Source organism: Bradyrhizobium sp. SZCCHNGR1005, from assembly GCF_032489995.1.
Classification (GTDB): domain Bacteria; phylum Pseudomonadota; class Alphaproteobacteria; order Rhizobiales; family Xanthobacteraceae; genus Bradyrhizobium.
This window is the reverse complement of the sequence record NZ_JAUEZC010000001.1, coordinates 113,873-171,543: the sequence shown is the minus strand read 5'-3', so window position 1 is coordinate 171,543 and position 57,671 is coordinate 113,873. Positions and strand designations below refer to the sequence as shown.

The following is a 57,671-nucleotide window of genomic DNA, read 5'->3' as shown; positions in this document are numbered from 1 at the left end:
CGTTGACGGCCTTGGCCATCGCTGCATCCGACGAGCCGACCACCCAGATGTTGTGCTTGTCATGGGCGACCGAGCAGGCCAGCGCCGTCTCCGGCGTGCGCGGGCCGCAGCCCTTCCAGAACATCTTCGACACCCGGCCATCGCCCGAGAAGCGATCGACAATGGCGAATTTGGTGATGGCGAGGTTCTCGTCGCGCTGTACGGCGCCGTCACGCACGGGCAATTCGAACGAGTAGAAATCGGGATGCCAATGGAATGGGCGGATCACGGCCGCCTGCATCGTCGTGCGCCCGGCGGCAGCCGGCAGCGCGAAATCCTCCGGCATGATTTCGCGCTTGATGTTGATCGTCTTGGTGGCCCAGTCCGGCCAGGCGATGCGGGGCACCTCGCCGAGATAGCGCGTCCCTTCTGAGACCTGGCGGCCGTCGGCCCAGACCTCCGCGATCATGAGGTTCTCGACGTCCGACAACAGCACGACGTCACCGAATCGGCCGGGCGCGAGGCTGCCGACGAACGGTGTCAGCCGCATATGCCGTGCGGGGTTGATGGTGAGGCATTGGATCGCGATTTCCGGAGCAAGACCGGCCTCGATCGCGACGCGCGCATTGTGATCGCTGGCGCCGAGCGCCAGCGTGTGGCTGGCGCTGCGGTCGTCCGTGGTGAATGCGATCTGCGACCAGTCCTTAAGGCCCTTCTTCAGCAGCCAGGCGACGATCTCGGGCATCGCGTAGATGCGCAGCTCGATGAAGAGACCGCGGGTCAGCTTGTCCCAGGTTTCCTCCGGCGTCTGCACCTCATGGTCGGAGGCAAGGCCGGCGGCGGCGAAGGCGTTGATCTCCGGCAGCTCGCGCAAGCCCGAGGCATGGCCCTCGACGACCCCTCGCGCCGCGAAGGTCGCGCCGATCATGCTCCAGAGCCGCTCATAGGAGGGATTGTCCGGATTCCAGACTGCCGGCCAGTCCATCACCTCGTCGAGGCCGGTGACCATCAGGCTCTCGCGCATGAAGCGCGCCTGCTCCGCGCCGCCATACCAGCCGCCACCCCACTCATAGGCGGTGGGCGGCACTGCTGAGCCCGGCTGCGGAAAGATCTTCAGCGGCGAACCACGGCGGCGCGCTTCGAACCAGAACTCGAGATTGCGTACCCCATTGACGTTCGAGAATTCGTGGCTCGCCTCGCAGGTCCAGGTATTGCCGCGCGGCAGGACCAGGGCTGCCTCCCATTCGGGGGTCAGATGCGAGCTCTCGATGTGCTTGTGCACCTCCCCGAAGCCGGGCACGGCAGCGAGATCCGGCCGATGCACGCGTTCACCCACCTCGCCCGGAAAGCTTCCGGCCGGGCCGACCCAGGCGATACGCCGTCCCTTGAAGACGATCTCCTGATCTTCGCTCCAAGTGCGGCTGTGCACGTCGAGCAGGCGGCCGACCTGCAGCGCGCGGCAGGCGGGACGACGGCCCAGCGCGGTCAGGACCAGATCCTGGCGGAGCCGGACCTCCTGCGTGGCATCGATCAGAAGGTCGTCTGCAGTGTCCGGCACGAGCACCATACCAATCGTCCTTGCTATGCCTATGGCTTGGCCGCCCGGCCTTTGCGCGATGATGCGTCGGCGGCAGGCGTCGCCTGCTTCGCAGCAGCCGCATCCCGCCGGCGAACGTTCTTCAGGAGTGTCGTCGTCGCCCATTCGATCGCGTCGGCGATCTCGGCGCTCGACATGCCGAAGTCCTCGCGCAGCGCATTCCAGGCCAGCGTATTGTTGAGATAGGCGGCGAGGGCCTCGGCCTGCCGGGCCTCCTTCGGCGCCAAATTCCTGACGAGCGGGGCCATCGCCTTGCGATGCTGCCGGATCACGCGGCGGCGGAATTCCGCGCGCATGGAGCGGCCGGCACGTGTCAGCGCCAGGGCGCGCGCGAGCTGCGGATGTCGGTCGTAGCGCCGGCACAGCTCACGGAAGGTCGTCGGCAGTTCGTCCGGCGTGCTGAACGGGATGTAGCCGAACACGCTGTTCTCGATCCATTCGGCGGCTGCTTCCATCAGCTCGGCGCGGTTCTTGAAGTGACGGTAGATGGTCCGCTCGGCGATGCCGGCGCGCCTTGCGACGGCGGCCATGGACGTATCGTCGGCAGCCTCGTCCTCGAGAGTCTCGACGAACGCCGCGACGATGCGTTGCCGTGTCATGGCGGCGTATTCGTCCCGGACATTGGTCGGATGTCGCTGAACTGCACTCATGTCAGAAAACTGACATCTGTGCCCGCAGGGCGGCAAGACGATTTTGCGGGCACGGGCGCCGCAAAATGAAGCGCCGCTTTTGCGTCAGGAGCGGCGCGCGGGGAGCGGCTCACTCCCGTTGGACTGCGGCTTGCGCTTTCCTGCGGAAGCGAGGTGGCCCGTCGCGGTGGTCTTCGGAATCAATGAAAGCGTCGCCCGTGAGCTTGATCGCCCATGGCGCGCCGGCTCTCATCCCTCGGCAACTTGGCGTCGCCATCTCGGCGCCCGAGCGGCGCGATCGATATCGCGAAGGGAGTGATCGGGCGCTTTGAGGTCGATGGAGCTCGGCGCGCCGGTAGCGCCGATTCATCTCGCGTTACCATCAATCATGAGGCGTAAGCGGTCACACGGGGGGGGCCAAGCGCCGGACTCCGCAAAATGGTCGCCGCAGCAGCAAAGGCCGCCGGACTGCCGAATGGGCGTCAGGCGAATGACTCCGATGAAACCTAGGGGACGTGACGCCAAAGCTGGCCATTGCGGCCGATAAGGCCGGGGGAGCCCGGCCACTATGGCTTGTCGTCTTGTCAAATGGCTCATCCCGCCGGATGGCCTGTCTTATCGACACCGATGCAGTGAACTCGCTCGAGTTAGCATCATGCTCGGCGCCCCCAAGTCGCGCCCTCGAGCGAAACTACTTCACTGGCATGAGGTGGTCGTATCTGACGACGTCAGATACGGCTCTATTCTATTCCTCGTTGGCCGCGATCGATTCCATCAGGGCCACCAGCTGACGCTGCACGGTCTGGTCCTTGATCTTGCTGTAGGCGCGTAGCAACCGCAGGCTGAAAGCGCTGTCCAGAAACAGGAGGCTCTCGACCTCACGCGCCTTGCCGTCGCCGTCATAGAAGAAGGTGACGGGCACATCGAGCGCGTTGGCAATCTGCTGCAGACGCGCAGCGCCGACGCGATTGACGCCCTTCTCGTACTTCTGAACCTGCTGGAAGCTCACCCCGAGCTTTTCGCCGAGTTCAGCCTGCGAGATCTTTTGTTCCACGCGCCGCAGCCGAATGCGCTTACCGAGTTCAATGTCAGGTTTGCCGGCACTGCGCTGTTTCATTTTTTTTGCCGCTGATTTGTTCATTCGAGTGTTACCGTCCTTCAGTTGAAAATCCCCCGAACAGATGGGTCAGGGGTTCACCCATATATACTGTTTTAAGTTGTTGTGGATGGATGAATTCGTCCTTGAACCACGGGTATTTGCCGGGGTTAAAGGCCTCCACAAGCCAGTCGATCATGTGCCGCACCCTAGGGATGCGGCCGCTTGTCGCATGATACGTCAGCCAGATATCGTAAGACCAGCGCAAATCAACCTCAAGAGGTATAATCTTCCCGCCTAGCGCACAGGCATAGGTCGGAAATACCCCGATTCCGGCCCCATGGGCGACGGCCCAGTAGTTTGCACTCGAGACATTCGTCCTCATCCCTATCAGGTCACGCTGATCATGACCGGGAAACAGGCTCACGAAGGCTTCGTTCGCAGCGGCTTCATCCGCGACCTGCAACACCATGCGGTGTTTGGCGAGATCGTCAACCGTCTTGGGCGAGCCGTGTGTTTCCAGATATTTCCGGCTCGCAAAGAACATCAGGTGCATGCGGCCGAGCCTGACCAGCTTGACGTCGAGCGCAGCAGGCCGTGACAGATGAATGGCGACGTCGGCCTCATGCCGCGACACGTCGGCAGATCGCATCGCGCAGTGGAGATCGATCGAGATATTGGGAAACGATTGTTGAAATTCGACCAGGCGCGGCGCGAGCCAGAATGTGCCGAGTCCTTCGGTCACGGCGACCCTGACCTCGCCGGAGGCCGCGTTGGCGACGCTGTCGCCGGCGCGCAGGAGCTCGAAGGCGGCCGCCTCCATGCGTTCGACCGCGGACACCACCAGGGCGCCCTCATCGGTCAGTCTGGCGCCATGCACGTCCCGGGTGAATAGTGTCGCGCCGACCTGACGCTCGAAATCATCGATGCGACGGCGCACCGCATTGATGGAGAGGCTGAGCCGCTCGGCGGCCGAGCGGAAGCTCCCTGCGCGCACGACCTCCAGGAAAATGCGTGCGGCGTCCCAGTCGTGCAAGCTGGGAAGTGGCAGCTTGCCGATCGCGACCTTAGGTGGTCCGGATTTGCCCGCCAGGCCGCGCAGTGGCGGTCTGCCCAGGGCGGGTCCTCCGCCGCTATCAGCGATAGTCGAATCGCCCGGCACAAGCCCCGGTCCCGCAGCCTCTGCAAAGCCCGCCGCATCCAGCGCGGGCTGGTCTGGACCATCGGTCCGGTGTTCCTCCTGAGGAACGCCCCGTTCCCTTGCAAAGCGCATACAAGCCGTCTCCGCCTGATAGACTGATAGACGCCAAAATACGGACATGGTTGGTTCCGCGCCATGGATTTTGAGGCCGATGTTGGCCGATCTGCCATGCCGGAACGAGAGATGTGTGATCTTGGCCGTACCGTCATACCGGTCGCGGCCAGCCTGCCGGTGTGGCGAATGACGGGATCTTACGCTGGTTTTGACCAGGGATGCTTTTTATCGAGCTGCAACGAAATGGTATTCGAAGGAGATGGCGCGACATGCTATCGTGCTGAACGGTTTGTCAGGTCGACCGACTTGAAGTCGATCGACATGGGCCGTCAGGCTTTGCACCGAGCGTTCGATCCGTGCGTCCATGGGATGGTGGGCCTGTGGTGCGCGGGCAGGGAGAGGGTAACGCAAAGGTCGGAAGGGGCAGATATGCTGCGTCCGCGGGCCGTGCGCACCAACGGGATCAACCCACTTGTACTTCGTTATTGGCTAAAAACGGAATATGGCTGTGGTTAATTCAGACGAACAGATGCTTGCTGTGCTTGCCACGCTTGAGCAGTGCCGCGCAGCGCTGGCCGCAGCAGGTCAGCGGGATACGGCGCATTTGGTTTCGGTTGCGGTTCTCGACCTCCGGATGAAGCTGAATGATCTCAGTGAGGAGGATTTGCAGGCCCTGTGCGACGAGATGGTCCAGGCTGACAATCCGAACAAGCTGCGCGATCCGAAACTTCAGCCGGGCCAGCGCCGGCGGCCGCTCCTGAGGCTCGTCAAGTAGATCACCACCATGTCTTGGACGCGTTGAATGGCGCGTTTGTGATCGGCGCAACCGGTCCCTTTGGCTGAAGCCCGGTTGAAATGGCTGATAACCCGGTTCACAGGGGCGATGTGGCCGGCCCAACTGTCCGCGCATTCTCTTGCGTATTTCCTGCATCGGCTGCATGACGCGGCGTAGCGCCGGCTGCTGGCGTTCGGCCCCGGCGAGGACTTTGCAGGTACCGCATGATTCAAAACGTGTCGATTCCGGCTGCGCTGATCGCGGGCCTCGTCAGCTTCCTCTCGCCCTGCGTGCTGCCTCTGGTCCCGCCCTATCTGGTCTATCTGACCGGTGCAACGATTGAGCATATCGAGAGCGACGAGCCCCCGGCAGTTTCACAACGCGCCGTGATGATTTCGGCCGCGCTGTTCGTGCTCGGCTTCTCCACCGTCTTCGTCATGCTGGGCGCGAGCGCCTCGCTGATCGGAGAATTGATCCGGACCTGGTCGCAGGAGCTTTCGATCCTGGCCGGTATCGTCATCGTGGTGATGGGCCTGCACTTCCTGGGGCTCACCCGCATCAGCCTGCTGATGCGTGAGGGACGCTTGCCGATTCCAAAGCCCGTCGGACTCTGGGGGGCCTATGTGATGGGGCTTGCCTTCGCTTTCGGCTGGACGCCCTGCATCGGCCCGATCCTGGCCGCGATCCTGTCGATTGCGGCAGCCGAAGCCACCGTCGCGAAGGGCGCCGGCCTGCTCGCGGTCTATTCGGCGGGGCTCGGAATTCCGTTCCTGATCGCAGCCTTCATGATCGAGCAATTCTCCACGCTGCTCGCGCGGATGCGCGGCCACCTCGTCAATATCGAACGCGCGATGGGCGTCTTGATGATCGTCACCGGCATCGGCTTTTTGACCGGCGCGGTGTCGAGCTTCAGCATCTGGCTCCTGGAGACTTTTCCGGCCCTGCAGAGGTTCGGCTGAGACCGCTCACTGCTCCCCGGGGCACTGCTCCAAATCACTGCTCCAAATCACTGCTCCAGGGCGCAAGTGATGGTGTAGACCACGCCGCGCGGCAGGAAGTCGACCGTGGCCTCGCCGCCGAGCTGGTCGCGGGCGCTGCGCTCGATCAGCCGCGAGCCGAATCCGCGCCGGATCGGCGCGGCCACCACGGGGCCGCCGGATTCGCGCCATACCATCCTGAGCTTCGGGGCTTGCAACTTGGTCACATCCTTGTCGAGAAGCAGATCCCAGGAGAGATCGACCGTCCCGCTGTCGTTGGAGAGCGCGCCATATTTGGCGGCGTTGGTCGCGATCTCGTGCACGATCATCGACAGCACGAGGGCGAGCCGCGGCGACAGCGGCACCTGAGGGCCGGACATCTTGAAGCGATCGGGGCTGCTCAGCTGGTAGGGCTTCAGCACGCGCCTGATCACGTCGTCGAGTTCGGAGCCCTGCCATTTCTCTTTGCTGAGCAGGTTGTGCGCCTCGGCGAGCGCGCCGAGCCGTCCCTCGAATTTCTCGCGCTCCGTGCGGCTCGCACTGCGGAAGGTCTGCACGGCGATCGCCTGCAGGATCGCCAGCGTATTCTTGACCCGGTGATTGAGCTCCTCGATCAGGAGGTCGTGCAGCATTTCGCCGCGTGCGATCGTGGTCGCCATCCGCACCGCGAAGGCGAGCCCGATGGCGAGCAGCACGCCGCCGATCAGGCTGGTGACGGCGAGGTTACGCCACAGCGGCGCAACCAGCGAGTGTTCGGCAACCCCAGCGCCGATGATCCAGCCGGTGAGTGCGGAATGGGTAAAGCTCGACATCAGCGGCACGCCGTCGAGCGAGACGCTCGACAGCGTTGCTTCCTGCCGTTGCATCATCGCTTCGTATACGGAGTCGGACGCGCGCTTGCCGATCGTATCAGCGGGATTGGGAACGCGGGCGAAGACGATGCCGTCACGGTCGAGCAGTGACAGCGTCCAATCGGTGCTCGGTTGCTGCTTTTCCAGCATGGTCTGGAACATCGCGATCGGCGGACTGAAGGAGATCTCGTAGATTACCTCGCCGTCGCGAAACACCGGCACCTCCACTGTCACTACCTGTTGTCTCTTCATGGCGCCGAAGAACAGGTTCGAATATTGCGGCTGCCGCGTCCTGAAGACCTGTTCGACGATCTCCCGGTTGTTGCGCGCAGGCAGGCTTGCCGTATCGGTCGTTGCGGAGGAGAACAGCTGATGTCCGTCGCGGTCGCAGACGAGGATGGTGCCGTCCTTGCCGTACTGCTCGAGGAAGCCCATCGCGATCGGGCGGAAGCGTTCGAAGTCGCCAGACTTCAAAGCATCGGTGAGCGCGAGGACCTGCACTCCTCCGGTCATCCTCTGCATCTCGGCATCGAGCGTCAAACGGATGCTGTGCACCGTGTCCAGCACGCGTTGCCGGGCCTCGTTGCGGTCCTGTACGTAGTTGTGGAAGACGATGCCACCTGCGAACACGATCAAGGGTAGCGTGGTCCCTGCGACCAGGAGGGCAAGCCGGACGGGCAGGGAGAGCTTCGGCAACGGTGTTCCGTTTCTAATTGCCCCCGATGCGCCCATGGGTGCGGCGACAGGAGACCTTGAGGCATCAGGTCCAGCACGCGCTGGTCTCAAGAAGGCTGCAGGATATCATGCCGGCGCGGCTGCCTCAGCAACACATGTTGCGGCGGGCAGCCGTTCACATCATCGTCAGCATAGGAGGGGCGATCACCATTCGCCAAGCGCTTTACCGCGCAGATGGCAGGTTCCGCGCGCGCCGCCGTTGCAACATTTCTGGTGCTGTCGATCAAAGATTGCTATCTGTGATCGCGGCGTAGACCATGGTACGCAGCTCGCGCCGGATCGGATAGGCGCTCGACGGCAGGACCTGGGTCATGAAGATCGTGATCAGCTCCTCGGCGGGATCGATCCAGAATGCGGTGGAGGCCGCGCCGCCCCAGGCATATTCGCCGGCGCTGCCCGGGATCAGTGTCTTTGCTGGGTCCATCGTGACCGAGAAGCCGAGTCCGAAACCGATGCCGTTATAGGCTGCCTCCGCGAACATCGAGCGCGACATCGCCGGCAGGTCGACGCCACCGGGCAGGTGGTTGGACGTCATCAGCTGCAGCGTTTTCGGTCCCAGGAGGCGCACGCCGCCCAGCTCGCCGCCCTTGATCAGCGCGCGGCAGAAGGTGAGATAGTCAGACGAGGTGGAGCAGAGGCCGCCGCCGCCCGAGATGAAATCCGGCGGTGACAGGAACGTGCTGGTGGCCGGGTCGTCCTGCAGCGTGAGGCCGCCTTTGCGCTCGGCGGCATGGAAGCTCAGTCCGCCGCCCGCATCGGCCGAATAGCATGCGGCGAGCCGGTGCGCCTTGGCGGCCGGTACGTGGAAATCGGTGTCGCTCATCCCGAGCGGATCGAAGATGCGTTCTTTCAGGAATTGCTCGAACGGCTGGTCGGCGATCTTGCCAATCAGGTAGCCGATCACGTCGGTCGAGACCGAGTAGTTCCAGGCTTCGCCCGGGGAGAATTCCAACGGGATTTTTGCGAGGTCTGCGATCATCGACTGCATCGTACCGGCCTTTTCCACCGCGCCGATCTTCGCCTCCCGATAGGCTGCGTCCACGTTGGAGCGCTGCTGGAAGCCGTAGGTGAGGCCCGATGTGTGCCGCAACAGATCGACGATCTGCATCGGCCGGGCCGGCGGCCGGGTCACGAAGGCGGGCGCGGTGCCCGCGACGAACATGCCGAGGTTTTTCCATTCCGGAATATATTTGGCGACGGGGTCGTCGAGCGCGACCTTGCCTTCCTCGAACAGCATCATGAAGGCGACCGAGGTGATCGGCTTTGTCATCGAGTAGATGCGGTAGATCGTATCGTCCTTGACGGGCACGTTGCGCTCGACATCGGCAAGCCCGATCGAACTCATATGCACCACGTGGCCGCGTCGATAGACCAGCAGCTGGGTGCCCGGGAAGCGGCCGCTGTCGACATAACGGGCCTTCAGATGTGCATCGATCCGCTCGAGTGCAGCCTTGGACATGCCAGCGGATTCGGGGACGGCGGTCGTGGGGGCAAGCATCGGGGCATCTCCATCCGTCGTGCGGGTTTCGTTGGGGTCTCTTCTTCGCGACATGATCTTGATAGCCGAAAACCGGCTACCATTCCAAGGGAGCCAGCTTACAGAGGTAGCATGCCTGGTGTAGCCTTGACGCAAGGGAGGACTGCCAATGACCCAATTCAACGAAGCCCAGCTCACTGAGGCCGTCGTCGCCAGCTTCGAGCGCACGCCGGATGCGCGGACGAAATTCCTGCTGCAGGAATTGGTGAAGTCGCTGCACGACTATGTCCGCAAGACCAATCCTACCTTCGACGAATGGGCGAGTGCGGTCGATTTCCTGACCCGCACCGGGCAGAAATGCACCGCGAGCCGGCAGGAGTTCATCCTGCTGTCCGACGTGCTCGGCGTGTCCATGCTGGTCGATGCGGTCAATCATCGCGAGCGCGGAGGAGCCACCGAGACCACCGTGCTCGGCCCGTTCTATGTCGGCGAGCACAAGGTCATGGCTCATGGCACGGATATCTCTGGAACGAGCGTGGGTGAGAAGATGTTCGTGCAGGGCCGGGTCACGGATCCCGCCGGTGCGCCGGTCGCGGGCGCGGCGGTCGACGTATGGCACGCCGACGACGAAGGCTTCTACGATTCGCAGCGGCCGGCCTATGAGACGGAGGGGCCATCCTTGCGGGCTCGCTTCATCACCGACTCCGACGGCCGCTTTTTCTTCCGTACCATCCTGCCATGCAGCTATCCGATCCCGACCGATGGTCCTGTCGGTGAAATGATCCTCTATGCGCAGCGCCATCCGATGCGGCCGGCGCATGTGCATTTTCTGGTCGATGCCAAGGGTTACGAGCCTCTCATCACCCACGTCTTCATCGGGGGCGACAAATATCTCGACAGTGACGTCGTGTTCGGCGTGAAGGACGAACTCATCGCGCAGGTCGAGCGACGCACGGATCCGGTGATGCCGGACGGCGAATCCGTCGCCGCGCCTTGGCATTTGATGACCTATGAATTCCGCATGAAGGCCGGGGCCGGGATTGCGCCGAAACCGTTGGGCGCAACGGCTGCCGAGGCGGCGGAATAGCCGGCGAGTTAACTGCCCACTTCTTGTGCGTTGCACAGGAGGTGGGCGAATCGCAAAATTTGGGGGCGCCTCTGATCGGCTGACCTGTTTTTAGGCAGCTATAAGTAATTGATTTCTTTTAAAGACCTCTCTCCGTGGTCGCTGGCACGAAGCTTGAATGAAAGAGCTTGCAGACGCCACCGACGCCGTCGCTGAGCTCACATCACCCGACATTTGAAATCGCCAGCCTGGGGCCTCCCCAGAGCGTGCACCCGTGCGTGCGCGCGTGTGAAGGACATCTCGCATGAGCCAACAGAACCCGACCTGGATCTCGGATTGGAATCCGGAGGATGAGACGTTTTGGAATAAGACGGGCAAGATCATCGCCCGGCGCAATCTGATCTGGTCGATCGTCGCCGAGCATATCGGCTTCTCGGTGTGGCTGATCTGGTCGATCGTCGCGACCAAGCTGCCGCAGGCGGGCTTTCATTATTCGACCGACGAGTTGTTTCAACTGGTCGCGCTGCCCGGCTTGATCGGGTCTCTGATGCGCTTCCCCTATACGTTTGCGGTGACCACGTTCGGCGGCCGCAACTGGACCATCTTCTCCGCCTCGATCCTGTTCATCCCGACACTGGCGCTTGCGTATTTCGTCAGCCATCCGGAAACGCCGTTCTGGCTGATGCTGCTGGTCGCTTCGACCGCCGGCCTCGGCGGCGGCAACTTCGCCTCGTCGATGACCAACATCTCCTTCTTCTATCCCGACCGCATGAAGGGCTGGGCGCTCGGGCTGAATGCGGCCGGCGGCAATATCGGCGTATCCAGCGTGCAGCTGCTGACCCCGATCCTGATGGGCCTCGGCCTCATCAATCTGTACCAGGCCAGTCCCGTCAGCGGCGTCTACCTGCAGAATGCCGGCCTGATGTGGGTGCTGCCGATTGCGATCGCGGTGTTCGGCGCCACCTTCTTCATGAACAACCTGACCTCAGCCAAGGCCTCGATCAAGAACCAGCTTGCGATCGTCAAGCGCAAGCACACCTGGATCATGTCGTTCATCTATATCGGCACGTTCGGGTCCTTCATCGGCTATTCGGCGGCGTTTCCGCTGCTCATCAAGACGCAGTTTCCGGCGATGACCATCGCAATCGCCTTCCTCGGCCCGCTGGTCGGCTCGCTGTCGCGTCCGCTCGGCGGCCTGCTGGCCGACCGCATCGGCGGTGCCATCATCACCTTCTGGAACTTCATCGCGATGGTGGCCGCGACGATCGGCGTGCTCTACTTCGTCGGCGTCAAGGACTTCACCGGCTTCCTGGTCTCGTTCCTGGTTCTGTTCGTCACCACCGGCATCGGCAACGGTTCGACCTACCGCATGATCCCGTCGATCTTCCGCGAGGAAAATCTGCACAAGGTGAAGGGCCAGGGCGATGCCGCACGTCTTGCGGCGTTGAAGACCGCGAGCATCGAGAGCGGTGCGGCGGTCGGCTTCATCGGCGCGATCGGTGCGGTCGGCGGTTATTTCATCCCGAGCGGCTTCGGCAAGTCGATCGCGGCGACCGGCGGCCCGCAGACTGCGCTCATCGTCTACCTCTCCTTCTACGCAGTCTGCCTGGCGCTCACCTGGTGGTTCTACCTGCGCCGCGCGCCGGAAACCGCCGGCGCGCCGAGCCTTGCGGAAGCCCGCATCTGACGCTGCGGGGCGGATGGTGGCTCGACCACCATCCGCTTCGTCTGACGAATGGCCTTTCCTCAAACCATTGGATCGCCCAGATGACGCCTTCACAGATCACGCTGCTCCAAGACAGTTTCGCCAAGGTCGCGCCGATCTCCGATCAGGCCGCCATGATCTTCTACGACCGGCTCTTCGAAGTCGCCCCGCAGGTGCGGGCCCTGTTTCCCGACGATCTCACCGAGCAGCGCAAGAAGCTGATGGCGACGCTTGCGGTGGTCGTCAACGGTCTCACCAATCTCGAAGCCATCCTGCCGGCGGCAAGCGCGCTCGCCATCCGTCACGTCGACTACGGCGCCAAGCCGGAGCACTATCCGGTGGTCGGTGCGGCCTTGCTCTGGACGCTGGAGAAGGGCTTGGGCGATGCCTGGACGCCGGAGGTCGCGGACGCCTGGACCGCGGCTTACGGCACGCTGTCGAACTACATGATTGCGGAAGCCTACGGCAACAAGCAGGCCGCGGAGTAAGAGCTTTGAGCGAACCGCTTGTCATCGTCGGCAACGGCATGGCCGCAGCCCGGCTGGTCGAGGAGTTGTCGAAGACTGCGCTCGGCCGCTATGCGGTCGCCGTGATCGGCGAAGAGCCGAGACTCGCCTATAATCGCGTGCTGCTGTCGTCGGTGCTCGCGGGCGAGGTCGGCTCGCACGAGATCGAGCTGAAGCCGGCGGCATGGTGGCGCGAGCGCGGCGTGACCCTGAAATATGGTGCGCGCGCCACCGAGATCGATGTCGGCCGGCGCGAGCTGAAGGTGGAGAATGACGAGAGCATCGCGTTCTCCAAATTGGTGCTGGCGACCGGCTCGTTGCCGATCCGGCTCAACGTTCCGGGCGCGGATCTGACCGGCGTGCACACGTTTCGCGACAGCCGCGACGCCGATATTCTTCTGGCCCTCGCGGCGCAGAAGAAGCGCGTGGTCGTGATCGGCGGCGGCCTGCTCGGGCTGGAAGCGGCCTACGGGCTCGCTCGTGCCGGGACACCGGTGACGCTGCTGCATCTGATGGATCGGCTGATGGAGCGGCAACTCGACCAGCCCGCGGCGGCCCTTTTGAAGTCGTTGGTCGAACGCAAGGGCATCGAGGTGCTGCTCGAGGCCAATACTGCGCGCATCGAAGGCGACGGCAGAGTGGAGGGCGTCGCGCTCGCTGACGGCCGCCGGATCGCGGCCGCGGCGGTGATCTTCGCCGCCGGCATCCGGCCGAACGTCGCGCTGGCCAAGGAAGCAGGTCTTGCCGTCAATCGCGGTATCGTCGTCGACGACCAGATGCAGAGCAGCGCGCCGGACATCTTCGCGCTCGGCGAATGCGCCGAGCATCGCGGCACCTGTTATGGCTTGGTCGAGCCGGCCCATGACCAGGCCCGCGTGTTGGCGCGGCATCTGGCCGGCGCAAGCGCGGCCTATGAAGGCAGCGTCGTCGCGACCAATCTCAAGGTCTCCGGCGTCTCGGTGTTCTCTGCCGGCGACTACATCGGCGCCGACGGCAGCGAGGCCATCGTGCTGAGCGATGTCAGGCGCGGCATCTACAAGAAGCTGGTGGTCGCTGAAGGACGGCTGACCGGCGCGGTGCTGATCGGCGACACCAGGGATGCGCTCTGGTATCGCGACCTGATCCGCGCCCGCGAGCCGGTCGCGCCGATCAGGACCGAGATGATGTTCGGCCGCGCGACGGCGCGGCCGCGCGCCGCGTGAAGAGGGACCACGCACGACCATGAACGCTGTCAATCCGAACCTGCGCGCGGTGCGCACCACCTGTCCTTATTGCGGCGTCGGCTGCGGCGTGCTCGCCAAGCCGGACGGCCAGGGTGGTGCCGCCATTGCCGGCGATCCGGCGCATCCGGCCAACCTCGGCCGGCTCTGTTCCAAGGGCTCGGCGCTCGGCGAGACGCTCACACAGGACGGCCGGCTGCTTTATCCGATGATCCGCTGCAAGGGTGTGATGGAGCGGGTCGCCTGGAGCGACGCGCTCGACCATGTCGCGCACCGGCTCAAGCACATCATTGCCCGCGACGGCGCGGATGCGGTGGCGTTCTATCTCTCCGGCCAGATGCTGACCGAGGATTACTACGTCGCCAACAAGCTGATGAAGGGGTTCATCGGCTCCGCCAATGTCGATACCAATTCTCGGCTGTGCATGGCGTCGTCCGTCGCCGGCCATCGCCGCGCCTTCGGCGCCGATACCGTGCCGGGCGCTTACGAGGATCTCGAGCTTGCCGATCTCCTGGTGTTCGTCGGCTCGAATGCGGCCTGGTGCCATCCGGTGCTGTACCAGCGCATGCTCGCCAACAAGCAGAGCCGTGGCGCCAAATTCGTCGTGATCGATCCGCGCCGCACCGACACCTCAAGCGAAGCCGACCTTTTCCTCGGCGTGAAGCCCGGCACCGACACCGCATTGTTCTCCGGCCTGCTCGTGCACCTCGCCGATCACGGCGCGCTCGACCGTGACTATATCGAGCGGCACACCAGCGGGTTCGATGATGCGCTCGCGCGGGCCCGCAGCATTGCCGGCAGCATTGGCGCCACCGCGCTGGCGACCGGCCTGTCGGAGCCGGACGTCGCGGCCTTCTTCAAGCTGTTCCGCGACACGCCCCGCGTCGTCACGCTGTATTCGCAAGGCGTCAACCAGTCGGCGCAGGGGACCGACAAGGTCAATGCGATCATCAATTGTCACCTTGCGACGGGACGCATCGGCAAGCCGGGCGCTTCCCCGTTCTCCTTGACCGGCCAGCCCAATGCGATGGGCGGCCGCGAGGTCGGCGGCCTCGCCAACCAGCTCGCCGCGCATATGGCCTTCACGCCGCCGGACATCGACCGTGTCAGGCGGTTCTGGAAGGCGCCCGATATCGCCACCCATGAGGGGCTGAAGGCGGTCGCGATGTTCGAGGCGATCGCGCGCGGCGAGATCAAGGCGCTGTGGGTGATCGGCACCAATCCGGCGGTGTCGCTGCCGGACGCAGACCTCGTCCGATCCGCGCTGAAGAAGCTCGAGCTGTTCGTGGTCTCTGAGAACGTGCGTTCGAACGACACCGTGAATGCCGGGCCGCATGTGCTGCTGCCGGCGCAGGCCTGGGGCGAGAAAAGCGGCACGGTGACCAATTCGGAGCGGCGCATCTCGCGCCAGCGTGCCTTCCTGGACGCTCCCGGCGAGGCCAAGCCGGACTGGTGGATGCTGAGCGAGGTCGCCAGGCGCTTGGGCTTCGGTGCTGCGTTCAACTACAGCTCCGCCGCGGATGTGTTCCGCGAGCATGCTGCGTTGTCGGCCTTCGAGAACGACGGCGCGCGCGATTTCGATATCGGCGCGCTGCGCTCGCTGTCGGACGAGGACTACGACGCGCTGGCGCCGGTGCAGTGGCCCGCGCGCGAAGGCACGCCGCCCTGGTCGCGCTTCTTCGCCGATGGCGGCTTCTTCACCAACGACCGCAAGGCGCGCTTCATCGCGCCGGAAGTGCCGGCACTGCGCACCGAGACCACGCCGGCGCGGCCGCTGCGCCTCAATACCGGGCGCATCCGCGACCAGTGGCACACGATGACGCGCACGGGCTTGAGCCCGCGGTTGGGCGCGCATCTGCCGGAGCCATTCGTCGAGGTGCATCCCGATGATGCGCTGAAATACGGCCTCGTGCACGACGGTTTTGCCCGCATCACCACCGATCACGGCCAATGTATCCTGAAGGTCGTCGTTAGCGAGCGTCAGCAGCGTGGCATGCTGTTCGCGCCGATTCATTGGAACGAGACCAACGCATCCCATGCCCGCGTCGGCGCGCTGGTGGGCTCCACGACCGACCCGTTCTCTGGGCAGCCGGAGTCCAAGGCGACGCCGGCGGCGGTCGCGCCTTACGAATATGTCTTCCGCGGCTTCGTGCTGTCGCGCACCGAACTCGCGCTGCCGCAGCACCTGTGGTGGGCGCGCGCGGCCGTCGCCGGAGGCTTCGGTTATCTGTTCGCCGACAATGGCGACCTCGCGCGCTGGCCAGCCTGGCTGAAGGCGCGCGCGAGCGAGGACCTCGCCGAATACATGGATTTCGGCGGCGGGGTCTATCGCGCGGCCTCCTTTACCGGCGGGCGCATCGAGACCTGCGTGTTCGTCGGGCCGGCGCACGACGCCGGCGATTGGAACGTCGTGAAGGAGATGTTCGCGGCGGCTTCGCTCGATGACGAGCAGCGCCGCATGCTATTGTCGGGACGGGCGCCCGAGGGAGCGGCGAGCGGCGGCCCGATCGTCTGCGCGTGTTTCGGCGTCGGCCGCAACACGATCTGCGACGCCATCGCTGCCGGCGCCAGGACGCCGGCTGCGCTCGGCGCTGCACTGAAGGCCGGCACCAATTGCGGCTCGTGCATTCCCGAGATGAAGCGGCTGATCGCGCAGGTGCCGGCGCAACCGCCGGGTCTTGCCGCGACGGGCTAGAACCTTGCCCGTCATTCCGGGCTCGATGGCAAAGCCATCGAGCCCGGAATCTCGACAGTGGCTTGCATCCATTTCTACAAGCTCGAGATTCCGGGTTCACGCTTCGCGTGCCCCGGTGACGTCGCTTTGATATCGCTGCAATCGACCTCGCGCAGCCTCTCCGCTATACGTTGGCCATGAAGCACAAAACTTTCGGCAGCGGCGGACCCGACGTCTCCGTCATCGGGCAGGGCACTTGGTATCTCGACCACGGCGATCGCAAGCGCGCCATCGCCGCCCTGCAACGCGGGCTCGATCTCGGCATGAGCCATATCGACACAGCGGAGATGTATGGCGATGCCGAGCTCGTCATCGCCGACGCCATTGCCGGTCGGCGCGACGAGGTGTTCCTGGTCTCCAAGGTGCTGCCGAGCAACGCCTCGCGCCGCGGCACCATTACGGCCTGTGAGCGCTCGCTGAAGCGGCTGAACACCGACCGGCTCGATTGTTACCTGTTGCACTGGCGCGGCTCCTATCCGCTCGCGGAGACGGTTGCCGCTTTCGATGAGTTGACACGCGCGGGCAAGATCCGCTCATGGGGCGTCAGCAATTTCGATGCCGACGATCTCGATGAACTGCTCGAGGTCGCAGGTCCCGGCCAGATCGCCTGTAACCAGGTGCTCTATCATTTGCAGGAGCGCGCGATCGAGCACGCGGTGATCCCCTGGTGCGGGGAGCATGGTGTCGCCGTGGTCGCCTATTCGCCGTTCGGTCATGACGATTTTCCGACGACGACGAGCCCGGGTGGGCAGGTGCTGCAGCGCATTGCGCAGGCGCATGCCGCGACGCCGCGCCAGGTGGCGCTCGCTTTCCTGACCCGGGCCTCCGGGCTGTTCGCGATTCCGAAAGCCGGCTCGCCCGAGCATGCAGCGGAAAATGCTGCGGCGGGAAGCCTCGATCTGGCGGCTGCCGAGATCGCTGCGCTCGATCGCGCGTTTCCGCGCGGGCCGAAGCCGCGCGGATTACCGATGCTGTAGTGCAGCATCGCTCACAGATTGTTACCGCCTGTTGCGCGGAGCAAACGCGCATATCGGCTGCCCGATTTCTACGGGTTGCCGCCGGCGTCCGATTGACGTCTTGTCGGGCCTTGCCCGAGTCGTTCACGTCACTGCAGTCAGAGGTTGATCGTGTCTCCGCCCCACGGCGCAGCCGCGAGGCGCGATAGCGCAGCGCTCCCCTTGCCCGAGAAGAAGCCGCAGCCGCGACGGCGCGCACCCGCGCGGGCCGACCGACCGTTCCGCGGCATCGCGCTGATCCTGCTCTCGACGCTGTTCCTCGCCACCTCGGACGTCACGGCGAAATATCTCACCAAGACGCTGCCGCCGATCGAGATCACCTGGATGCGCTTCGTCGTATTCGCTGCGATCATGATTCCGGCGATGCTGCCCGGCTCGCCGCTCTTTGCGCTGCGGACCACGCGTGTTCGGTTCCAGTTGCTGCGCGGCTTGGCGCTGCTCGGCTCCTCGATCCTGTTCATCAGCGGCTTGCGTTACCTGCCGATCGCGGAGGCGTCAGCCACCAGCTTCGTTGCGCCCTTGTTCGTCACGGCGCTGTCGATCGTCTTTCTCAGCGAGAAGGTCGGGCTGCGGCGCTGGATCGCGACCATGGTCGGGCTCGCGGGCGTCGTCATCATCCTGCGTCCCGGCACCGGCGCGTTTCGGATGGCGGCGCTGTTTCCGATCGCATCCGCTTTCGCCTGGGCCTGCACGCTGGTGATGACGCGCGTGATGAGCGGGCGCGAGCATGTGATGACCACGATGACCTATTCGTCGATCGCCGGCGTCTGCGTGCTATCGGCCCTGGTGCCGCTGGTCTGGGTGGCGCCGACCTGGCACGACGTTCTGTTCGGGCTATTGGTCGGCGTTGCGTCGACCACGGGACAGTGGATCGTGGTGCTGGCGTTCCGTTATGCGGACGCCTCGGTGCTGGCGCCGTTCTCCTACATCCAGTTGCTGTGGGCCAGCATTTTCGGCTTCGTCGTCTTTGGCGAGGTGCCGGATGCCTGGACCATCACCGGTGCGGTCTTCATCGTTTCCAGCGGTCTTTATACCGCCCATCGCGAGCGCGTCCGGCGCTCGCAGCTCTTGACCGTGGTTGGCGAGACTTCGCCCAATCCGTGAAGCCTGGAATGACTGCAAGCGGTTCGAGCTTGGATCGCTTTCGCTCCAATGCTACCTCTCGCCGGACAACAAGCCTCACGGGAGAACGCCGCCATGATCGCCTTGACGCCTGAAGCCGTGTTGCCGGACGACGGCACCAAGGGGACGTTGGTCGGCCGCGTTTGGCGGCCAGATGTCGAAGGCCCCGCTGTCGTTGCGGTGCGCGGCGACGGCGTATTCGACGTCACCGCCGCTTTCCCGACTGTGAGCACGTTGTGCGAACAGGGCGATCCGGCCGCTGCGCTGCGCGCCGCCAAGGGCGAGCGTATCGGCGATCTCGCCGCCATCCTTGCCAATACGCCGCCCGACAGGCGCGATTCCACCAAGCCGTGGCTGCTGGCGCCGGTCGATCTGCAGGTGCTCAAGGCCGCCGGCGTCACCTTTGCGATCTCGATGCTGGAACGCGTGATCGAGGAGCGGGCGCGCGGCAATCCGGCCTCGGCGGAGGCGATCCGCAAAGAGGTCGTGCGCCTCGTGGGAGACGATTTCTCCAAGCTCAAGCCAGGCTCGGATCAGGCGATGCACCTGAAGCAGGTGCTGATCGAGCAGGGCGCCTGGAGCCAGTATCTCGAGGTCGGCATCGGGCCGGACGCGGAAGTCTTCACCAAGGCGCCCGTGCTGTCGTCGGTCGGCACCGGCATGGATGCCGGGCTGCATCCGAAATCGACCTGGAACAATCCGGAGCCGGAGGTCGTGCTCGCGGTCTCGAGCGAGGGCAAGATCGTCGGCGCCACGCTCGGCAACGACGTCAACCTGCGCGACTTCGAAGGCCGCTCGGCGCTGCTGTTGTCGAAGGCCAAGGACAACAACGCCTCTTGCGCCATTGGCCCGCTACTGCGCCTGTTCGACGCGACGTTCTCGCTCGATGACGTCAGACAGATGGAGGTCGCGCTCGAGGTGAAGGGCGCCGACGGCTTCGTGCTCGACGGCCATTCATCCATCAGCAAGATCAGCCGCGATCCGACCGATCTCGTCGGCCAGACGGTCGGCCGGGTGCATCAATACCCGGACGGTTTTGCGCTGTTCCTCGGCACGATGTTCGCGCCGGTGAAGGACCGCGACGCGCCGGGGCAGGGCTTCACCCACAAACGCGACGACATCGTCACCATCGCAGCGCCTCAGCTCGGCAAGCTCGTCAACCGCATGCGCCCCAGCGACGAATGCGAGCCCTGGACTTTCGGCGTCGGCGCGTTGATGCGCAGCCTGGCACGGCGCAAGCTGATTTGACCGCCTCAAGCACGACCTGAGGCGAGTTGGCTCAGGCGAATTGTCCTGCGCCCTTGCGCAACCGGTCCTGCTGATTTGCCTGATCCGCGAGAACGGCACGCTGCGGCATGCGCGAAGGTGAATGCTCGCGATCGGCAGCAAGTGCGCCGCGCCGCGGTTCGTGCGGCCGCTGGGTGCGCATCTCCTCGTCAGCGGACTGTGTCGGCACCAGCGAAAGCACCTTCTCGAAAGGATCGATCGGCGTCTCGCTGCTGCTTTGTGGCTGAGGTCGCCGCGCCACCAGCGTCTTGAGCTTGCCGAGCAGGCCGGCCGGCTCCTCCGCAGGCGCCGACTCGAACGGATCGGCGTAGAAGGTCGCGCCGGCCTTCTCGACGAGACCGGCCAGTGCGCTCACCATGCGCGGCGAGCCGCAGGCATAGACCACATCGGATGCGGTCAGTGTCGGCATATGGGCCTCGATCCGACCGCTGCGAATGGACGGGTGATTGGCAGGTCCTTCCTCCACCGTCGGAATCACCGTGACGTTCGGCAATCGGGCCAGCTGCGCCAGCACCGGAGTCATGTAGAGCGCAGGCAGCCGGCGCGCGCCCGCGATCACGACGATCGGGCGCTCTCTGGATTCGCGCAAGGCAACGGAAGCGATGGCCCAGATCGGCGCGAAGCCGGTGCCGCTCCCGGCCAAGATCAGCCGGCCGGAGCCGCCGGGACGCAGGAACGCATGACCATAAGGACCCTGGATGCGCAGCCGATGGCCGGGCCTGATGCTGGTGCCGAGCGCCGACGTCAGCCGCCCGCCACGTACACGCTTGATGTTGAGATGGATGACGCGTCCGCCGATGCGGCCGTCGAAGGATGCGGTAGGGCTGTAGGCCCGTGCCGGAAAGCCGTTGAAGGTGAAACGGAAATACTGTCCCGGCAGATAGCTGATGCTCTTTTCCGGCGCGATCATGAGCTCCATGATGTCGGGTGCGAGCTCGCGCAAGCCGACGAGCCGAGCCCGGGCAGTGTCGATCTCGGGCACATCCTCCATTTCGACCTCGAGGTCGGAGACGACGCGCGCCTGACAGGCATGAACCATGCCCTGTGTATGCGTTTCGCCGCACACGGTCTGGCCCTTGGCGACGTGCACCATGCAGGTGCCGCAGGTCCCGGCGCGGCAGTCGTATGGAATCTCGACGCCGTTCGCCAGCGCTCCGTCGAGCAAGACATCGCCGGCACGGACCCGAAAGGTGCGGCCCTTGACCGAAACAGTCCTGAAATTGCTCATGGTTCACTCCTCAAATCGGGCGCAAGGACACGGCGTGGTCTGGGGCGTGCCTGCCGCGGCCCCGGATCACGCGACCTCGCGCGAGACGTCACGCTTTGCCTGGTGCTACACGAATGAGATTCTTGTTCGCCGTCGTCTCGAACCGGCCGGACCAGTAGGTCGACGCCATCACCGGGCGCTTCAACCAGCTCACCTTGGGCGCGCGGAGCACGATGAACCAGAAGAAGAACGGCGTGGTCACTAGATGTGAGACGAGCGGAAACCAGTCCGGCAGCAGAGAGGCCGGGCCGGGGAGACGGTACCAATAATAGGTGCTGACCGCGGCGGCCGCGAAAATGCGGTGCAGGGTGGCGCGCGCGTCGGGCTTGTGGCGCAGGACGTACTCGCAGCACTTGAAGACGAGATAGGTCACGACGCACGCAATCAGCGGCCAGGCGTAGGTGATCATGACCGCGTGGTTGTCCACCTCGTCCGGGGCATAATCCCTGACCTGGTACCAGCCCCAGACGAAGCCGGGAAAGCTCCCGACCAGGAAATTCCCGAGGAATTGCTGGAGCCTGTTGCCGCTGGTCACGGTCGGCGACAATTCGGGCGTCGAATCCGGGCACGGATTGCTGCATCCCTCGCACAGATTGCAGCGCGCATTCTTGAAGGTGAGCGCGGGGTTGGTGCCGTACAGCCGCTCCACCGGGTGGATGGGGCATAGCGAGGTGCACCAGCCGGATCGCATCTCGAACAGCGATCCCATCGTGAAGGCGATGACCGCCGCGGATAGCAGCATGATCGCCGTCAGCGGGCCGTCCACGTTCAAGCCGATGCGCCGCATGGGGACGACGACGAACAGCAGGATGACGCTGATCAGGCCGAGCCCGGCCGCACCCCATTCGGGCATCCTGATGTTGCGCGAGATGCCGAGCTTCTGCGGCAGCATGTGCATCGTCGCCATCGGGCAGACATTGCGCCACAGGCCGGGCGAGATCGTCACCAGCGCCGGCGCGATGGGGATCAGGAAATTCCACATCAGCGCGATGCCCGCGGCCGGCCAGAACAGTAGCAAGCCGACCAGGACCACGCCCACGGTGAACATGACGGATTGAAGCGCGACCCAGACGCGCCGGCTCTTGGGGCTTACCGTGCGACTGCTGGAAGCTGATTTCGGGCAATATCTCGTGGGTGCGACGCGCACGGCCATGTTGGCCTGTGAGAATGATCCTCGGCGCTGCCGCGGAGACTCGAATTTGGCTGACTGACGGGCGCTGTTGTTCTGCATTGCTGTCCAGGCGCGGGGTTTGACATCAAGAGCGCGCGACGGATCCGACACCGATAGCCTGCGGCTGATGGCCGCGCACACTCAACTGTGAAGCTAGTAGGAAGATGTGGCCGTTTTGGATGGCCATTATGAACATCCCGGGGCCTTGCTGCGGTCGGCCTGCGGCGGGTTGATCTGGATCAAACGGTCATCGATTTTTGATCCAGATCAATGCGCCGACGCGACGGAGCCGGCGGGCACATTGTCAGTGCCGCGCTCCCCATGGTCGCTCCCGTCGGATCTTGGTGATCCGGGTGCTGGCTGCGTGAGCGGGCCAAGCCTACGTCGACGGTGCATAGGCGCATGCACAATTTGCCCGTCGTGCCAGTTTGCCGCATAGCTGCGGCCTTGCCGTGTCGGGCAAATCACAACGATCATCTCGGTCATCCTGCTCGCGACGAAGAGGGCGTTTCGGCCAATCGTCACGAAACGTAGCGGCGGGGAGCGGTAGACGCGGATGGTGCGGAATGACGAGCGCGCCTGATGCGGACGGTCAAGTCGCGCGGTCCTGATACTCCGACGCTAGTATCCCGCGCAACGCGCGCAAGCGCGTTGTCGCGCACGGTGGCCAGAAAGCCCGGCGCACCGGGGAGAACGCGAAGCAGCCGTTAAAACTATCGCGCAGGGAAGGCCGGGATGTCTTGGCCGAACCTGTGGTGACTGCCGCCTGCTTTTTTTTCTGCAGGCGGGCCATGGGAGCGGCGAGCTCCCGGCCTTCCCTGTGCCCTCTCTTATGAGGGAGGGACAAACGAACTTGCAAAGCTCGGACGCAAATGCGCCGCGGGAATGAAAACGTATGTCTCGACGCCGTCATTGCGAGCGAAGCGAAGCAAGCCGGAGTGTTGCACAGCGGCTGGACTGGATTGCTTCGTCGCTTGCGCTCCTCGCAATGACGACAGCGGAGATCGTGGCCGGCACCTGCTCAGACCGGCAGCGCGATCGAGTACTTCACCTGGCTCAATGCGAAGCTGCTCTCGATCGAGGCGATGCCGTCGAGCTTGGTCAGCTTGGTTTTCAGAAAGGCTTCATAGGACGAGAGATCAGCCGCCACGACACGCAGCAGATAGTCGCGATTGCCCGTCATCAGATAGCACTCCAGCACTTCCGGCCATTTCGAGATCGCCCGCTCGAAACGCGCGAGGTCTTCCTCCTTCTGCCGCGCGAGCTTGATCGAGATGAAGACGGAAACGTGCAGCCCCAACGCCTTCTGGTCCACGGTGGCGATGTAGTTGGTGATCACGCCGCGCTCCTCCAACAGCTTCACCCGCCGGTGGCAGGGCGACACCGACAGCCCGACCTTGCCGGCGAGCTCCTGCATGGTGATGCGGCCGTCGGCCTGCAGAATGCCGAGGATTTTCCGGTCGATGGCGTCGAGGTCAGGCATTGGAACAAAATCCGAGATGCGCGGGTTACATTGGAAAACTGTACCAAAAATCAGGGTCGAAGCGCAAGAAATTGAGAATAATGGCCGTGCCGCCGGGATTAACATGCTCGAATCCGAAAGCCTCCGGGGAGGAGCACCATGGCGACGTCGTCTGCGCGGTCCGAACGTCTCGACCTTTTGAATGCGCTGGCCCGCAAAGTGCTGTGGCTGTCGTCCTGGACCATCCACCACGCCAACCACATCCGTCCCAATGTGGACGGGCTGAAGGTCGGCGGCCATCAGGCCTCGTCGGCCTCGCTCGCGACCATCATGTCGGCGTTGTATTTCGCGGTGCTGCGGCCCGAGGATCGCGTCGCGGTGAAGCCGCATGCCAGCCCGGTGTTCCACGCCATTCAATATCTGTTCGGCCGGCAGAGCCGCGAGAAGCTGGAGAATTTCCGCGGCTTCAAGGGCGCGCAGTCTTATCCATCACGCACCAAGGACACCGATGACGTCGACTTCTCGACCGGCTCGGTCGGCCTCGGCGTCGCGCAGACTTTGTTCTCCTCGCTGGTGCAGGACTACGTCAGCGCGCATGGCTGGATGAAGGACCGCCGCGAGGGCCGCATGATCGCGCTGGTCGGCGACGCCGAGATGGACGAGGGCAACATCTTCGAGGCCCTGGCGGAGGGCTGGAAGCATGGCCTGCGCAACACCTGGTGGATCGTCGACTACAACCGGCAGAGTCTCGACGCGGTGGTGCGCGAAGGTTTGTGGGAGAAGTTCGAGACCATGTTCCGCAATTTCGGTTGGGACGTGGTGATCGTCAAATATGGACGCCTGATGCGCGAGGCCTTCGCTGAGCCCGGCGGTGAAGCGTTGCGGCGCTGGATCGATAATTGCCCGAACGCGCTCTATGCGGCGCTGTGCTTCCAGGGCGGCGCGGCGTTTCGCAAGCATCTTTTGGACGACATCGGCGATCAGGGCGACGTTTCTCGCCTGATCAACAAGCGCGGCGACGACGAGTTGCTGGCGCTGATGTCCAACCTCGGCGGCCACGACATGGCGAGCATGCTGGAGGCATTCGAAGCCATCGACCACGACCGCCCGGTCTGCTTCATCGCCTACACCATCAAGGGCGTCGGCCTGCCGTTCCAGGGCCACAAGGACAATCACGCCGGGCTGATGACAGTGGCGCAGATGGAGACATGGCGCAGCAAGCAGGACATCCGGCCGGGCCACGAGTGGGATAAATTCGAGGGGGTACCGCAGGATCCGGCACAGCTCGAAGCCTTTCTCGCAAGCGTGCCGTTCAATCGCGGCGAGCGGCGGCTGAGCGATGCCGTGTTCGACGTGCCGGAGCGATTGACGTTCACGGCGTCGGCGCAGATGTCGACCCAGCAGGGCTTTGGCCTGATCCTCAACGATCTCGCCCGTGGCGACACGCCGCTGGCCTCGCGCATCGTCACCGCCTCGCCCGACGTGACTGTCTCGACCAATCTCGGCGCCTGGGTCAACCGCCGCGGCCTGTTCGCGCGTGCCGAGAAGGCGGACCTGTTTCGCAGCGAGAAGATCCCGTCGACCTATAACTGGGCTGCCTCGCCGAAAGGCCAGCATATCGAGCTCGGCATTGCCGAGATGAACCTGTTCATCCTGGCCTCCGCGCTCGGCCTCTCGCATGCGATCAATGGGGCGCGGCTGTTGCCGGTCGCCACTCTCTACGATCCCTTCATCGAGCGCGGCCTCGATGCACTGAACTACGCCTGCTACCAGGATGCGCGCTTCATGGTAGCGGCGACACCGTCGGGAGTCACGCTGGCGCCGGAAGGCGGCGCGCATCAGTCGATCGCTACCCCATTGATCGGCATCGCGCAGGATGGCCTTTCGTCGTTCGAGCCGGCCTTTGTCGACGAACTCGCCGCCATCATGAAATGGGGTTTTGCCCATATGCAGCGCGAGGCGGGCGAGGGCGGCTCGGTTTACTTGCGGCTGTCGACGCGAAGCATCGAGCAGCCGCAGCGGATCATGACCCCGGAGTTGGAGACCGGCATCACGGAGGGCGCCTATTGGCTGCGTAAGCCGGGTCCCAATGCGGAGGTGATCGTCGCCTATACCGGTGCGGTCGGACCGGAGGCGATCGAGGCGACCGGCCTGATCGGCGAGAGCCGGCGCGATGTCGGCCTGCTCGCGATCACGTCGGCCGACCGCCTGCACGCCGGATGGACCGCCGCGCGGAATATTCGGCGCGCCCGCCGCGGTGTGCAGCATTTGAGCCATATCGAAAAGCTGCTCGCGCCGCTGCCGCGCGACTGCGGCATCGTCACGGTGATCGACGGCCATCCGGCGACGCTCGGCTGGCTCGGCAGCGTGCGCGGCCATCGCGTCGAAGCGCTCGGCGTCGAACGCTTCGGCCAGACCGGTACGATCGACGACCTCTATCGTTTCAACGGCATCGACGCCAACGCGATCATCGATGCGGCCGAAAGCCTCACCGGTGCGCCCGTGCTGCATCGCAAAATGGCGGTGTGATCAAAACTTCGTTCAACACATACGCCAGTCGCATGCGGCTGTCGCCCCTGCGAAAGCAGGGCCCATAACCACAGGGAGAAATTGTTGATTAGCAGTTAAGGGATTACGGGCAGCGGGCCAAACATAAGCATTCCGCGGGATGGATCCCGGCTTTCGCCGGGATGACGGCGAGTACGTGGTTGCCGCCTTGCCAGCGTCACGCTCGCACCCTTATATCCTCGCCAGCCGCAACGCTGGCCCGCATATGGCGGGTTCATCCAAAAAGGCATTCGTGCAAGGATGCTGGCACGAAACGCCCCCTCCATTTGCTCTCCCGATTTGAAGAGGTTTTCCGATGGTCAACCGCATGCAATTCTACATCGACGGCGCCTGGGTCGATCCGGTCGTCAAGAAATCCACTCCTGTGGTCAATCCTGCGACCGAGGAGGCGATGTATGAGGTTGCGCTCGGCTCCAAAGCCGATGTCGACAAGGCCGTCGCCGCCGCCAAGCGTGCGTTCGAAACCTATTCCCAGACCTCGCGCGAGGAGCGCGTCGCGCTGCTCGAGAAGATCGTCGCGATCTACAAGAGCCGCATGAAGGAGATCGGCGCTGCGATCTCCGACGAGATGGGCGCACCGCTGCCGATGGCGGAGAAGCTGCAGTCCGGTGCCGGCCTCGGCCATTTCATGACCACGCTGGAAATCCTGAAGAACTATCACTTCGAGGAGCCCTGTGGCTCCGCGACCCTCCTGCGCGAGCCAGTCGGCGTGGTCGGCATGATCACGCCCTGGAATTGGCCGATGAACCAGATCGCCTGCAAGGTTGCGCCGGCGCTGGCGGCAGGCTGCACCATGATCTTGAAGCCGTCGGAGTTCACCCCGACATCGGCGCTGATCCTTGCCGAGATCATTCACGAGGCCGGCGTGCCGAAGGGAGTGTTCAACCTGGTCAACGGCCTCGGCCCGGAGGTCGGTGCTGCGATGAGCGAGCATCCCGACATCGACATGATCTCGTTTACCGGCTCGACCCGGGCCGGCATCGATGTCGCCAAGCGTGCCGCACCAACCGTTAAGCGTGTCAGCCAGGAGCTAGGCGGCAAGTCGCCGAACATCATCCTCGAGGGCGCCGATCTGACGAAGGCGGTGACCGGTGGCGTCATGCACATGTTCAACAATTCCGGGCAGTCCTGCAACGCGCCCTCGCGGATGATCGTGCCGCTGTCGAAGATGAAGGAAGTGTCCGCGATCGCGAAAGCCGCAGCCGACAAGACCAAGGCTGGTGATCCGCGCGGCGAAGGCACCACGATCGGTCCGGTGGTCAATCGCGGCCAGTGGGAGAAGATCCAGGCCCTGATCAACAAGGGCATCGAGGAGGGCGCGACCCTGGTAGCCGGCGGTCCCGGTCTGCCGGAGGGCGTAAACAAGGGCTACTACGTGCGCCCGACCATCTTTGCCGACGTCAAGCCAGAGATGACCATCTCCCGCGAGGAGATCTTCGGACCGGTGCTCGTGATCATCGGCGCGCAGGACGAGGCGGATGCGGTGCGGATCGCCAACGATACGCCCTATGGTCTCGCCGGCTATGTCTCGGCCGGGACGATCGAGAAGGCCCGCGAGATCGGCCGCAAGATCCGCGCCGGCAACGTCAATCTTCAGGGCGTGCCGAACGATCGCACCGCGCCATTCGGCGGCTACAAGCAGTCCGGCAACGGCCGCGAATGGGGCAAGTTCGGTCTGGAGGAATATCTCGAGGTCAAGGCGGTCGCGGGCTACAACGCGGCTTAACTGCGAGTGAAGAGGCGTAGGGTGGGCAAAGCGAGAGCGTGCCCACCCTTCACGTCGCGAAGAGAGATGGTGGGCACGGCACTGCGTGCCTTTGCCCCACCCTACGATGGCCAAGCTATCCGCCCAGCGCACCCTGCGTATTCACGTAGAGCGCGTAGATCGACTGGCTCGCCGCCATGAACAGCCGGTTGCGCTTGAGGCCGCCGAAGCAGACGTTGGCGCAGCGCTCCGGCAGCGCGATCCGGCCGATTGGGGCGCCGTCGGGCGCAAACACCATGACGCCGTCGAGCTCGGGCTTGCCCATGCCCCAGCCGCACCAGAGATTGCCGTCGACGTCGCAGCGCATGCCGTCCGGCGTACCGGGCCCGGCGTCGATGTGGACGCGCTTGTTGCGGAGCGTCGCGCCATCGGGCGAGACGTCATAGGCCAGGATCTTGCGATTGGGTTCCCCGCGGGACTCGACGACGTAGAGGATCTTTTCGTCGGGCGAGAAGCACAGCCCATTCGGCCCCAGCACGCCTTCGGCGACGATGCTGGCTCTGCCGGTTGCACCGTCGATGCGATAGACATTGGCGTCGATCTCGGACTCGGCCTTGTAGCCCTCGTAATTTCCGAGCAGGCCGAAGGTTGGATCAGTGAACCAGACCGAGCCGTCGGATTTCACCACGACGTCGTTGGGAGAGTTCAGCCGCTTGCCGTCGAAGGAGTCGATCAGCACCGTGATGGAACCGTCATACTCGGTGCGCACGACGCGCCGCCCGCCATGCTCGCAGGTGACGAGCCGGCCCTGACGGTCGCGGGTGTTGCCATTGGCAAAGTTCGATGGCTTGCGGAAGATGCTGACCGCGCCGGTTTCCTCCTCCCATTTGAGGATGCGCTGGTTGGGGATGTCGCTGCACAGGAGATAACGGCCGTCGCCGAACCATACCGGCCCTTCGGCCCAGCGCAGGCCGGTGGCGAGGCGTTCCACCGCCGAGAGTTTCAGCCAGTACGTCTCGAACCGCGGATCGAGCGCCTGGATTGCCGGATCGGGATAATAGGTCGCCGGGTGCCAGCCTTGGGACGGAGCATTCGCATCGGACATTTGCTGATCTCGTTGTTGCGTTCCCTCACTGAATGTCTGCTATCATTCTTGTGCAATGACCGCAAACGAGTGGTTGGAATCCAACCACGAGCGAAGCGAATACGAGGGACGAAATGCCACGCATCTTAATGACCGGCGCGAGCGGGGGAATCGGCACATCGCTGCGCAAGCTGCTGCCGCCGATCTATCCGGACCTTCTGCTCAGCGATTTGAAGCCGCCGGCCGATCTGTCCAGCCAGGAGACGTTCAAGGCAGCCAATCTGGCCGATCTCGCGCAGGTCGAGGCGCTGTGCGAAGGGATCGACGGCATCCTGCATTTCGGCGGCTACTCGGTCGAAGGCCCTTGGAACGATATCCTGCAGGCCAACATCGTCGGCGGCTACAACCTGTTCGAGGCCGCCCGCAAAAAGGGCGTGAAGCGGGTGGTCTTTGCCTCGTCCAACCACGCCGTTGGATTCTATCCGCGACATCGCAAGATCGACAACGATGTCCAGCCGCGTCCTGATGGCCGTTACGGCGTCAGCAAGGTTTTCGGCGAGGCGGTCGGGTCGCTTTATGCCGACAAGCATGGTCTCAAGGTGACCTGCATCCGTATCGGCAATTTCGGCGAAAGACCGCTCGATCGGCGCAGGCTTTCGATCTGGCTGAAGCCGGAAGACCTGGTGCAGCTCTGCCGGATCGGGCTCGAACACCCGGACATTCATTTCGAGGTTCTCTATGGCGCCTCGCTCAACGAACGCGCTTGGTGGGACAATCAGCGTGCCTATGATCTTGGCTACCGGCCGACCGGGCGCGCGGAGGATTTTCGCGAGCACGCGTTTGCCGAACAGGCCAAGCTGCCCGCCGATCCGATCGCCGACTACTACCAGGGCGGTTCGTTCTGCAGCGTCGAATTCGACGGGGACACAAGCGGGATGATCGACTGGGGGTAACAATTGCAATGTCATTCCAGGGCACGTCCGAAGGACGTGAACCCGGAATCTCGATATGGGAGCCACGAAAGACAAGCTCCAGATCCCGGTTTCATCCGGTGGCGCGGTTGCCCCCGGAATAACGGTTCAAACAGAAAACAAAAAGAGACCAAGCATGACCGACGGATTGCGGAAGGGATTGACCGCTTACGGCGACGCCGGATTTTCGCTGTTCCTGCGCAAGGCCTTCATCAAGGCGATGGGCTATTCGGACGATGCACTGGATCGCCCGATCGTGGGCATCACCAATACCTATAGCGACTACAATCCCTGCCACGGCAACGTGCCGCAGATCCTAGAGGCGGTGAAGCGCGGCGTGATGCTGTCCGGCGCAATGCCCTTCGTGTTCCCGACCATCTCCATCGCGGAAAGCTTTGCGCATCCGACCTCGATGTATCTGCGCAACCTGATGGCGATTGAAACCGAGGAGATGATCCGGGCCCAGCCGATGGATGCCGTGGTCGTGATCGGCGGCTGCGACAAGACACTGCCGGCGCAGATCATGGCGGCGGTTTCTGCCGATCTGCCGACTGTCGTCATTCCGGTCGGGCCGATGGTAGTCGGCCATCACAAGGGTGAGGTGCTGGGCGCCTGCACCGATTGTCGCAGGCTGTGGGCAAAATATCGTGCCGGCGAGATCGACGATCAGGAGATCGAGGCGGTCAATGGCCGGCTCGCGCCATCGGTCGGCACCTGTATGGTGATGGGGACGGCTTCCACCATGGCCTGCATCACCGAGGCGCTGGGTCTCTCCCTGCCGATGAGCGCGACCATCCCGGCACCGCACGCCGAGCGCTTCCGCTCGGCCGAAGCGAGCGGGCGCGTTGCAGCCGAGATGGCCAAGGCGAAGGGACCGCGGCCGACCGAGCTGTTGACCCCGGCGGCGTTCAAGAATGCGCAGGTGGTATTGCAGGCCATTGGCGGCTCGACCAACGGCCTCATTCACCTGACGGCGATTGCCGGCCGCACGCCACACACGATCGACCTCGACGCTTTCGACAGGCTCGGCCGCGAGGTGCCGGTGCTGGTCGATCTCAAGCCGTCGGGCGAGCATTACATGGAGCATTTCCATCATGCGGGCGGGGTGCCGAAACTGCTCAAGCAACTCGGGAATCTCATCGACCTCGATGCGAAGACCGTCACCGGCGAGACGCTGCGCGAGGTCGTCGCCAAGGCTGAGGACGTGCCAGGGCAGGATGTGATCAGGCCGCGGCAGGATCCGATCAAGCGCGAGGGCGGTCTGGCGGTGCTACGCGGCAATCTTGCGCCGCGCGGTGCCGTGATCAAGCATTCCGCGGCCAGCGAGAGGCTGCTGCAGCATACCGGACGCGCCGTCGTGTTCGAGTCGATCGAGGACATGACGCTGCGGATCGATGATCCCGGCCTCGACGTTTCGGCGGACGACGTCCTGGTGCTGCGCAATGCCGGGCCGAAAGGCGCGCCGGGCATGCCGGAGGCCGGCTATCTGCCGATCCCGAAGAAGCTGGCGCGCGGCGGCACCAAGGACATGGTGCGGATTTCGGACGCGCGCATGAGCGGGACAGCTTTCGGCACCATCGTGCTGCACATCACGCCCGAGTCCGCTGTCGGCGGGCCGTTGGCGCTGGTTCGGACGGGAGACAGGATCCGGCTCGATGTCGAACAGCGCAGCATCGATCTGCAGGTCGACGACGCCGAGCTTGCAACGCGCCGTGCCGCGTTGACGGCGGCGTCAACGCCGGATTGGGCCTCGCGCGGCTATGCGCATCTGTTCCACGAGACCATCCTGCAGGCCGACGAGGGCTGCGATTTCGACTTCATGCGGCGAACGGGGAAAGCGTGAGATCGGGCTCACTTCCCTTTGCTGGTAAAGCGCTTCACCGCAGCCTTGAATTCGTCCGTGTGCATGCAGGCGATGATCGCGTCGCGCTCGGCGTCAAGCTGCTGTTCGACAGTGCTCGTCGCTGCGCGACGGATCAGGGCCTTGGTCGCGGCCAGCCCCGCCGACATGTTCTGCGCCAGCCGCTGCGCAATCTCCCGCGTCGCGGCCATCAGTTCGAGGCCCGGCACCACCTTGGTGACGAGGCCCCATTCGTAAGCCTGCTGGGCCGTAAAGCTGTCTTCGGCGAGGAAGATCTGCAGCGCGCGGCGGATACCGACACTCGCCACCACGCCGACGGTGCCGCCGCCATCGGGCGAGACGCCGAGCTTGGCATAGGCCGGCGTGAAGCGCGCCTCTTCGGCCGCGATGCAGAGATCGGCGGCAAAGGCGAGCGACAGGCCGGCGCCCGCCGCCGAGCCGTGCACGCTGGCGAGCACGATCTTGGGCATCCGCCTGAGGCAGGCGATGAAGGCGTGATAATGGTGCAACAGCTCGCCGACGACGGGCGTGATGGTATCTGCCTCCGCTGCGGCGCCAATGGTCTGCAGGTCGCCGCCGGCGCAGAAAGCCCGGCCTTCGCCTCGCAGCACCAGCACCCGAATGTCCTTGTCCGCCTCGATCTGGAGAGCCAGGTGTTCCAAACTTTGCGCAATGGCCAGATTGATGGCGTTGAACGCGGCGGGCCGGTTGAGCGTGATGGTGGCGATCGGCCCATCGATCGACAGGAGCGCGGGCTCCTCGGATTGTGCAGGCTCCGGCATCGGATTCCTCCCCAGGTATCTATCGTTGGCGGCGATTTAAATCGCAGAGCCGGGGCGGTGACAATCCCAGAGAAGTTTGCGACAACCCGGCTCTGGCTGAGGCTGGTCGAAGGGCCGATCACAGGCCTTCATGTGAGGCTGTAGCGAGTAGGTGCGATGGGGCAGGGCGCGGTGGCAAAAGGGCCGGTGGTGATCGTGGGCGCGGGACATGCAGGCTTTCAGCTTGCAACGTCGCTGCGGCAGGCGGGCTTCGCCGATCCGATTCACCTGATCAACGACGAGGCGCATCTGCCATACCAGCGGCCGCCGCTCTCCAAGGCCTATCTGAAAGGCACAGGCGGGCCGGAGACACTGATGTTCCGGCCGTTGAAGTTCTATGCCGACCAGAACATCGACCTGGTCTATGACCGCGCGGTGACTGTCCAGCGTGACGCCCGCAAGGTGCTGCTCGCCTCCGGCGCCACGCTCGACTACGGCCACCTTGTGTTTGCCACCGGCGCGCGCAACCGGTTGCTTGATCTTCCGAACGCCAATCTCTCCGACGTGCGCTACCTGCGCATCCTCGACGACAGCGAGGCGTTGCGGAGCCTGCTTGCCAACGCCAAGCGGGTGGTCGTGATCGGAGCGGGCTTCATCGGACTGGAATTCGCAGCCACCGCGCGCATCAAGGGCCTCGATGTCGATGTGCTCGAACTCGGTGCCCGCGTGATGGCGCGGGCGGTGACGGCCGAGATCTCCGATTATTTCCAGAAGCAGCATGCCGATGCCGGCGTGCGCATCCATCTCGGCGTGCAGGCCACCAGCATCGAGGCCGACGGAGCCAGGGTGACGGGCGTGAGTTTGAGCGATGGCCGGCATATCCCGGCCGATCTCGTGGTGGTCGGGGTCGGCGTGCTGCCAAATGTCGAACTTGCCGCCGAGGCCGGGCTGCCGGTCGCATCCGGAATCGTCGTCGACGAATATCTGCTGACGTCTGATCCGCACATCTCCGCGATCGGCGATTGCGCGCTGTTTGTCAGCCCGCGCTTCGGCGGCACGTTGCGGCTGGAATCGGTGCAGAACGCCACCGATCATGCACGCTGCGTGGCGGCGCGGCTGACAGGCGATGTCAAGCCTTATAACGGGCAGCCCTGGTTCTGGAGCGACCAGGGCAACGACAAGCTGCAGATCGCAGGGCTCACCACGGGCTATGATCAGGTGGTGCTGCGCGGCGATCCCGCACAGAAGGCGTTTTCGGCCTTCTGCTACAAGGAGGGCAGGCTGGTCGGCATCGAATCGGTGAACCGCGCCGGTGACCACATGTTCGGCCGCAAGCTGCTTGCGGCGGGGGGCACGATCGATCCCGATCACGCGGCCGACCTGAATTTCGACCTCAAGAGCGCGCTCGGCTAGAGCAGCTTTTCCACCTCCTCCGCGGTCGGCATCGACGGCCCGGCGCCCATCCGCTGCACGCAGATCGACGCGGCGAGATTGGCGTAGCCCATCGCATCGACGATCGCCGCACCCTGGGACAGCCTGGCCGCGAGCGCGCCGACGAAGCAGTCGCCGGCGCCGGTGGTGTCGACGGCCGTGACGGGACGGCCCTCGATCCAGAACGTCTCCTCGCCGGTGATCGCGACGGCGCCACGAGCTCCCAGGGTGACGCAGACCGTCTGGTCCGGACGGGCCTTCAGCGATTGCGTGGCCTGAACGATACGCTCCTCCTCGGCATCCTCGCCGAGGTTCATGCCGGCAAGCAGGCTGAGTTCGGTCTCGTTCAGCACGAGGATGTCGACCAGTTCGAGCAGGTCGGCACTCAGGGGCCGGGCAGGCGCCGGATTGAGGATCGTCGTGGCTCCGGCCGCACGCGCGCGCTGGAAAAACGCGACGATCGTTGCGCGGGGAATCTCGAACTGGCTCACCGCGATGTCGCCTGTCGCCAGCGCAACGGCAGTTACATCGTCGATACCGACCTCGGCATTGGCCCCGGGAACGACGACGATGGTGTTCTCGGTATTGGCGAGCGTGATGATCGCCGTGCCGCTCTGCGCCGTTTCGCTGTCCTTTACGCCGGTGAGATCGATCCCTTGCGCCTCGAGAAAGCTGCGCAACTGCACACCGAACGCATCCCGGCCCAGACGGCCGATCAATGTGGTTGGTGCACCGAGCTTGGCAGCCGCCACCGCCTGATTGGCGCCCTTGCCGCCGGGGAAATACGTCACCGTGTGGCCGGCCACCGTCTCGCCGATGCGCGGGTGACGCTCGGCTGTCGCCACCACATCCATGTTGATGCTGCCGGCGACAACCACGCGGCCCATGCCAATACTCCCCCTTGCGTCCGGCTAGACGCGGACTTCGAATTCCTGCCTCACAGCGTCGATATCGGCCAGCGCGGGCAGCCCGGCTTCGTTGCCGAGGCGCTGGATCTTGAACGTCGAGGCCGCGCGCGCGAACTCGAAATGCTCCTGCCAGCTTTTGGCGGGATTGGCGAGATAGGAATAGATGTAGGCGCCATGGAACACGTCGCCGGCGCCGTTGGTGTCGATCACGCGCTCGCGCGGAATCGGATAGGCCGGCAACGATTGCACCGCGCTGGTCTCGTCATACCAGAGCAGGCCCCTCTCACCCATCGTGATGCCACCGACCCGGCAACCTCGGCTCTTGAGATAATCCAGCATCTTCTCCGGCGTCAGGTCCATCTGCTCGCACAGCCGCTCGGCGACGATGGCGACGTCGATGAATTCCAGCAGCTCATGGGTGTTGGTCCGCAGGCCGCCGCCGTCGAGCGAGGTCAGGATGCCCGCCTCGCGGCACAATTTGGCATAATGGATGGCGGCGTCCGGCTGATGGCCGTCGACATGCAGGGCGCGGCAATTGCCGAGATTGAGCAGCGGAAAAGGATGGATATGGGCGTCGTCCCGGCAGCGGACGATCGCCCGCTTGCCGTCCTTCGGCATGATGAAGGACAGCGACGAGGAGTTGACCTTCCGCGGATGCATCGAGATGCCGTATTTCGCGCACATGTCCTGGAACATGCGACCCAGCCAGTCATTCGCCAGCGTGGCGATCAGGTCCGGCACGATCCCCAGCTTGGCGCAGCAAAATGCTGCCGTCACCGCATTGCCGCCGAACGAGACCGCGTAATCCGAAGCGACATGTTTCTCGTCCCCGGTCGGCAGATGGTCGGTAATGAACGTGACGTCGATGTAGGTCTGTCCGATAAAGAGGGCCTGCATAAGATCTTCCGTCATCCGCTAAAGGGGGTGTTCCGGCACCGCCTTACCAGATTAGCAATCGGAGGAGACGGATCAACGCTGAAATTGTTGGCAGATTCGTCACGATTGCGCTTCAGATGGGCCGAGATACAACGGAGGCCCCCTGCCGGAGCGGCGGCATGCGCGCTATCCTGCAACGGGCGCAGATTCGAAACCAGGAGCGATCGATGACGGTCTATGCGGGTCCGGTGTTCGACATGGCGGCCAAGCAATTCAATGTGATCGCCGATCATCTTGGTATCCCAGGCGACGAGCGCGACCGCCTGCTCCTGCCCAAGCGCGCCATCACGGTGTCTTGTCCGATCCACCGGGACGACGGCACCATCGCCGTGTTCGAAGGCTATCGGGTTCAGCACCTCCTGACGATGGGACCGACCAAGGGCGGCACGCGATTCGCGCCTACTGTCGATATCGGAGAGGTGGCGGCGCTCGCGATCTGGATGAGCTGGAAGTGCGCCCTGGTCGGGCTGCCCTACGGCGGCGCCAAGGGTGGGGTGAATGTCGACCTGAGCCAGCTGTCGAAACGCGAGCTGGAGTCGCTGTCGCGCCGCTACATGCAGGAGATGATTCCCTTCGTTGGTCCGCACACCGACGTGATGGCGCCGGACATGGGTACCAACGAGCAGGTCATGGCCTGGTTCATGGACACTTATTCCATGTACCAGGGCCAGACCGTGATGGAGATCGTCACCGGAAAGCCGGTGTTTTCCGGAGGGACTTTGGGCCGCCGCGAGGCGACCGGGCGCGGGGTGGCCCATCTCGCCCGGCGCGTGATGGATGTCCTTGCTATCGAGCCGACCAAGGCCACCGCGGTCGTGCAGGGGTTCGGCAACGTCGGCTCCTATGCGGCGCTTGGGCTGCATCTGATGGGCATGAAGGTGATCGCGGTCAGCGACCATACCGGTGCGCTGCACGATCACCGCGGGCTCGACATCCCCGCGCTCATGGATCATGCGGTCAAGCACGGCAGCATCGCCGGTTTCGCGACCGAGCTTGCGTTCGATCCGGCCAAAATCCTGACGCTTGCTTGCGATGTGTTGGTTCCGGCCGCGGTCGAGCGCGTGATCGATGCGCGGGTTGCGGAAAATCTCAAATGCCGCGTGCTGGCGGAAGCGGCCAATGGCCCGACCACGCCCGATGCCGATCTGGTGCTCGAGCAGCGGCGCAAGGAGATTTTCCTGATCCCAGACATTCTCTGCAACTCCGGCGGCGTCGTGGTCAGCTATTTCGAATGGGTGCAGGATCTGCAGCAATTGTTCTGGGAGGAAGAGGAGGTGATGCGGCGGGAGTATCAGATCCTGGACCGCGCCTTCGAGCACATGCTTGCGCGCGTGCGCGCCGACAACGTCGCGCACCGGACCGCAGCGATGGCGATCGGCGTGGAAAAGGTCCGCGCAGCCAAGAACTCGCGAGGGCTGTTTCCGTGATCACGGGTCTCGACCATATCGTCGTTCTCATCGAGGACATCCAGGCGGCCACGACCGCGTACGAGACCTTGCTCGGCCGAAAGCCCTCATGGAAAAATGCCGACGATGGTGCCGAACGCGTGCTGTTCACGCTCGACAATATGACGCTCGAACTGATGGCGCCGTCGGGCAATAGCGTCGCCGCCGACCGCATCCGCAACGTCATCAAGATCTGGGGCGAGGGCCTCGCCAGCATCTGCTTTGCCACCAACGACGTCGCGAAGATGCATCGGAGACTGGAGCGGGTCGCGCTGAAGCCGGACCCGATTGTCGAGGTCAGCAACACCGACACGCTGTCCGGCGCGAGCCTGCATTGGAAGCGCACCCGCGCTGCCACCGAGCTGACCCGCGGGGTCCGCATGTTCTTTCTCGAGCTTGCGGCGGAGCGGCCGCGATCGCTCGCCACGGCGGATTCGCCGGTCCTCGGGCTCGATCACGTGGTGATATCGACCGAGGATCCCGAACGCTCCGCCGCGCTCTATGGCGCGCGGCTCGGCCTCGACATGGCGCTCGACCGAACCCACCAGGAGTGGGGACAGCTGATGTTCTTCCGCTGTGGCGACCTGATCGTCGAGGTCGTGAAGCGTCCGGTGGCCGGCGGGGATGCGGTGCATGACAAATTGTGGGGCTTGAGCTGGCGCGTGGCCGATATCGATGCCGCGCGCGAGCGTCTGCTGGCGGCTGGCGTCCAGGTCTCGGAGCCGCGGGCGGGGCGCAAGCCGGGCACGCGCGTCATGAGCCTCTACAGCGGCACCTGCGGCATTCATACGCTGGTCCTGGAATGGACCGCCAAGACAGAGGTCTGACCGGGGCTTTCCGCAGCAGCAAGGGCCGAGGACGAAGACCGCCGTCACGCGACCTCCTGCATCAACGTCGCGCCGATCTGCTCCAGCGCCCACTCGACCTGATCCCTCGTGATGACGAGCGGCGGGGCGAAGCGGATGGTGTGCTCGTGGGTGTCCTTGGCGAGGATGCCGCGCGCCTGCAGCGCCTCGCAAATGCGGCGCGCGGGGCCGGCCTCCTTGTGCAGCTCGACCGCCAGCATCAATCCACGTCCGCGCACAGCGCGGATGGTGTTGGCGCGGATGCTCCTCAACCCTTCGAGAAAGTGCGCGCCCTGCAAGGCGGCATTCTCGATCATGCCTTCCTCGACCAGCACCCGCAGCGCTGCGCGGGCCACCGCGCAGGCCAGCGGATTGCCGCCGAAGGTCGAGCCGTGCTGGCCGGGCTTCAAGGTGCCGAGCACGGCGTGGTTGGAGAGCACCGCCGAGACTGGATAGAAGCCGCCGGACAGGGCCTTGCCAAGCAAGGTGACGTCGGCCTCGATGCCGTCATGCTGTTCCGCCAGCAGCCGGCCGGTGCGGCCAAGCCCGGTCTGGATCTCGTCGAGGATCAGCATCACATTGTTGACGGTGCAGAGTTGTCGCACCTCGGCGAAATAGCCCGATGGCGGAATGATCACGCCGGCCTCGCCCTGGATCGGCTCGGCCAGGAAGGCCACGGTGTTCGGCCCGATCGCAGCTTCCAGCGCCCTGGCATCGCCGAACGGGATGATCCTGAAGCCCGGCGCAAACGGCCCGAAATGATCGCGCGCCACTGGATCGGTGGAAAAGCCGATGATGCCGAGCGTGCGGCCGTGGAAATTGTCGGCACAGACGATGATCTCGGCCAACCCATCGGGCACGCCCTTGACCTCATAGCCCCATTTGCGCACCGCCTTGATCGCGCTCTCCACCGCCTCGGCGCCGCTGTTCATCGGCAGCACCCTGTGGGCGCCGGTCAGCGCTGCGATCTCCTCATAGAACGGCGCGAGCTGGTCGTTGTGAAAGGCGCGCGACGTCAAGGTCAGCCGTCCCGCCTGTTCGATCATGGCGGCCAGGATCTTCGGGTGGCAGTGCCCCTGGTTGACGGCCGAATAGGCCGAGAGGCAATCGAGATAACGGTTGCCGTCGGTGTCCCATACGAACACCCCTTCGCCGCGCGAGAGCACGACGCCGAGCGGCTTGTAGTTCTGCGCGCCGAGCCGCGCCTCCGTCGCGATGAATGGATTGACCGGTGCAGACATGTTCGTCACCGCTGCTGTTGTCGGCTGCAGGCCGGGGGCGGGGAACGTCACGCCGCGCAGAGCCTGATGTCGTGAGCTTGCGGACATCGCTGCCGCAAAACCGAGCCTCGTCGTCGGCCACTATAGGCCTGCGATGGTGTTCGGTCGATGATCGCGATGTTGCCGGGGGGCATTTCTGTCCGGTGCCCAGAGTTATCAAGCTGCCGCCGAGAATGCTGTGCGCTCCCTCTCCCGCTTGCGGGGGAGGGCTGGGGTGGGGGCGCCTGATCGGCAGTCTTTGTGATGTTACCCCGACCTCGAGAGCGCGCATCAGTGGACAGGTCCGGCCATGGCGGACAAGTCGTCGCTCGCGCGCCTCGCAATGACGGTGGTGAGACATAAGTTCACCTTCTCGCGGCGCTGTCGCGTCCGAGCTATGCTGCAAAACCTGCCCTCTTCAAGCAGAGGGCACGGGGAATGCCGGGCGCTGGCCGCACCCATGGCCCGCCTGCAGCAAAAAATGCAGGCGGCAGGTACCACAGGTTCAGCCGAGACATCCCGGCATTCCCCGCGCAATGGTTTTAACGGCTGCTTCGCGTTCTCCCCGGTGCGCCGGGCTTTTTGGCCACCGTTTGCGCATGATGCTTACGCATCAGCGCGGCATCAGCGTCGGGATGCCAGGACCACGCGACTTGACCGTGCGCATCAACGTCGTTCGTCGGCGCGGATCAACCACGCTGCAACATCGACACGCCCACCGCATCCCGCCGCAACGTCCGTGACGATCGCGAAACGCCCCTCGTATCGAGACGGGATGACGACAGTCAATCACGATTTCTGATAAAACGAAAGAGGAATATTTCTCCGAAGCGGGCTGGATAGCGGGATGCGCTTGAAGCGGCTCGCGAAATGAGTTTTTCGGCGCGGGCTGTACGGACAGCGCAAGCAGGCCGGAGACCAGCAGGCGGCGCAGATGGACTGTATTGCGCCGTCCACCGAGTTGTCCGACAACGCACCTCTCATCAGAGTCCGGGAATGCCCGTTAAGGGCGATTTCCGGACATGCCAGAGGCGCCCGACCGTGTCGCGAATGACCCTAACCGGAAAGTCGCGTAACACAAAAGATAATGGGGTGATCTCGTGCAACGTGTTCATATAGCGATCGCGGGCCTGCGAGCTCAGTCCGATAATCGGCCCGCAATCTTTACGAGGGCCTCGGCTGTCGTGTTCTTGTAAGGCTGCGCGTACGCGATCTGCATGGCCTCGGCGAAGCTCGCCATAGCATCGGCCGTGAGGCCCGCCTTCGCCTGCGCACCGCCGATTGACGCTAGGGCTTCGACCTGATCGCGCCCCCAGGTGACGTGTTGCGTCACCTGCTTCGCCTGGTCGATCCTGCCGGCTTCAGCCCGGGCCTTGGCAATCGACGCGAGCAGCTCGGAGCGACGATAGAGATTGTCCTCGGCCCCGGCGGCATCGATTGCTTCGGCGATCCGTCCAGCCTCGGCGAGCCCCTCGGCGACGACGCCTTGCCCTTGGGGAATGATATCAGGACCCAGCCTGAGCGCCGACGCGTTTTGAAAGGCGTCCACCGTCCTGCCGGCTCTTGCTTGCGCCTTGGCGATCGCGCGCAGTGCATAGCGACGGTCATAGTCGACGTTGACGAGCTTGCCATCGCTCATGACCTTTGCGACATATCCCGACGTAGCCATGGTACCGCCGATCAGTCGGGTGACATGGAGGGCTTCATCGATCAGATCAGCATCCGCTTGTGAGACGGCGATTTTCGACAAAAGCCCGTCGTTCGGTTGGAACGACAACGCAGCTTGGACGGCCCGGTCGAAGGACGCGATCGATTGTGTGGCCATGCCGGCCTTCGCTTGCGCCTTGGCAATGGCGTGCCAAGCGAAGGCGCGTGGTTTGTCCTGATCGATTGGCTCCGCGAGCGCGATTGCTTGGTCCAGGCGGCCGTTGTTCGCCAACGTCGTTGCGATAAGGCAGAGCACGGTGGCGCGCTGCTCTCCATCCGTGAAGGCGGCGACGAAATCTCGGACATTATCAGGGACCTTGGCCTTCACAGGCGAACTGGGCGTCGTCGCCTCATCGGCGATGAGATCGGGCGTCAGCCGAGGCTCGAGAATGTGCCCGAGCACGATGCCGCGCTCCCATGGGTCATCGATCGAGCGCGCAACTTCCAAGGCCGAACCGACCGCACCGGCCCGCGCTAGCGCGACGCCAATGGCTGCAAACGTCTGGGCGCGCTCCATCGAGCGCGGGACCAGTCTCGCAACCCGCATGGCGTCGGCGACTTTTCCCGCGCGGGCCTGCGCTTGCGCGATGATGGCGAGCGCCGGGATGAATTCCGAGGGGTGATGAACGCCCGTCGTCGCTATGGGCGGCGGATACCGCTGTTCGAACGCTAGCACTGTTTGAAGCGCGGCCACGATCTTGTCGTCCTCTCCCCGCGCCACTGCGCTGGCCCGCAGCTCCCAGGTCACCCGGCGTATGATGAGGGCACGATCCGGCAAGTCCTCGATCGCCTGCACCCGTCGAAGCGCATCGTCAAGCCGGCCAGCATGCCCCTCTTCAATAGCGATCGCCCCGAACGCCGCGGCCCTCACGTGGCGGTTCTCGATCGACTTGGCTGTCTCCAGCGCGTCGGCGAGCTTGCCGGCCTGCGCCTGAGCCTGCGCGATGGTCTCGAATGCTTCGTCGCGACCATAGCTATCCTTGGCGATTGACTTCGCGACCTGCAAGGCCAGATCGATCGTCGTGGCGGCCTCAGTGAACAGGCCGGCCTTCAACTGTGCCTTGGCAATCTCGCCGAGCTTGTGCGCAGACAAATGCGGGTCGTCGATGGTGCGGGCGACCTCTGCGGCCTCACGTAGGACGCAGGCCCGTCTCGGGGCTATGAGGCATTCATCCCAACTGGCGTCGGACGCGTTCGCGACCGATTGAGCGGCTGCACCGCATGCCAAAGCGAGGATGAACGGGCGGATGATGATCGTCCAGATCATGACGTTCCTGACTCCTGCCGCACCTTTCCACCATCGTGCTGTGGCCAGGAAATGGCAATGACTGGATGAGTTCCTGATGCCTAGTCAGTCGGTGTGTTCGACTTCTCCTTCGGGCTGAAAGCGGAAGTTTGCGGAGCGCTAGCGGCGCCGCGAGGCTCTGGAGCCCGGCAGGATTTCAGCTCGGGCGGGATCATGATCCGCCGTTTTGAAACGTCAAGATGGCGGGTTACGCCTCCGGCTCCAACCCGACCTACGCCTCGTTATTCCTTGTCGGCGCATCGCCCTCGACAATCATTTCGTCAGCCATTTCTCGAAGTACAAATTGATCGGGTTGGAAACGTATGGGCCATACGCCGGGCACGGAACGAAACCCTTCGCCCGATAGAGCCTCTGCGCATCGGGAAGAAATTCCGTGGTTTCCAGCCGCAGAACCGACAGCTTGGCGGTCAAGGCCGCTTCCACAACGCGCGTCAGGAGGCTGCTGCCTATTCCAGTTGTCCGAACCTCGGGGACGACATACATGCGCTTCACCTCCCCGGTACCATCCGCGAACATCTGCAGCCCTGCACAGCCGACGGCTTGTCCGGCAATCCGCGCGATAAACATTTGCGTGTCGCCGTGCGCCAGCCGATCGATTGGAGAGCCGTGATTCCTGTCCACCCCGCAGACCTTGTTCAAGAAATCGTCCAGCGCGGTGACGAGGTTGATCAGGTCCGGGGACCTTGCATCGGCCAGCTCAATTTCGACTCTATCGACAGTCATTCTCGTCCCCTTCTTCGAAGAGAGGAGCGCATGACGCCGTGGTGGCTTGTCCCGTTTAGTTGCCGGACCGGCCACATCTTCTTCCGAAGGAAGAAAGCCACCTTGCTCGGGGAGCAGGTTGGCGCTGGGCGTCGGCCCAACTCTTGATGTTGGAGTTGACGATAGCGGGCACTATCGAGCTTGGCAAGCGCGCCCCCAGTTTGAGGAATAACGCGTGGCCGCTCCTGGCCCGAAACGTAAGTCCCGGAACGGAGGGGTTATTTCCGTAGCTGGGGGTACACCGGCTGCGCCATCCGTCTGCCGGCCACGGCGGCCTTTGGCTTGAAGCGAAAGTGTGTCGCGCATGAGTGCTCGACAAGAAATAGCAGTGCATCATATTCTTGCTAAGATGCCAGTCAGGAATCCTTGGTTATTTGGTGAATCGTGAAACTACTCCGGAGGCACGCCAAAACGTCTGTTGTCGCCGCCTGGGTCCTGCTTGTGGTGGCGATCCCGGTCTGCTTTGTTGTCGGCGCGGCGGCGGGCTTCGACAAGTTCTACTTCCCTGCGCATCCGCATGCGACGCTGGATGCGTATGATCTCAACGCATCCAAACTAATCATGGCCGCTGCCGGCCTTGCCGCGGTGCTGTCCTCGGTCGCGTTCGCCTTGGGGTTTCGCGCCACCGCGTCCTTGCTGGTCATTCTGATCTGGACCGCGACCATTGCCGGCAACCAGATTGCCCGTGCCCGCGTCGAACCGGGACCTGATTATTACGAGCGGCATATCGGCCCGGAGGTGTTCCTGGTACCCTGGAAATATGCGGATGCCGGCCCCGGCCGTCCTCCTCGCGACCCTCCCGGCGAGATCGGCTTCACCGTCGATCTCTGCCTGTCCAATCTCGGCGGGCACACCGACATCGATTGTAGCTGGATTCAACAGGTCCGGATTCTTCCAGGTGATAAGGACGTTGCCGATCCGACCCTGGGTTCATGGCGCAAATACCGGTCGGAGATGACTCCCGGTCCCGATCACGACGGGTATCGATCGTTTGATCTGAGCTATCAGCTGCAGCCCGGCGCGCCTACGCGGATCCAGCATTATTTCGTGCGCCTGAATGCGATGGGAGAGCCGACACGGCTCGTGGCATGCCGACTGGACAACGGAAGGTTCTGCACCCACCGCACGCTGGTCGGCGATTATTGGTTTGGCTACGAAGCAGATTTAGCTCAGGGCGACGAGACGTCGGACGCCAAGCTCGCTGCCTTAGTCGAATCCTGGCGACGCAAGTGAGTCGTTCATGGTGGTCAGACAGACGTCAGCTTCTGGCACACTACGGCCCAGCGCGCGGCCGATCGTACTTGAGGTCAGACGGGGCGGTTGATGCGCACCGCCGCAGTCTCGAATTCTCTATTGTCCAGCACAATGTTGGCATTTTGGATGGGTTGACTTAGCCGCTCATAAATCTCGAATGCCGGCGCGTACCGATCCCGGTACAGAGCCTCCGCCGCTTCACGGCCACCGAGTTGGTTGGCGTCGCGCAACGTCCCCCTTTCGCCAGCTGTTTTTACATCGACGTCAACAAATATGACGACTTCCCAAGCATCTCGCAGCTCTGATCGCTGCAAGAATGTCCCATCGACGATCAAGATGTCGCGTTGATTCGCCCTGTGGGTGGGCGCAACGATAGGCTCGTCCTTATCGAGGTCGAAGGAAGCGGTGCTATAGATTAGGCTTCCTCCGGGACCCAGCGGCTCGAGGAGTAACCGCCGGACGGCATCGAGGTCCCGGGCGTCAAAATAATAACCTTCGGCCGAATGGCGACCACGCGCGTAACGTTCGCGCTTCGGTCGATGAAAGCCATCGATAGAGGTGCGAATGGTCGCTCGGCCGATACGGTCGAGTTCATGAGCCATTTCATTGGCGACAGTTGTCTTACCCGATGCAGTTCGGCCGTCGATGGCTACCCGTACCGGATGTGGCCTGTCGACCGCAGCGGCAAACTCCGCGATGGTGATCAAGGCTGCGCGTCTCATGTGTCCCCCCCTCCAAGATTGCGGGAAGAATTCAGAATGTCTTTTGGGACCACAATTCACAAATAGTGTCCGGCTCTGCGACCGGGGCAGAAGGCCGGCCCGCACGCAGCGCCAATGGCAGCAATTGGCCCGAAACGTAAGTCCCGGAACCGCGGGTGTTATTCCGAAGTTGGGGTACACCGGCTGCGCCATCCGTCTGCCGGCCACGGCGGCCCTTGACCCAAAGGCGCTTCCATGCGGCCAATCGCTATGTTAACAACACACGATGACGCGCGTAATGGTGATCGGCAACGCCGGTGGCGGCAAATCCACGATGTGCAAGGCATTGTGTCGTGCGCACTCGTTGCCTTACTTCGCCATCGATAATATTTTGTGGCGTCCGAACTGGGTGCGGGTTCCTGACGAAGAACTACGCGAGAGCCACGATGCCCTGCTGTCGCAGGAGCGCTGGTTGCTTGATGGATACGGGCCTTGGTTCTCTGTCCTCGACCGGATTGCCGCATGCGATACTGTTGTTTTGGTTGACCATCCGTTTTGGATTCATCTCTGGTGGGCGACCAAGCGCCAGGTGAAGTCGGTGTTCTTTGGGCGACCTGATGGCCCTCCGGGTTGTCCGATGCTGCCGGTCACGTTCCGCCTCTACAAGATGATGTGGGGGCTTCACCGTGAGATGAGGCCCCGGCTCATAGAGGCGATCTACGCAAAATCTGATCGGCTGCGGATCATCCACATCAGATCACCAAAAGAGCTGGTAGCATTCGCAGCCAATCCGACGTAACCGCCGTGTCCCGCGAGGCGGCGATCTCGTTTGCTCGCGTTGGACTTTCGCGATCGGCCCGAAACGCAAGTCCCGGAGCGGAGGGGTTATTTCCGAAGCTGGGGGTATACCGGCTGCGCCATCAGCCGACCGGCCACAGCCGCCCTTGAGCCGAAGAAAACGCTGAGGCCGTCCCAGCATCAATGAGCGAAAATCACGACTTGCCGGACAAGGTCGAGGAAGTCCGCCGTATGAATCCCCTTCTGGTATTGATCTAATTCAACCACCTGAACGACCACCAGGCGCTTCTCCGGCAAAACATTGGCAGGACAGTATATCTTTCTAGGAAGGGGGTTCATTGAGCCTCTTGCGCCAACCGCTCAGCGCGTACACTCGGGAGTATATGTATTTGATGGCGTCGCGGATGTGCTTGGAAAGGAGACGTCCAGCCGTCGCGGTATCGTTACCCGAGAACAGAAACTCACAGGCACTTACACTCTGAACCCGGACTGTACGGGATCGATGACTATGATCTCACTGGCCGATCCGAAGCTCCGGACGCACTACGATATTTTTGTGACGGACGACGGCAGAAAAGCGAACATGATCCGCACCGATCCGGGATCAATGGCCGTGCGCACTATTGAGCGCTAACGTCGGCTTCTGGCCCGAAACGTAAGTCCCGGAGCGGAGGGGTTATTTCCGAAGCTGGGGGTACACCGGCTGCGCCATCAGCCGACCGGCCACAGCCGCCCTTGACCCGTAGCCCACGACCGTAAGGCGTTAGCCTCTCGCGGTGGGCGCGGCACGCCGCTTGTGCTTAAGATCATCACGCTCACATTCTAGCCTTCGACCGCGCACGGCACGCTCATAAACCCGCGAAACCGCACGCGGCCGCCGCGGACCGGCTCGCCGGTCAGCGTGTAGTTCGGAAACCGCTTCAGGAAGCGTGAGATCGCGATGGCGCCTTCCAGCCGCGCCAGCGCCATGCCGGCGCATTGGTGCGCGCCGGTGCCGAAAGCGAGGTGCTTGTTCGAGATGCGGGTCACATCGAAGCGTTCGGGGTCTTCGAACTGCGCGGGATCGCGGTTGGCGGCGCCGATGCATAGGGTGACGAAGGTGCCGGGCTCCAGCGTGATGCCGCCGAGCTCGACCCGCTCGGTCGTCATCCGGTTGCCGAGCTGGTTCGAGCTCTCATAGCGGAGGATTTCCTCCACCGCTGACCGGATCAGCTCGGGCGCCTGCAGCAGCCGGCGCTTCTCGGCCGGGTGCTGCAACAGCGCGACCAGCCCGTTGCCGATCAGGTTGGTGGTGGTCTCATGGCCGGCATTGAGCAGGAAGATGCAGTTGTGCAGCAATTCCTTCTCGCTGAGCCGCTCGCCATTGCCTTCGCCATGTGTCTCCCCTTGGATCAGCCGGGTCAGCACGTCGCGCTCGGGATTGCCGGGCTTGGCGCGGCGGCGCGCGACGAGATCTTCGAGATAGATCAGGAAATCCTTCACGGCCTCGTTGCCGCGTGAAAACTGCTCCGGCGACAGCACCGGCTCCAGGGCGCCGAGGATGGCGAGCGACCAGTCGCGCAACGGCCCGCGTTCCGCATGAGGGACGTCGAGCAGATTGCCGATCACCTCGACGGGAATCGCGGAGGCGAAATCGCCGATCAGTTCGAACTTGCCTTTGGCTTCGATCGCATCGAGCAGGCGGTCGACCAGCGCGATCAGCGCCGGCTCCATCTCGGCGATCGCGCGCGGCGACAGCGCGCCCATGATCAGCCGACGCACGCGCGTATGCGCCGGCGGGTCGTTGAACACAAGGCTGGTCGTATGGTGCTCGTAGAGCAGGGACGGGCCGTATTTCGGCGCGAATTCCAGCTTCTTGTCGGAGGAGAACGCCTTGGTGTTCTTATAGGCGGTGACGAGATCGTCATAGCGCGTGAGAAAAAAGCTGCCGTTGCGCAGGCGCTTCACCGGCTCGTAGTCGCGCAAGGCGCGGTAGGTCGGGTAGGGGTCGGCGTAGAAACCCGGCGTCAGGTCTTGCAGGTCGAAATTGGCTGCGAGCTCGCGCGCATCGGCGGCATTCATGGTTGCGACGATCCTCCCGGCGGTTCTTTTTGATCGGCTGCGTTCGGCCGGTCCGGCGCGCATCATGCACGATGCCAGGCGAAAGAAAGACACCGGGCGAAAGAAAAACCCAACGTGCTGGGCGTGTGCGGTTGTAAAATACCGATGGAACCTATAGGGCTTTACAATCTTGTGTTGCGAGCGGAGGCACGCATTTCCAATGGCTTAGCCGGACGTGGCTGCCGCGTTGCGGTATATTTCTTGACAACGGTAAAGTGAGTATTTACTCACACCCGATGTCGACGTTGCGAATGACTAGCGATTTGCGGCGGCAACTGATCCTTGGCGCGGCCAAGCGTTGCTTTGCCCGCTACGGTTACGCAGGCACCACGACCAAGAGCGTGGCGGCCGCGGCGGCGATCTCCGAGGCGCTGCTGTTCAAACATTTCCCGTCCAAAGCCGCACTTTACGCGGAAATCCTGGCCGAGGAGTGCGAGGCGGATCCGGATCTCGAGTTCCTGCTCGGTCAGGCGCCGTCGACGGCGACCTTGGTGAGGTTCACGGTCGCGATGGTCGGGCATTTCCTCGGGATCGCCAACCGGCCGAACGAGGAAGAAGAGCAAAGGCTGCGGCTGATGGTCACAAGCCACCTCGATGACGGCGAGTTCGCGCGCTTGCTATATGCCAAGGTCAGTGGTCTGATCGGCGGGAAGTTCGTTGCGTCGCTGGAGAGTGCCATTGCTGCCGGCGACGCCGTGCGGATGGATGCCGCGCCGCTCGATCTGTTCTGGTTCGCGCATCACACGGGCATGACCGCAGCGTTGACCCGGCTTCCAGCGACGCCCTGTCTCAATTATGAAACCGGGGCCGACAGGCTGGTGCGCCAGCTTTCCGAATTCATCCTGCGTGGTATCGGGCTTACCGATGCCGCGATTGCGTCCTATCTCGACCGCGAATTGGCACAGCCCTCCGTTCCACCGGTCACTGCAGAGAGTGCATGACATGAACATCGCGACCGAACCCAAATTGTCCGGTAAGCCGATCGACGACAAGCCCCGCAAGCGGACCCGATCCGTGCTGTGGTTCATCGTCGTCGGCTGTTTGCTGGCGCTGCTGGTCGGCGGACTGGTCTGGTTCAACATGTTCCGCGCCAAGATGATCGCGCAGTTCCTGAGTGCGCCGAGGCCGCCGATCAGCATCAGCGCTGCGACCGCCAAGTCTGAGACCGTGCCCAATCTCCTGACCGCCGTCGGCGAGCTGGCGGCCGTGCATCAGGTGAACGTCACCACCGATGTCAGCGGACGCATCACCGACATCATGTTCACGCCCGGCTCGCATGTGAAGCAGGGGACCCCGCTGGTGCAGCTGTACGATGCGCCGGACCAGGGCGACCTCGCCAATTACAAGGCGCAGGCCACCGTCGCGCAGCTCTCGCTCGATCGCGCCAAGCAGCTGGCCTCGCGCCAGTTCGGACCGCAGGCCACGGTCGATCAGGCGCAGGCGACGTTCGATCAGGCGCAGGCGATGATCGCGAAGACGGAAGCCCTGATCGCGCAGAAGCTGGTGCGGGCCCCGTTCGACGGCGAACTCGGCGTCCGCAAGGTCGAGGTCGGGCAATATCTCAGCGCCGGCACGCAGATCGTCTCGCTGACCGACCTGTCGCAGCTCTGGGCCAACTTCACCGTCACCGAAAAGGACAGTGGACAGCTCAAGGCGGGCCAGACCGTGCGCCTGGTGGTCGATGCCTATCCGGGCAGGACCTTCGAGGGCAAGATCACGACGATCGAGCCGCAGATCGCGACCGACACCCGCAACATCCGTGTGCAGGCCACGATCGCCAATCCCGAACATATCCTCAAGCCGGGCATGTTCGTGACCGCCACGGTCGTGCTGCCGGACAAGCCGCCGGTGGTCACCGTTCCGGAGACGGCCGTGGACTATACGCTCTACGGCGACTCCGTCTTCCTCATCAGCGAGAAGAAGACTGAGGACGGCAAGACCGTGCTGACCGCCACCCGCACCTATGTGCAGACGGGCGATCGTATCGAGGGCCGTGCCGTGATCCTGAAGGGCCTCAAGGACGGCGATCAGGTCGCCGCGGTCGGCCAGAACAAGCTGCAGTCCGGTGCTGCGGTCACGATCTCGACCGATCCTCTGCCGCCGATCCCGGCGACCCCGCCGCGCTATTGAGCGTGACCTGAACGCCAGGGCAGGACGCCGGCATCCGGCGGCCATCACGACCTGAACCGCTCCTTTGAGCTAACGAGATTGCCGAGATGAGTCTCACCGATATCTTCATCAAGCGTCCGGTCCTGTCGGTCGTGGTCAGCCTGCTGATCCTGCTGATCGGGCTGAGGGCGGCGACGGTGCTGCCGATCCGGCAATATCCGAAGCTCTCGAACACGGTGGTCAATGTCACCACCGTCTATCCCGGCGCGTCCGCCGACCTGATCCAGGGCTTCATCACGACGCCGATCGAGCAGGCGGTCGCCTCCGCCGAGGGCGTCGACTACATCACGTCGAGCTCGGTGCAGGGCACCTCGACGATCCAGGTCTACGTCAAGCTGAACTTCGATCCGAACCAGGCGCTGACCGAGGTGCTGGCCAAGGTCAATTCGGTCAAATACCTGATCCCGAAGGAATCGAACGATCCGGTCGTCACCAAGACCACCGGCCAGACCACGGCCGTGATGTATATCGGCTTTTCCAGCGACGAGCTGTCGGGATCGGCGATCTCGGACTACCTCACCCGCGTGGTCCAGCCCGTGCTCTCGACCGTGGATGGCGTCGCCTCCGCCGACATCCTCGGCGGCCAGACCTTCGCGATGCGCCTATGGCTCGACCCGGTCAGGATGGCCGGTCGCAACGTGTCGCCGGCCGACGTTGCCGCGGCAATTGCCGCCAACAACTTCCAGTCGGCGGCGGGCCAGTCCAAGGGCTATCTCACCGTCTCCAATATCAACACCAATACCGGCCTGACCGACGTCAACCAGTTCAAGAAGATGATCGTGAAATCCGCGAACGGTGGCTTCGTGCGGATGGGAGACATCGCGACCGTCGAACTGGCGGCGCAGAGCACCGATGCGAGCGTCGCCTTCAGCGGCGAGCGCGCCATCTTCATCGGCGTGCAGGCGACGCCGCAAGGTAATCCCCTCAACATCGTCCGCGGCGTGCGGGCGCTGTTCCCGGACATCGAGCGCAACCTGCCGCCCTCGATGAAGATGAAGGTGGCCTACGACTCCACCAAGTTCATCCAGTCCTCGATCGACGAGGTCGAGCATACGCTCGGCGAGGCGGTTCTCATCGTCATCGTCGTGATCTTCCTGTTCCTGGCCTCGCTGCGCTCCGTCATCATTCCGGTCGTCACCATCCCGCTGTCGCTGGTCGGCGTCTGCAGCCTGATGCTGGCGCTCGGCTTCAGCATCAACCTGTTGACCCTGCTGGCGATGGTGCTCGCGATCGGCCTCGTGGTGGACGACGCCATCGTGGTGGTCGAAAACATCCACCGCCATCTGGAGGAGGGGAAGACGCCGGTGCAGGCCGCGCTGCAGGGCGCGCGCGAGATCGTCGGCCCCGTGATCTCGATGACGATCACGCTCGCCGCCGTGTACGCGCCGATCGGCTTCCTCGGCGGCCTGACGGGATCGCTGTTCCGCGAATTCGCGTTCACGCTGGCGGGCTCCGTCATCGTGTCCGGCATCATCGCGCTGACGCTGTCGCCGATGATGTGCTCGATGCTCCTGAAGAGCGCCGAGGAGGGCAGGTTCTCGCGGCTCGTCAACCGCGTGTTCGGCGCCATCACGCGCTGGTACGGCCGCAAGCTCGACCGTTCGCTGGACTATCGTCCGGTCACCGCGCTGTTCGCCGTCACGATGCTCGGTCTCGTCGGCTACCTCTATATGCACACCTCCAGGGAGCTGGCGCCCGAAGAGGATCAGGGCATCGTGTTCTCGATCACCAAGGCGCCCAAATACGCCAATATCGATTACATCAATTTCTATGGCGACAAGCTCAACAAGGCGTTCCAGCAATTCCCGGAGACCGACCTGACGTTCGTGCTGAACGGCATCAACGGCCCGCAGGGCGGCATCGCCGGCATGCTGCTGAAGCCGTGGGACGAGCGCAAGCGCTCGGCGATGCAGCTGAAATCGCTGGTGCAGGCGCAGCTGTCGAAGATCGAGGGCGTCAATGCCTTCGCCTTCAACTTGCCGGCGCTGCCGGGCGGCCCGGGCGGCCTGCCGGTGCAGATGGTGATCAACTCGACGGCCGGCTTCCAGCCGATCTATGAGCAGATGACGAAGCTGAAGGAGGCGGCGAACAAGAGCGGTCTGTTCATCGTCAGCGACAGCGACCTCGAGTTCAACCAGCCGTTGGTGCGGGTCTGGATCGACCGCAGCAAGGCAAGCGATCTCGGCATCACCATGCAGGCGCTCGGCAACACGCTCGCCGTGCTGCTCGGCGGCAACTACATCAACCGCTTCAATCTCGAAGGCCGTTCTTATCAGGTCATTCCTCAGGTGCCGCGCGACAAGCGGCTGTCGCCGGAGGCGCTCGGCAGCTACTACGTCGCGACCTCGACCGGCCAGCAGGTGCCGCTTTCGACCGTCGTCAAGATCGAGACCGCGACCGATCCGAATGCGCTGACCCATTACAACCAGCTCAATTCGGCGACGTTCTCGGCGGTGCCGATGCCCGGCGTCACCATGGGCCAGGCGGTCGACTTCCTGGAGGGCCTGGCGAAGAAGCTGCCCGCCGGCTTCAGCCACGATTACCTTGCGGACTCCCGCCAATACGTCCAGGAAGGCAACCAGCTTGCGATCACCTTCGCGTTCGCCCTCGTGATCATCTTCCTGGTGCTGGCGGCGCAGTTCGAGAGTCTGCGCGACCCGCTCGTGATCATGATCTCGGTGCCGATGGCGATCGTCGGCGCCATGATCCCGCTGTTCTTCGGCATGGCGACGATGAACATCTATTCGCAGGTCGGACTGTTGACGCTGGTCGGGCTGATCACCAAGCACGGCATTCTGATGGTGGAGTTCGCCAACGAACTGCAGCTCAATGAGGGCCTGGATCGCCGCTCCGCGATCGAGATGTCGGCTCGGATCCGGCTGCGCCCGATCCTGATGACCACGGCGGCGATGGTCACCGGCCTGATCCCGTTGTTGACGGCATCCGGCGCTGGCGCGGCGAGCCGCTTCTCGATCGGCCTCGTGGTGGTCGCCGGCATGTCGATCGGCACGCTGTTCACTCTGTTCGTGCTGCCGGCCGTCTATACGGTGCTGGCGACCAATCACCAGGCCAAGGCCAACTCGCAGCGTGCCAAGGAGATCGCGGAGTTCGACGCCGAACCTTCGCATGCGCTGAAGGCGACCTGAGCGGTCGGCGATAAAGGTTCACATCGACGGCGGCTGCCGATGGCAGCCGCCGTTTTCGTTTGGTGTGATCGCGATGGCTTCCCGAGTTCCGAATCTCACTTCGCGGCCATCCTTCGAGACGCATCGCTCCGCGATGCTCTTCAGGACGAGGTCGTGTTCGTGAAGAGATCCTTGCCCTTACAGTGAGGAGCGGGCACCGCGTCTCGAACCACGATGCCTCTGCTTCGCAGCGCCCGTCACCGCTCCCTTGGATCCAGCGCGTCGCGCAGGCCGTCGCCGACCAGGTTGAGCGAGAGCACGACCAGGAAGATTGCAAGCCCCGGCCAGACCGCCATCCACGGCGCGTTGGTGAGGAAACGCTGCGCGGCGTTGAGCATGCTGCCCCAGGACGGGTAGGGCGGCTGCTGGCCGAGGCCGAGGAAAGAGAGCGCGGCTTCGGCGATGATGGCGGCAGCAACCGACAGCGTCGCCTGCACCAGCAGCGGCGGCAGGATGTTGGGCAGTATGTGCACAAGCGCAATCCGCAGATCGGAGTCGCCGACGCTGCGCGCTGCCTCGATATACTCTTCGACCTTGACGTTCATCACCTGGCCGCGGGTCAGGCGAACGAAGATCGGCGTGGTGGAGATGCCGATCGCGATCATCGCATTGGCGAGGCTCGGGCCTAAGAAGGCGGCGAGCGCGATCGCCAGGATCAGGAACGGGCAGGCCAGCATCGCATCCGTGATCCGGCTGATCAGCGCGTCGAGCGCGCCGCCGATGTAACCCGAGAGCAGCCCCAGCGGGACGCCGATCGCGAGCGCGATGCTGACCGACACTGCGCCGGCGGAAAGCGAGGCGCGGGCGCCATAGATGACGCGCGCCAGCACGTCGCGGCCGAGATCGTCGGTGCCGAACCAGTGTTGTGCCGCCGGCGCCTTGCGGACCAGCGCCCAGCTGGTCTTGACGGGATCGTAGGGCGCGATCAGCGGGGCAAACACCGCAAGCAGGATAACAGCGTGATGGTGATCAGGCCGACGATCGCGCCCTTGCGTTCGAGCAGCCGCCGGAGGGCGCGGCGCGCCGGGCTCTCCAGCCCGTCCTGGCTTCCCGCGGCGCCGGTGGTGATTGCGACGTCCGCCATTGTCAGCCCCTCAACCGCGGATTGACCAGGACATAGGCGAGGTCGGCCAAGAGGTTCAGCATGATGTAGACGGTCGCCGTGACCAAGACCACTCCTTGCACCACGGCATAATCGCGGTTGAACACCGCATCCACGATCAGCTTGCCGAAGCCCGGGATGGAGAAGATCTGCTCCGTGAGCACCGCGCCCGACAGCAGCGTGCCGAGCTCGAGCGCGCCCAGCGTGATCACCGGCGTCAGCGCGTTGCGCAGCGCGTGGTTCAGGATCACGCTGCTTTCGGAGATGCCCTTCGCGCGCGCGGTGCGGACATAATCGCTTTCCAGCACCTGCAGCATCGCGCTTCGGGTGTGGCGCATCAGGATGGCCGCGATCGCATTGCCCAGCACGAAGGCCGGCATGATGGTGGAGGCAAGACTCGCGCGCCAATTCTCGGTCAGCGGCACATAGCCGGACGCGGGCAGCCAGCCGAGCTTGATGGAGAACAGGAAGATCAGCATGATGCCGAGCCAGAAATTCGGTGTCGAGATGCCCCACAACGCAAACAGGTTGGCGCCATAATCCCACGCTGTGCCCTGCTTGACGGCCGAGACGATGCCGGCGGGAATTCCGATCAGGAAGGCGATCACGATCGCCATCGAGGCGAGCTGCAGCGTGACCGGCAGCTTCTGTGCGATCAGCTCGCGCACCGGCACTTTCACCCGTAGCGATTCGCCGAGGTTGCCCGTGAGCACACCCTTCACCCAATAGGCGTATTGCACCGGGATCGGCTGATCGAGCCGGTACTGCTTGCGGATCTGTTCGATGACGGCCGGATCGCGCTCCTCGCCGGCCATCACCAGCGCCGGATCGCCCGGCAGCAATTGTTGCAGCGAGAAGATCAGGATCGAGACGAAGAACAGCGTCGGCACGATCTGCAGGAGGCGGCGGAAGAGGAAGGTCAGCATGGCCGGTGCCTCGCGTGCCGCAGGCTCGAACTATGCTTGTTTTCAGGTCTAGGCCCCACCGTTCCCTCCCCCCTTGTGGGGGAGGGACAGGGAGGGGGGTAACCCAAGTGGAAGTCTCGCTTGTGGCATCCCCCACCCCAACCCTCCCCCACAAGGGGGGAGGGAGCCCTAGCAGGGTGACCGACGCCAGAATGCATGATCGTTCTCACTTTGCGGACATGCTCACTTCAGCTTCAGGCCGATCACGCGCACCAGCCCGTCAGGCATCTGCTTGTAGCCTTCGAGCTTCTTGGTGTGCGCGAACAGCAGCTTGCGGTGATAGATATAGATGATCGGCTCGTCGTTCAGGATCACCTTGGTCAGCTTCTCATAGAGCGCCTTGCGCTGCGCAGGATCGGTGACGGCGCGAGCATCTTCCATCAGCTTGTCGGCCGCTGCGCTGGAATAGCCGCCGTCGTTCTGCGGCGCGCCTGTGTGCAGGAAGACGTAGGAGTTGCCGTCGGGATCGATCCGGCCGCTCCAGTTGATCTGGAAGATCTGGAATTCGCCGGCCTGCGCCTGCTTGAAAGAGGTTGCGAACTCGATGACGCGGATCTTGATGTCGAAGCCGGCTTCGGCGGCCATCGACTGCACGACCTGTGCCACGGCCTCGTTCTCGGCCCCCTTCTGCACCATGTAGTCCACCGAGACGGGCAGGGCGACACCCGCCTCCTTCAGCAGCGCCTTGGCCTTTTCGACATCACGTGGGCGGATCGGGAAGGCCTGCTGATAGAACGGATGCGTCGGCGGCACCCATTGATTGCCCGGTGTGAACTCGCCGTTGAACACGACCTGATTCAGCGCCTCGCGATCGATCGCAAGGTCGAGCGCCTGGCGCACCTTCTCCGACTGGCTCAGTCCCCCTTTCGCCTTGTCCTTGCTGACGTTGATGGTGAGGCCGTAGTAGCCGAGCTCCGAGGCGGTCGAGAGCACGAGGTTGGGATCGGCGCGCACGTCCTTGATGTCGGTTGCGAGCACGCGCTCGATCAGGTCGAGGCCGCCGGATTTCAAATTGGCGAGCCGCACCGTGGCGTCGACGATCGGCTGGAACACGATTCTGTCGATGAAGACATTGTTCTTGTTCCAATAGTCGGCGAACCTCTCGAACACCATGCGGTCCTGCTGCACGCGTTCGACGAATTTGTAGGGACCTGCGCAGACGGGATGCAGGCCGAATTTGTCGCCTTCCTCCTTCGCGGCTTTGGGCGAGACCATCATGCCGGCACGGTCGGTGAGCTGGGAGATCAGCGGGGCGAAGGGCGCCTTGAGAACGAGCTTGATGGTGAGGGGATCGACGACCTCGACATGATCGACGCTTGCAAGTTCCGATTTTCGGAACGAGCCCTGCATGTTCATGTGGCGTTCGATCGAGAACTTCGCGGCCTCTGCGTCGAGCGGCTCGCCGTCGTGGAATTTGACGCCTGGACGGAGCTTGATCGTGACAGCCTTGCCGTCGGCGGAAGTCTCGTGGGAGAGCGCGAGCTGCGGGACGATGTTCAGCTTCTCATCGATATCGAACAGCTTGTCGCAGAAGGCTGAGAACACGATGCGGCCGACATAGGTGCGGCCGAGCGACGGGTCGAGCATGTCGGGATCTTCGGCGAGCCCGATGCGCAAGGTGGTCTCGGCCTGCGCTGCGACAGCGAAGGACACTATGAACGCGGCCGCTGCAGCGGCCAGGCGAACATTTCTCATCGTACTCACTCCATGCTCGAGCTTCCGCCGGCCGTATTGCAACGGGGCCGTTGCAGCCGCGCTATTGCAGCGGCGGCGCGATTGCAGCAGCGCTATTGCACCATTCGTACCAACACCGGATGCGAACCATCCTTCCGTACGGTCGACCGCGGCGATCGGTTTGTCCAGTGGTGGCGATCAGCTCCCGCTCGGGCAAATGAGCGCATCCGCGGCAAGCCGTTCCGCA

43 protein-coding genes, 1 pseudogene and 1 riboswitch (1 of these 45 cut by a window edge) are annotated in these 57,671 nt (G+C 63.8%); of the genes and pseudogenes, 22 read left to right on the top strand and 22 right to left on the bottom strand.

What is annotated here, in order from left to right; genetic code table 11:
- The 5 genes from QXZ85_RS00715 to QXZ85_RS00695 form a co-directional block, all read right to left on the bottom strand.
- A protein-coding gene (locus QXZ85_RS00715; RefSeq protein ID WP_315769246.1) for an adenine deaminase crosses the window boundary here: on the bottom strand, positions 1–1,546 show its 5' portion. Its footprint begins 329 nt before the window's first position; only the first 1,546 of its 1,875 coding nucleotides appear in the window; its start codon is at positions 1,544–1,546; its stop codon lies off the left edge, out of view.
- Positions 1,547–1,566: 20 nt separating this feature from the next.
- The gene (locus tag QXZ85_RS00710) at positions 1,567–2,175 is read right to left on the bottom strand and encodes a helix-turn-helix domain-containing protein (RefSeq protein ID WP_315769244.1); all 609 of its coding nucleotides are present in this window, start codon (positions 2,173–2,175) and stop codon (positions 1,567–1,569) included.
- A gap of 775 nt (positions 2,176–2,950) precedes the next feature.
- A complete protein-coding gene (locus QXZ85_RS00705; RefSeq protein WP_315707004.1) occupies positions 2,951–3,346 on the bottom strand; it encodes a helix-turn-helix transcriptional regulator in 396 nt (131 codons plus the stop codon).
- A 7-nt stretch (positions 3,347–3,353) separates the two neighbouring features.
- Positions 3,354–4,622 carry a LysR family transcriptional regulator gene (locus tag QXZ85_RS00700; RefSeq protein WP_409977531.1) on the bottom strand — a complete coding sequence of 423 codons (1,269 nt, stop codon included), beginning with the start codon at positions 4,620–4,622 and terminating at the stop codon, positions 3,354–3,356.
- A 451-nt stretch (positions 4,623–5,073) separates the two neighbouring features.
- Positions 5,074–5,496 carry a hypothetical protein gene (locus QXZ85_RS00695; RefSeq protein WP_315765470.1) on the bottom strand — a complete coding sequence of 141 codons (423 nt, stop codon included), beginning with the start codon at positions 5,494–5,496 and terminating at the stop codon, positions 5,074–5,076.
- Positions 5,497–5,555: 59 nt separating this feature from the next.
- On the opposite strand from QXZ85_RS00695, the gene QXZ85_RS00690 reads away from it, so the two are divergent.
- On the top strand, positions 5,556–6,290 hold the full coding sequence (locus QXZ85_RS00690) for a cytochrome c biogenesis CcdA family protein (RefSeq protein ID WP_315707002.1): 735 nt from the start codon (positions 5,556–5,558) through the stop codon (positions 6,288–6,290).
- Positions 6,291–6,337: 47 nt separating this feature from the next.
- On the opposite strand, the gene QXZ85_RS00685 is transcribed toward QXZ85_RS00690, so the two are convergent.
- Complete coding sequence (locus QXZ85_RS00685; RefSeq protein WP_315741567.1) at positions 6,338–7,855, bottom strand: sensor histidine kinase; 1,518 nt, start codon at positions 7,853–7,855, stop codon at positions 6,338–6,340.
- A 262-nt stretch (positions 7,856–8,117) separates the two neighbouring features.
- Positions 8,118–9,392 (bottom strand): serine hydrolase domain-containing protein, encoded by a 1,275-nt coding sequence (locus tag QXZ85_RS00680; protein WP_315769242.1) that lies wholly within the window; start codon positions 9,390–9,392, stop codon positions 8,118–8,120.
- A 148-nt stretch (positions 9,393–9,540) separates the two neighbouring features.
- Here QXZ85_RS00680 and QXZ85_RS00675 point away from each other — a divergent pair, with 148 nt between their 5' ends.
- From QXZ85_RS00675 to QXZ85_RS00640, 8 genes are all read left to right on the top strand, one after another.
- Positions 9,541–10,458 (top strand): dioxygenase, encoded by a 918-nt coding sequence (locus QXZ85_RS00675; RefSeq protein ID WP_315741565.1) that lies wholly within the window; start codon positions 9,541–9,543, stop codon positions 10,456–10,458.
- Positions 10,459–10,741: 283 nt separating this feature from the next.
- Positions 10,742–12,124, top strand: a complete 1,383-nt coding sequence (locus QXZ85_RS00670) for an MFS transporter (RefSeq protein ID WP_315706998.1) — start codon at positions 10,742–10,744, stop codon at positions 12,122–12,124.
- Positions 12,125–12,204: 80 nt separating this feature from the next.
- Positions 12,205–12,630 carry a globin family protein gene (locus tag QXZ85_RS00665; protein WP_315706997.1) on the top strand — a complete coding sequence of 142 codons (426 nt, stop codon included), beginning with the start codon at positions 12,205–12,207 and terminating at the stop codon, positions 12,628–12,630.
- Positions 12,631–12,635: 5 nt separating this feature from the next.
- A complete protein-coding gene (locus tag QXZ85_RS00660) occupies positions 12,636–13,850 on the top strand; it encodes an NAD(P)/FAD-dependent oxidoreductase (protein ID WP_315769240.1) in 1,215 nt (404 codons plus the stop codon).
- 19 nt (positions 13,851–13,869) lie between these two features.
- Entirely contained in the window at positions 13,870–16,563 is a 2,694-nt protein-coding gene (locus QXZ85_RS00655) for a molybdopterin-dependent oxidoreductase (protein WP_315769238.1), read from the top strand.
- 176 nt (positions 16,564–16,739) lie between these two features.
- Entirely contained in the window at positions 16,740–17,579 is an 840-nt protein-coding gene (locus tag QXZ85_RS00650; protein ID WP_316173653.1) for an aldo/keto reductase, read from the top strand.
- A 201-nt stretch (positions 17,580–17,780) separates the two neighbouring features.
- On the top strand, positions 17,781–18,722 hold the full coding sequence (locus QXZ85_RS00645) for a DMT family transporter (RefSeq protein ID WP_409977537.1): 942 nt from the start codon (positions 17,781–17,783) through the stop codon (positions 18,720–18,722).
- A 93-nt stretch (positions 18,723–18,815) separates the two neighbouring features.
- Positions 18,816–19,988, top strand: coding sequence for a fumarylacetoacetate hydrolase family protein (locus tag QXZ85_RS00640; protein WP_315741560.1), 1,173 nt, complete (start codon positions 18,816–18,818; stop codon positions 19,986–19,988).
- A 31-nt stretch (positions 19,989–20,019) separates the two neighbouring features.
- Here the strand turns inward: QXZ85_RS00640 and QXZ85_RS00635 are convergent, their stop codons facing one another.
- From QXZ85_RS00635 to QXZ85_RS00625, 3 genes are all read right to left on the bottom strand, one after another.
- The gene (locus QXZ85_RS00635; protein WP_316173655.1) at positions 20,020–21,255 is read right to left on the bottom strand and encodes a 2Fe-2S iron-sulfur cluster-binding protein; all 1,236 of its coding nucleotides are present in this window, start codon (positions 21,253–21,255) and stop codon (positions 20,020–20,022) included.
- 88 nt (positions 21,256–21,343) lie between these two features.
- A complete protein-coding gene (locus QXZ85_RS00630) occupies positions 21,344–22,447 on the bottom strand; it encodes a ferredoxin (RefSeq protein ID WP_315729757.1) in 1,104 nt (367 codons plus the stop codon).
- 1,039 nt (positions 22,448–23,486) lie between these two features.
- Entirely contained in the window at positions 23,487–23,948 is a 462-nt protein-coding gene (locus tag QXZ85_RS00625; RefSeq protein ID WP_315706330.1) for an Lrp/AsnC family transcriptional regulator, read from the bottom strand.
- A 138-nt stretch (positions 23,949–24,086) separates the two neighbouring features.
- Between QXZ85_RS00625 and QXZ85_RS00620 the strand changes: the two genes are divergently transcribed.
- Entirely contained in the window at positions 24,087–26,456 is a 2,370-nt protein-coding gene (locus QXZ85_RS00620; protein WP_315706329.1) for a transketolase, read from the top strand.
- A gap of 334 nt (positions 26,457–26,790) precedes the next feature.
- A complete protein-coding gene (locus QXZ85_RS00615; RefSeq protein WP_315706328.1) occupies positions 26,791–28,221 on the top strand; it encodes an aldehyde dehydrogenase family protein in 1,431 nt (476 codons plus the stop codon).
- A gap of 115 nt (positions 28,222–28,336) precedes the next feature.
- Here the strand turns inward: QXZ85_RS00615 and QXZ85_RS00610 are convergent, their stop codons facing one another.
- Positions 28,337–29,305, bottom strand: coding sequence for an SMP-30/gluconolactonase/LRE family protein (locus QXZ85_RS00610; protein ID WP_315706327.1), 969 nt, complete (start codon positions 29,303–29,305; stop codon positions 28,337–28,339).
- A 113-nt stretch (positions 29,306–29,418) separates the two neighbouring features.
- Here QXZ85_RS00610 and QXZ85_RS00605 point away from each other — a divergent pair, with 113 nt between their 5' ends.
- Both QXZ85_RS00605 and QXZ85_RS00600 read left to right on the top strand, forming a co-directional pair.
- Positions 29,419–30,237, top strand: a complete 819-nt coding sequence (locus QXZ85_RS00605; protein WP_315706326.1) for an NAD(P)-dependent oxidoreductase — start codon at positions 29,419–29,421, stop codon at positions 30,235–30,237.
- A gap of 154 nt (positions 30,238–30,391) precedes the next feature.
- Positions 30,392–32,098, top strand: a complete 1,707-nt coding sequence (locus QXZ85_RS00600) for an IlvD/Edd family dehydratase (RefSeq protein ID WP_315706325.1) — start codon at positions 30,392–30,394, stop codon at positions 32,096–32,098.
- Between the two features lie 8 nt (positions 32,099–32,106).
- Here the strand turns inward: QXZ85_RS00600 and QXZ85_RS00595 are convergent, their stop codons facing one another.
- Positions 32,107–32,898 carry an enoyl-CoA hydratase/isomerase family protein gene (locus tag QXZ85_RS00595; RefSeq protein ID WP_315706324.1) on the bottom strand — a complete coding sequence of 264 codons (792 nt, stop codon included), beginning with the start codon at positions 32,896–32,898 and terminating at the stop codon, positions 32,107–32,109.
- Positions 32,899–33,054: 156 nt separating this feature from the next.
- On the opposite strand from QXZ85_RS00595, the gene QXZ85_RS00590 reads away from it, so the two are divergent.
- Positions 33,055–34,290: an NAD(P)/FAD-dependent oxidoreductase gene (locus QXZ85_RS00590; RefSeq protein ID WP_315769235.1), complete on the top strand. Its 1,236-nt coding sequence runs from the start codon at positions 33,055–33,057 to the stop codon at positions 34,288–34,290.
- Here QXZ85_RS00590 and rbsK read toward each other — a convergent pair.
- A complete protein-coding gene (gene rbsK, locus QXZ85_RS00585) occupies positions 34,287–35,195 on the bottom strand; it encodes a ribokinase (protein WP_315741555.1) in 909 nt (302 codons plus the stop codon). The two genes, QXZ85_RS00590 and rbsK, sit on opposite strands and share 4 nt — an antisense overlap.
- Positions 35,196–35,219: 24 nt before the next feature.
- Positions 35,220–36,113 (bottom strand): sugar kinase, encoded by an 894-nt coding sequence (locus QXZ85_RS00580; protein ID WP_315706321.1) that lies wholly within the window; start codon positions 36,111–36,113, stop codon positions 35,220–35,222.
- A 206-nt stretch (positions 36,114–36,319) separates the two neighbouring features.
- Here QXZ85_RS00580 and QXZ85_RS00575 point away from each other — a divergent pair, with 206 nt between their 5' ends.
- Both QXZ85_RS00575 and QXZ85_RS00570 read left to right on the top strand, forming a co-directional pair.
- Positions 36,320–37,579, top strand: coding sequence for a Glu/Leu/Phe/Val dehydrogenase (locus QXZ85_RS00575; RefSeq protein ID WP_316173658.1), 1,260 nt, complete (start codon positions 36,320–36,322; stop codon positions 37,577–37,579).
- Positions 37,576–38,424 (top strand): VOC family protein, encoded by an 849-nt coding sequence (locus QXZ85_RS00570; protein ID WP_316173661.1) that lies wholly within the window; start codon positions 37,576–37,578, stop codon positions 38,422–38,424. The genes QXZ85_RS00575 and QXZ85_RS00570 overlap by 4 nt, the downstream gene beginning before the upstream one ends.
- Before the next feature lie 44 nt (positions 38,425–38,468).
- On the opposite strand, the gene rocD is transcribed toward QXZ85_RS00570, so the two are convergent.
- The 3 genes from rocD to QXZ85_RS00555 form a co-directional block, all read right to left on the bottom strand.
- Complete coding sequence (rocD, locus tag QXZ85_RS00565; protein ID WP_316173663.1) at positions 38,469–39,683, bottom strand: ornithine--oxo-acid transaminase; 1,215 nt, start codon at positions 39,681–39,683, stop codon at positions 38,469–38,471.
- A gap of 1,156 nt (positions 39,684–40,839) precedes the next feature.
- Positions 40,840–42,675: a hypothetical protein gene (locus QXZ85_RS00560; protein WP_316173664.1), complete on the bottom strand. Its 1,836-nt coding sequence runs from the start codon at positions 42,673–42,675 to the stop codon at positions 40,840–40,842.
- A gap of 291 nt (positions 42,676–42,966) precedes the next feature.
- The gene (locus QXZ85_RS00555; protein ID WP_315706315.1) at positions 42,967–43,437 is read right to left on the bottom strand and encodes a GNAT family N-acetyltransferase; all 471 of its coding nucleotides are present in this window, start codon (positions 43,435–43,437) and stop codon (positions 42,967–42,969) included.
- A gap of 45 nt (positions 43,438–43,482) precedes the next feature.
- A riboswitch (SAM-I-IV-variant riboswitch) is annotated at positions 43,483–43,592 on the bottom strand.
- A 328-nt stretch (positions 43,593–43,920) separates the two neighbouring features.
- On the opposite strand from QXZ85_RS00555, the gene QXZ85_RS00550 reads away from it, so the two are divergent.
- Complete coding sequence (locus QXZ85_RS00550; RefSeq protein WP_315706314.1) at positions 43,921–44,709, top strand: hypothetical protein; 789 nt, start codon at positions 43,921–43,923, stop codon at positions 44,707–44,709.
- Positions 44,710–44,783: 74 nt separating this feature from the next.
- Here the strand turns inward: QXZ85_RS00550 and QXZ85_RS00545 are convergent, their stop codons facing one another.
- The gene (locus QXZ85_RS00545; RefSeq protein ID WP_315732777.1) at positions 44,784–45,452 is read right to left on the bottom strand and encodes a uridylate kinase; all 669 of its coding nucleotides are present in this window, start codon (positions 45,450–45,452) and stop codon (positions 44,784–44,786) included.
- A 277-nt stretch (positions 45,453–45,729) separates the two neighbouring features.
- On the opposite strand from QXZ85_RS00545, the gene QXZ85_RS00540 reads away from it, so the two are divergent.
- The gene (locus tag QXZ85_RS00540; RefSeq protein ID WP_315706312.1) at positions 45,730–46,230 is read left to right on the top strand and encodes a flagellar protein FlaR; all 501 of its coding nucleotides are present in this window, start codon (positions 45,730–45,732) and stop codon (positions 46,228–46,230) included.
- Between the two features lie 507 nt (positions 46,231–46,737).
- Positions 46,738–46,863: a hypothetical protein gene (locus tag QXZ85_RS00535; RefSeq protein ID WP_316173665.1), complete on the top strand. Its 126-nt coding sequence runs from the start codon at positions 46,738–46,740 to the stop codon at positions 46,861–46,863.
- 188 nt (positions 46,864–47,051) lie between these two features.
- Here QXZ85_RS00535 and QXZ85_RS00530 read toward each other — a convergent pair whose 3' ends face one another.
- A complete protein-coding gene (locus QXZ85_RS00530) occupies positions 47,052–48,290 on the bottom strand; it encodes a cytochrome P450 (RefSeq protein WP_316173666.1) in 1,239 nt (412 codons plus the stop codon).
- A 290-nt stretch (positions 48,291–48,580) separates the two neighbouring features.
- Between QXZ85_RS00530 and QXZ85_RS00525 the strand changes: the two genes are divergently transcribed.
- The 3 genes from QXZ85_RS00525 (at position 48,581) to QXZ85_RS00515 (ending at position 53,644) form a co-directional block, all read left to right on the top strand.
- Positions 48,581–49,270 (top strand): helix-turn-helix domain-containing protein, encoded by a 690-nt coding sequence (locus QXZ85_RS00525; RefSeq protein ID WP_315706308.1) that lies wholly within the window; start codon positions 48,581–48,583, stop codon positions 49,268–49,270.
- Position 49,271: 1 nt separating this feature from the next.
- Positions 49,272–50,459: an efflux RND transporter periplasmic adaptor subunit gene (locus QXZ85_RS00520; protein ID WP_315769222.1), complete on the top strand. Its 1,188-nt coding sequence runs from the start codon at positions 49,272–49,274 to the stop codon at positions 50,457–50,459.
- An 86-nt stretch (positions 50,460–50,545) separates the two neighbouring features.
- Positions 50,546–53,644: a MexW/MexI family multidrug efflux RND transporter permease subunit gene (locus tag QXZ85_RS00515; RefSeq protein ID WP_315706306.1), complete on the top strand. Its 3,099-nt coding sequence runs from the start codon at positions 50,546–50,548 to the stop codon at positions 53,642–53,644.
- Between the two features lie 236 nt (positions 53,645–53,880).
- On the opposite strand, the pseudogene QXZ85_RS00510 reads toward QXZ85_RS00515, so the two are convergent.
- From QXZ85_RS00510 to QXZ85_RS00500, 3 genes and pseudogenes are all read right to left on the bottom strand, one after another.
- Positions 53,881–54,767 (bottom strand): annotated as a pseudogene (locus QXZ85_RS00510) (ABC transporter permease).
- 2 nt (positions 54,768–54,769) lie between these two features.
- The gene (locus QXZ85_RS00505; protein WP_315706304.1) at positions 54,770–55,711 is read right to left on the bottom strand and encodes an ABC transporter permease; all 942 of its coding nucleotides are present in this window, start codon (positions 55,709–55,711) and stop codon (positions 54,770–54,772) included.
- A 222-nt stretch (positions 55,712–55,933) separates the two neighbouring features.
- The gene (locus QXZ85_RS00500; protein ID WP_315706303.1) at positions 55,934–57,445 is read right to left on the bottom strand and encodes an ABC transporter substrate-binding protein; all 1,512 of its coding nucleotides are present in this window, start codon (positions 57,443–57,445) and stop codon (positions 55,934–55,936) included.
- Between the last annotated feature and the right edge of the window lie 226 nt (positions 57,446–57,671).

Coding starts and splice junctions, on each gene's coding strand:
- QXZ85_RS00580 (WP_315706321.1), bottom strand. CDS start 36,113: ATGCAGGCCCTCTTTATCGGACAGACCTACATCGACGTCACGTTCATT.
- rocD (WP_316173663.1), bottom strand. CDS start 39,683: ATGTCTGCACCGGTCAATCCATTCATCGCGACGGAGGCGCGGCTCGGC.
- QXZ85_RS00680 (WP_315769242.1), bottom strand. CDS start 9,392: ATGCTTGCCCCCACGACCGCCGTCCCCGAATCCGCTGGCATGTCCAAG.
- QXZ85_RS00620 (WP_315706329.1), top strand. CDS start 24,087: ATGGCGACGTCGTCTGCGCGGTCCGAACGTCTCGACCTTTTGAATGCG.
- QXZ85_RS00600 (WP_315706325.1), top strand. CDS start 30,392: ATGACCGACGGATTGCGGAAGGGATTGACCGCTTACGGCGACGCCGGA.
- QXZ85_RS00675 (WP_315741565.1), top strand. CDS start 9,541: ATGACCCAATTCAACGAAGCCCAGCTCACTGAGGCCGTCGTCGCCAGC.
- QXZ85_RS00635 (WP_316173655.1), bottom strand. CDS start 21,255: ATGAGCAATTTCAGGACTGTTTCGGTCAAGGGCCGCACCTTTCGGGTC.
- QXZ85_RS00665 (WP_315706997.1), top strand. CDS start 12,205: ATGACGCCTTCACAGATCACGCTGCTCCAAGACAGTTTCGCCAAGGTC.
- QXZ85_RS00530 (WP_316173666.1), bottom strand. CDS start 48,290: ATGAATGCCGCCGATGCGCGCGAGCTCGCAGCCAATTTCGACCTGCAA.
- QXZ85_RS00690 (WP_315707002.1), top strand. CDS start 5,556: ATGATTCAAAACGTGTCGATTCCGGCTGCGCTGATCGCGGGCCTCGTC.
- QXZ85_RS00640 (WP_315741560.1), top strand. CDS start 18,816: ATGATCGCCTTGACGCCTGAAGCCGTGTTGCCGGACGACGGCACCAAG.
- QXZ85_RS00505 (WP_315706304.1), bottom strand. CDS start 55,711: ATGCTGACCTTCCTCTTCCGCCGCCTCCTGCAGATCGTGCCGACGCTG.
- QXZ85_RS00520 (WP_315769222.1), top strand. CDS start 49,272: ATGAACATCGCGACCGAACCCAAATTGTCCGGTAAGCCGATCGACGAC.
- QXZ85_RS00590 (WP_315769235.1), top strand. CDS start 33,055: ATGGGGCAGGGCGCGGTGGCAAAAGGGCCGGTGGTGATCGTGGGCGCG.
- QXZ85_RS00535 (WP_316173665.1), top strand. CDS start 46,738: ATGATCTCACTGGCCGATCCGAAGCTCCGGACGCACTACGATATTTTT.
- QXZ85_RS00655 (WP_315769238.1), top strand. CDS start 13,870: ATGAACGCTGTCAATCCGAACCTGCGCGCGGTGCGCACCACCTGTCCT.
- QXZ85_RS00540 (WP_315706312.1), top strand. CDS start 45,730: ATGGTGATCGGCAACGCCGGTGGCGGCAAATCCACGATGTGCAAGGCA.
- rbsK (WP_315741555.1), bottom strand. CDS start 35,195: ATGGGCCGCGTGGTTGTCGCCGGCAGCATCAACATGGATGTGGTGGCG.
- QXZ85_RS00630 (WP_315729757.1), bottom strand. CDS start 22,447: ATGGCCGTGCGCGTCGCACCCACGAGATATTGCCCGAAATCAGCTTCC.
- QXZ85_RS00670 (WP_315706998.1), top strand. CDS start 10,742: ATGAGCCAACAGAACCCGACCTGGATCTCGGATTGGAATCCGGAGGAT.
- QXZ85_RS00515 (WP_315706306.1), top strand. CDS start 50,546: ATGAGTCTCACCGATATCTTCATCAAGCGTCCGGTCCTGTCGGTCGTG.
- QXZ85_RS00605 (WP_315706326.1), top strand. CDS start 29,419: ATGCCACGCATCTTAATGACCGGCGCGAGCGGGGGAATCGGCACATCG.
- QXZ85_RS00560 (WP_316173664.1), bottom strand. CDS start 42,675: ATGATCTGGACGATCATCATCCGCCCGTTCATCCTCGCTTTGGCATGC.
- QXZ85_RS00705 (WP_315707004.1), bottom strand. CDS start 3,346: ATGAACAAATCAGCGGCAAAAAAAATGAAACAGCGCAGTGCCGGCAAA.
- QXZ85_RS00710 (WP_315769244.1), bottom strand. CDS start 2,175: ATGACACGGCAACGCATCGTCGCGGCGTTCGTCGAGACTCTCGAGGAC.
- QXZ85_RS00625 (WP_315706330.1), bottom strand. CDS start 23,948: ATGCCTGACCTCGACGCCATCGACCGGAAAATCCTCGGCATTCTGCAG.
- QXZ85_RS00575 (WP_316173658.1), top strand. CDS start 36,320: ATGACGGTCTATGCGGGTCCGGTGTTCGACATGGCGGCCAAGCAATTC.
- QXZ85_RS00525 (WP_315706308.1), top strand. CDS start 48,581: ATGACTAGCGATTTGCGGCGGCAACTGATCCTTGGCGCGGCCAAGCGT.
- QXZ85_RS00595 (WP_315706324.1), bottom strand. CDS start 32,898: ATGCCGGAGCCTGCACAATCCGAGGAGCCCGCGCTCCTGTCGATCGAT.
- QXZ85_RS00695 (WP_315765470.1), bottom strand. CDS start 5,496: ATGCAGCCGATGCAGGAAATACGCAAGAGAATGCGCGGACAGTTGGGC.
- QXZ85_RS00615 (WP_315706328.1), top strand. CDS start 26,791: ATGGTCAACCGCATGCAATTCTACATCGACGGCGCCTGGGTCGATCCG.
- QXZ85_RS00700 (WP_409977531.1), bottom strand. CDS start 4,622: ATGTCCGTATTTTGGCGTCTATCAGTCTATCAGGCGGAGACGGCTTGT.
- QXZ85_RS00610 (WP_315706327.1), bottom strand. CDS start 29,305: ATGTCCGATGCGAATGCTCCGTCCCAAGGCTGGCACCCGGCGACCTAT.
- QXZ85_RS00650 (WP_316173653.1), top strand. CDS start 16,740: ATGAAGCACAAAACTTTCGGCAGCGGCGGACCCGACGTCTCCGTCATC.
- QXZ85_RS00500 (WP_315706303.1), bottom strand. CDS start 57,445: ATGAGAAATGTTCGCCTGGCCGCTGCAGCGGCCGCGTTCATAGTGTCC.
- QXZ85_RS00545 (WP_315732777.1), bottom strand. CDS start 45,452: ATGAGACGCGCAGCCTTGATCACCATCGCGGAGTTTGCCGCTGCGGTC.
- QXZ85_RS00555 (WP_315706315.1), bottom strand. CDS start 43,437: ATGACTGTCGATAGAGTCGAAATTGAGCTGGCCGATGCAAGGTCCCCG.